At 59.0% G+C, this 49,063-nt stretch carries 49 protein-coding genes (1 of these 49 running past the window's edge); 30 read left to right on the top strand and 19 right to left on the bottom strand.

Annotated features, from left to right (window positions below; genetic code table 11):
- The 5 genes in view from mreC to RA27_RS21260 are tightly spaced (at most 10 nt apart) and all read left to right on the top strand, a layout consistent with a single transcriptional unit that may run on beyond the window.
- Positions 1–579 carry the 3' portion of a rod shape-determining protein MreC gene (gene mreC / locus RA27_RS21240; protein ID WP_039543691.1) on the top strand. The gene continues 324 nt to the left of window position 1, outside the view, so 579 of the gene's 903 nt are visible here — the last part of the coding sequence; its start codon lies beyond the left edge, outside the window; it ends in the stop codon at positions 577–579.
- A complete protein-coding gene (locus RA27_RS21245; RefSeq protein WP_039543693.1) occupies positions 572–1,108 on the top strand; it encodes a hypothetical protein in 537 nt (178 codons plus the stop codon). Before mreC ends, RA27_RS21245 begins: the two co-directional genes overlap by 8 nt.
- Positions 1,105–3,054 (top strand): penicillin-binding protein 2, encoded by a 1,950-nt coding sequence (gene mrdA / locus RA27_RS21250; protein WP_039543695.1) that lies wholly within the window; start codon positions 1,105–1,107, stop codon positions 3,052–3,054. The genes RA27_RS21245 and mrdA overlap by 4 nt, the downstream gene beginning before the upstream one ends.
- A complete protein-coding gene (gene rodA, locus RA27_RS21255; protein WP_039543696.1) occupies positions 3,051–4,190 on the top strand; it encodes a rod shape-determining protein RodA in 1,140 nt (379 codons plus the stop codon). Before mrdA ends, rodA begins: the two co-directional genes overlap by 4 nt.
- Before the next feature lie 10 nt (positions 4,191–4,200).
- Entirely contained in the window at positions 4,201–5,133 is a 933-nt protein-coding gene (locus RA27_RS21260) for a glyoxylate/hydroxypyruvate reductase A (protein WP_039543699.1), read from the top strand.
- On the opposite strand, the gene RA27_RS21265 is transcribed toward RA27_RS21260, so the two are convergent.
- The 6 genes from RA27_RS21265 to RA27_RS21290 all read right to left on the bottom strand — a co-directional run bounded on the left by RA27_RS21265 (position 5,130) and on the right by RA27_RS21290 (position 11,705).
- Positions 5,130–7,145, bottom strand: a complete 2,016-nt coding sequence (locus tag RA27_RS21265; protein WP_039543702.1) for a M3 family metallopeptidase — start codon at positions 7,143–7,145, stop codon at positions 5,130–5,132. The genes RA27_RS21260 and RA27_RS21265 overlap by 4 nt on opposite strands.
- A gap of 75 nt (positions 7,146–7,220) precedes the next feature.
- Positions 7,221–8,267, bottom strand: a complete 1,047-nt coding sequence (moeB, locus tag RA27_RS21270) for a molybdopterin-synthase adenylyltransferase MoeB (protein ID WP_039543704.1) — start codon at positions 8,265–8,267, stop codon at positions 7,221–7,223.
- The gene (gene dut / locus RA27_RS21275) at positions 8,267–8,722 is read right to left on the bottom strand and encodes a dUTP diphosphatase (protein ID WP_039543707.1); all 456 of its coding nucleotides are present in this window, start codon (positions 8,720–8,722) and stop codon (positions 8,267–8,269) included. Before dut ends, moeB begins: the two co-directional genes overlap by 1 nt.
- Before the next feature lie 17 nt (positions 8,723–8,739).
- Positions 8,740–9,945, bottom strand: coding sequence for a bifunctional phosphopantothenoylcysteine decarboxylase/phosphopantothenate--cysteine ligase CoaBC (gene coaBC / locus RA27_RS21280; RefSeq protein WP_039543709.1), 1,206 nt, complete (start codon positions 9,943–9,945; stop codon positions 8,740–8,742).
- A gap of 63 nt (positions 9,946–10,008) precedes the next feature.
- Positions 10,009–10,830 (bottom strand): ChaN family lipoprotein, encoded by an 822-nt coding sequence (locus RA27_RS21285; protein WP_039543712.1) that lies wholly within the window; start codon positions 10,828–10,830, stop codon positions 10,009–10,011.
- Positions 10,827–11,705 carry an RNA polymerase factor sigma-32 gene (locus RA27_RS21290; protein ID WP_039543714.1) on the bottom strand — a complete coding sequence of 293 codons (879 nt, stop codon included), beginning with the start codon at positions 11,703–11,705 and terminating at the stop codon, positions 10,827–10,829. Before RA27_RS21290 ends, RA27_RS21285 begins: the two co-directional genes overlap by 4 nt.
- A 102-nt stretch (positions 11,706–11,807) precedes the next feature.
- Between RA27_RS21290 and cobU the strand changes: the two genes are divergently transcribed.
- Genes cobU through RA27_RS21310 form a run of 4 tightly spaced genes read left to right on the top strand, consistent with a single transcriptional unit; the run spans position 11,808 to position 15,409 of the window.
- Positions 11,808–12,329, top strand: coding sequence for a bifunctional adenosylcobinamide kinase/adenosylcobinamide-phosphate guanylyltransferase (gene cobU / locus RA27_RS21295; RefSeq protein WP_039543717.1), 522 nt, complete (start codon positions 11,808–11,810; stop codon positions 12,327–12,329).
- Positions 12,326–12,904: a histidine phosphatase family protein gene (locus tag RA27_RS21300; RefSeq protein WP_039543720.1), complete on the top strand. Its 579-nt coding sequence runs from the start codon at positions 12,326–12,328 to the stop codon at positions 12,902–12,904. Before cobU ends, RA27_RS21300 begins: the two co-directional genes overlap by 4 nt.
- A gap of 58 nt (positions 12,905–12,962) precedes the next feature.
- Positions 12,963–13,847, top strand: coding sequence for a glutathione S-transferase (locus RA27_RS21305; RefSeq protein WP_039543722.1), 885 nt, complete (start codon positions 12,963–12,965; stop codon positions 13,845–13,847).
- 47 nt (positions 13,848–13,894) lie between these two features.
- Positions 13,895–15,409, top strand: a complete 1,515-nt coding sequence (locus RA27_RS21310; protein ID WP_039543724.1) for a YifB family Mg chelatase-like AAA ATPase — start codon at positions 13,895–13,897, stop codon at positions 15,407–15,409.
- Here RA27_RS21310 and gshB read toward each other — a convergent pair.
- The 3 genes from gshB to rsmI all read right to left on the bottom strand — a co-directional run bounded on the left by gshB (position 15,406) and on the right by rsmI (position 17,630).
- A complete protein-coding gene (gene gshB / locus RA27_RS21315) occupies positions 15,406–16,338 on the bottom strand; it encodes a glutathione synthase (RefSeq protein WP_039543727.1) in 933 nt (310 codons plus the stop codon). The genes RA27_RS21310 and gshB overlap by 4 nt on opposite strands.
- Before the next feature lie 61 nt (positions 16,339–16,399).
- Complete coding sequence (locus RA27_RS21320; protein ID WP_039543729.1) at positions 16,400–16,771, bottom strand: YraN family protein; 372 nt, start codon at positions 16,769–16,771, stop codon at positions 16,400–16,402.
- 1 nt (position 16,772) lies between these two features.
- A complete protein-coding gene (rsmI, locus tag RA27_RS21325; protein WP_039543731.1) occupies positions 16,773–17,630 on the bottom strand; it encodes a 16S rRNA (cytidine(1402)-2'-O)-methyltransferase in 858 nt (285 codons plus the stop codon).
- Positions 17,631–17,717: 87 nt separating this feature from the next.
- Between rsmI and RA27_RS21330 the strand changes: the two genes are divergently transcribed.
- The 3 genes from RA27_RS21330 to murJ are packed head-to-tail and all read left to right on the top strand — an operon-like array spanning position 17,718 to position 23,207.
- Positions 17,718–18,890: a penicillin-binding protein activator gene (locus tag RA27_RS21330; RefSeq protein WP_039543734.1), complete on the top strand. Its 1,173-nt coding sequence runs from the start codon at positions 17,718–17,720 to the stop codon at positions 18,888–18,890.
- Positions 18,850–21,669: a [protein-PII] uridylyltransferase gene (locus tag RA27_RS21335; protein ID WP_039543736.1), complete on the top strand. Its 2,820-nt coding sequence runs from the start codon at positions 18,850–18,852 to the stop codon at positions 21,667–21,669. The genes RA27_RS21330 and RA27_RS21335 overlap by 41 nt, the downstream gene beginning before the upstream one ends.
- Positions 21,666–23,207 carry a murein biosynthesis integral membrane protein MurJ gene (gene murJ, locus RA27_RS21340; RefSeq protein WP_039543739.1) on the top strand — a complete coding sequence of 514 codons (1,542 nt, stop codon included), beginning with the start codon at positions 21,666–21,668 and terminating at the stop codon, positions 23,205–23,207. The genes RA27_RS21335 and murJ overlap by 4 nt, the downstream gene beginning before the upstream one ends.
- 7 nt (positions 23,208–23,214) lie before the next feature.
- Here the strand turns inward: murJ and RA27_RS21345 are convergent, their stop codons facing one another.
- Positions 23,215–23,901: a rhomboid family intramembrane serine protease gene (locus RA27_RS21345; RefSeq protein ID WP_039543741.1), complete on the bottom strand. Its 687-nt coding sequence runs from the start codon at positions 23,899–23,901 to the stop codon at positions 23,215–23,217.
- 86 nt (positions 23,902–23,987) lie between these two features.
- Here RA27_RS21345 and trpS point away from each other — a divergent pair, with 86 nt between their 5' ends.
- Positions 23,988–25,016 carry a tryptophan--tRNA ligase gene (gene trpS / locus RA27_RS21350; protein ID WP_039543744.1) on the top strand — a complete coding sequence of 343 codons (1,029 nt, stop codon included), beginning with the start codon at positions 23,988–23,990 and terminating at the stop codon, positions 25,014–25,016.
- A 65-nt stretch (positions 25,017–25,081) separates the two neighbouring features.
- On the opposite strand, the gene RA27_RS21355 is transcribed toward trpS, so the two are convergent.
- Entirely contained in the window at positions 25,082–26,131 is a 1,050-nt protein-coding gene (locus tag RA27_RS21355; protein ID WP_039543745.1) for a Glu/Leu/Phe/Val dehydrogenase, read from the bottom strand.
- A 129-nt stretch (positions 26,132–26,260) separates the two neighbouring features.
- On the opposite strand from RA27_RS21355, the gene RA27_RS21360 reads away from it, so the two are divergent.
- The 14 genes from RA27_RS21360 (at position 26,261) to RA27_RS21425 (ending at position 38,019) form a co-directional block, all read left to right on the top strand.
- Positions 26,261–26,722, top strand: a complete 462-nt coding sequence (locus tag RA27_RS21360; protein ID WP_039543814.1) for an Lrp/AsnC family transcriptional regulator — start codon at positions 26,261–26,263, stop codon at positions 26,720–26,722.
- Between the two features lie 59 nt (positions 26,723–26,781).
- On the top strand, positions 26,782–27,645 hold the full coding sequence (locus RA27_RS21365; protein WP_039543750.1) for a branched-chain amino acid aminotransferase: 864 nt from the start codon (positions 26,782–26,784) through the stop codon (positions 27,643–27,645).
- Positions 27,646–27,718: 73 nt separating this feature from the next.
- On the top strand, positions 27,719–28,174 hold the full coding sequence (locus RA27_RS21370; RefSeq protein ID WP_039543752.1) for a universal stress protein: 456 nt from the start codon (positions 27,719–27,721) through the stop codon (positions 28,172–28,174).
- A 10-nt stretch (positions 28,175–28,184) separates the two neighbouring features.
- On the top strand, positions 28,185–28,778 hold the full coding sequence (locus RA27_RS21375; protein ID WP_039543754.1) for a 2-hydroxychromene-2-carboxylate isomerase: 594 nt from the start codon (positions 28,185–28,187) through the stop codon (positions 28,776–28,778).
- Positions 28,779–28,847: 69 nt separating this feature from the next.
- A complete protein-coding gene (locus RA27_RS21380; RefSeq protein WP_039543756.1) occupies positions 28,848–29,411 on the top strand; it encodes a NifU family protein in 564 nt (187 codons plus the stop codon).
- Positions 29,401–29,991 (top strand): tRNA (adenosine(37)-N6)-threonylcarbamoyltransferase complex dimerization subunit type 1 TsaB, encoded by a 591-nt coding sequence (gene tsaB / locus RA27_RS21385; RefSeq protein ID WP_039543759.1) that lies wholly within the window; start codon positions 29,401–29,403, stop codon positions 29,989–29,991. Before RA27_RS21380 ends, tsaB begins: the two co-directional genes overlap by 11 nt.
- An 11-nt stretch (positions 29,992–30,002) precedes the next feature.
- Entirely contained in the window at positions 30,003–30,407 is a 405-nt protein-coding gene (locus tag RA27_RS21390) for a GNAT family N-acetyltransferase (protein WP_052265432.1), read from the top strand.
- 147 nt (positions 30,408–30,554) lie between these two features.
- Positions 30,555–31,553: a BMP family ABC transporter substrate-binding protein gene (locus RA27_RS21395; protein WP_039543765.1), complete on the top strand. Its 999-nt coding sequence runs from the start codon at positions 30,555–30,557 to the stop codon at positions 31,551–31,553.
- An 80-nt stretch (positions 31,554–31,633) separates the two neighbouring features.
- The gene (locus RA27_RS21400; protein WP_039543767.1) at positions 31,634–33,163 is read left to right on the top strand and encodes an ABC transporter ATP-binding protein; all 1,530 of its coding nucleotides are present in this window, start codon (positions 31,634–31,636) and stop codon (positions 33,161–33,163) included.
- A gap of 1 nt (position 33,164) precedes the next feature.
- The gene (locus tag RA27_RS21405; protein ID WP_039543769.1) at positions 33,165–34,259 is read left to right on the top strand and encodes an ABC transporter permease; all 1,095 of its coding nucleotides are present in this window, start codon (positions 33,165–33,167) and stop codon (positions 34,257–34,259) included.
- Positions 34,259–35,227, top strand: coding sequence for an ABC transporter permease (locus tag RA27_RS21410; RefSeq protein WP_039543771.1), 969 nt, complete (start codon positions 34,259–34,261; stop codon positions 35,225–35,227). The genes RA27_RS21405 and RA27_RS21410 overlap by 1 nt, the downstream gene beginning before the upstream one ends.
- Before the next feature lie 90 nt (positions 35,228–35,317).
- Positions 35,318–36,241, top strand: coding sequence for a sulfite exporter TauE/SafE family protein (locus RA27_RS21415; RefSeq protein ID WP_039543773.1), 924 nt, complete (start codon positions 35,318–35,320; stop codon positions 36,239–36,241).
- 91 nt (positions 36,242–36,332) lie between these two features.
- Positions 36,333–37,253 (top strand): sulfite exporter TauE/SafE family protein, encoded by a 921-nt coding sequence (locus RA27_RS21420; protein WP_039543776.1) that lies wholly within the window; start codon positions 36,333–36,335, stop codon positions 37,251–37,253.
- A 1-nt stretch (position 37,254) separates the two neighbouring features.
- Entirely contained in the window at positions 37,255–38,019 is a 765-nt protein-coding gene (locus RA27_RS21425) for a TIGR02186 family protein (protein ID WP_241484127.1), read from the top strand.
- A 3-nt stretch (positions 38,020–38,022) separates the two neighbouring features.
- On the opposite strand, the gene RA27_RS21430 is transcribed toward RA27_RS21425, so the two are convergent.
- The 7 genes from RA27_RS21430 to RA27_RS21455 form a co-directional block, all read right to left on the bottom strand.
- Positions 38,023–38,751 carry an SDR family oxidoreductase gene (locus tag RA27_RS21430; protein WP_039543779.1) on the bottom strand — a complete coding sequence of 243 codons (729 nt, stop codon included), beginning with the start codon at positions 38,749–38,751 and terminating at the stop codon, positions 38,023–38,025.
- Entirely contained in the window at positions 38,748–40,280 is a 1,533-nt protein-coding gene (locus RA27_RS21435; protein WP_039543782.1) for an AAA family ATPase, read from the bottom strand. The genes RA27_RS21430 and RA27_RS21435 overlap by 4 nt, the downstream gene beginning before the upstream one ends.
- A gap of 60 nt (positions 40,281–40,340) precedes the next feature.
- Positions 40,341–40,979: an acyl-homoserine-lactone synthase gene (locus RA27_RS21440; protein ID WP_039543785.1), complete on the bottom strand. Its 639-nt coding sequence runs from the start codon at positions 40,977–40,979 to the stop codon at positions 40,341–40,343.
- Between the two features lie 83 nt (positions 40,980–41,062).
- A complete protein-coding gene (locus RA27_RS21445) occupies positions 41,063–41,782 on the bottom strand; it encodes an autoinducer binding domain-containing protein (RefSeq protein WP_039543787.1) in 720 nt (239 codons plus the stop codon).
- Complete coding sequence (locus RA27_RS24140; protein WP_152610760.1) at positions 41,721–41,939, bottom strand: hypothetical protein; 219 nt, start codon at positions 41,937–41,939, stop codon at positions 41,721–41,723. The genes RA27_RS21445 and RA27_RS24140 overlap by 62 nt, the downstream gene beginning before the upstream one ends.
- A 210-nt stretch (positions 41,940–42,149) precedes the next feature.
- Positions 42,150–43,436 (bottom strand): crotonyl-CoA carboxylase/reductase, encoded by a 1,287-nt coding sequence (gene ccrA / locus RA27_RS21450; protein ID WP_039543789.1) that lies wholly within the window; start codon positions 43,434–43,436, stop codon positions 42,150–42,152.
- A gap of 113 nt (positions 43,437–43,549) precedes the next feature.
- Positions 43,550–44,932, bottom strand: coding sequence for a 1-acyl-sn-glycerol-3-phosphate acyltransferase (locus tag RA27_RS21455; RefSeq protein ID WP_039543792.1), 1,383 nt, complete (start codon positions 44,930–44,932; stop codon positions 43,550–43,552).
- A 146-nt stretch (positions 44,933–45,078) separates the two neighbouring features.
- On the opposite strand from RA27_RS21455, the gene RA27_RS21460 reads away from it, so the two are divergent.
- The 3 genes from RA27_RS21460 (at position 45,079) to deoD (ending at position 48,207) form a co-directional block, all read left to right on the top strand.
- The gene (locus tag RA27_RS21460; RefSeq protein WP_039543795.1) at positions 45,079–47,046 is read left to right on the top strand and encodes a protein meaA; all 1,968 of its coding nucleotides are present in this window, start codon (positions 45,079–45,081) and stop codon (positions 47,044–47,046) included.
- 114 nt (positions 47,047–47,160) lie between these two features.
- The gene (locus tag RA27_RS21465; RefSeq protein WP_039543798.1) at positions 47,161–47,478 is read left to right on the top strand and encodes an H-NS histone family protein; all 318 of its coding nucleotides are present in this window, start codon (positions 47,161–47,163) and stop codon (positions 47,476–47,478) included.
- 18 nt (positions 47,479–47,496) lie between these two features.
- Positions 47,497–48,207, top strand: coding sequence for a purine-nucleoside phosphorylase (deoD, locus tag RA27_RS21470; protein WP_039543800.1), 711 nt, complete (start codon positions 47,497–47,499; stop codon positions 48,205–48,207).
- Positions 48,208–48,219: 12 nt separating this feature from the next.
- Here the strand turns inward: deoD and RA27_RS21475 are convergent.
- On the bottom strand, positions 48,220–49,063 hold an 844-nt coding region (locus RA27_RS21475; RefSeq protein WP_039543803.1), incomplete at its 5' end, for a DUF1989 domain-containing protein.

Here is a 49,063-nt window from a genome sequence, read left to right on the forward strand (position 1 = left end):
CGCCTGCTGGATTTGAACAATGTGCGGCTTGATCCGCGTTTGACCTACGTCACCGGTGTGGTGATGGCCGATAGCGGCTCGCCCTTCCGGCAGTCGGTTCTGCTGAATGTCGGCGAGCGGGACGGTATCATGGATGGATGGGCCACAATGGACGGGATCGGCGTTGTAGGACGCATCTCGGGCGTGGGTCCGGACACGGCCCGCGTTATCCTGATGACCGATGCGTCCAGCGTCATACCCGCTACAATCCAACCGTCAGGCCAGACCGCGCTGATCGCGGGCGACAACACGTCGGCACCCGCGGTGGAATTTCTGGAGAACCGAGAGCTTGTACGCCCCGGTGACCGGGTCGTGACATCCGGCGATGGCGGCGTGTTCCCGGGGGGCTTGCTGATCGGTCAGATCACGGTTGATCCGGGTGGCAGGCTGCGCGTGCGACTATCGGCGGATTTTGAACGGCTCGAATTTCTTCGCGTACTGCGCTACCAGTCGGCCCCGCCGATCACCGATTCAGGAGATATCGTCGGCCCCCGCCGACCCGAAGCGTCGTTGACCCCGCAGGAGGTCAACGATGGATAGGTCTGTCTCGTACCTGTGGGCCAAGCGCGGCCTGTACGTCGCGCTGGCGATGTTTGTTGTGTTTCTGCACCTGCTTCCGCTGGATACAAAACCTGATCGCCTGCCTTTTCCCGACATCCTGATAACGCTCACTTACGCATGGGTCTTGCGGCGATCCGAATATGTTCCGATTCTGATCATCGCGTTTGTCATGTTCATGGCCGATTTGCTTTTGCAGCGCCCGCCCGGTCTGCTGGCGGCGTTGGTTGTGCTCGGTGCGGCGTATCTCCGCGCGGCGGCGCCGGGAATGCGGGATGCCGGGTTCATCAGCGAATGGACAACCGTGGGCGCCGTGATCACCGTTGTATTTGCGCTCAACCGAATGATTCTTGCGATCCTGTCGGTCCAGCAGGCAACTCTGGGGCCGGTGGTGGTTCAAGTGCTGATGACAATCGCTATATATCCGCTGATCGCTTTGCTAAGTCAGAGCGCGTTTGGAGTGCGGCGCAAGTCAGCCGCCGACAGCGGGATGCCACGGGTGCGACCATGAAACAGCGTAAACCAAAACCTCAGGGCCTCGCTTACAAGCGGCTGCCGCGTCGTGCCCTGATTCTCGGCGGGCTGCAGACGGCGTTTATCGGAGGTCTGGCCGCCCGAATGCGTTTCATGCAGGTCGATCAGGCGGACGAATACCGCCTTCTGGCCGAGGAAAACCGGATCAACATCCGCCTGATCCCGCCAACCCGGGGTCGAATCTATGACCGTAACGGACAGATCATCGGACAAAACTCGCCCTCCTATCGCATTGTCATCGTGCGCGAGGACGCGGGCGATATTGACAGCGTCATTGCCAAACTGTCCGACCTGATCCCGCTGACCGGGGACGAGATCGAGCGCGCGAAAACGGAAATGCGACGCTCGGCACCCTTTTTGCCGGTCACTCTGGCCGATCAGGTGACGTGGGAGGATATCTCGAAAGTTGCGGTCAACGCCCCCGCCCTGCCCGGCGTCACGCCCGAGGTTGGGATGACGCGTCAGTATCCCCGCTACGAGGATTTCGCTCATGTCGTCGGCTATGTCGGTCCGGTCAGCGACTATGACCTGAGCCAGATCGAAGATCCCGAACCGGTTCTGCGTATTCCCCGCTTTCAGATCGGCAAGGTGGGACTGGAGGCCAAACAGGAAATCAGTTTGCGCGGCAAAGCGGGCGCCAAACGGGTCGAGGTCAATGCCACCGGCCGTGTCATGCGCGAACTGGACCGGCAGGAAGGCCTGGCCGGGGCCGATCTGCAACTGTCCGTCGATGCTGACCTTCAGCAATACGCGCAGGCCCGATTGGCCGGAGAGAGCGCCGCAGCCGTTGTGATCGACTGCGAAACCGGGGATATCCGCGCCATCAGCTCGGCCCCGAGTTTCGATCCGAACCTGTTCGTGCGTGGTATTTCAGTGGCCGACTACCAGATGCTGACGCAGGACAAGTACCGGCCGCTGGCCAACAAAACGGTTCAGGGTACCTATCCACCCGGATCGACCTTCAAGATGATCACCGCAATGGCCGCGCTTGAGGCCGGCGTGATCAGCCCTTCCAGCACGGTCTATTGCCCCGGCTACCTGAAGGTCGGCAGCCGCCGCTTCCATTGCTGGAAACGTGGTGGGCATGGCTCGGTCGACCTTGAAACCTCGCTGAAGCGCAGCTGTGACGTTTACTATTACGACGTCGCCCTGCGGGTTGGGATCGACAAGATATCCGAAATGGCAAACACGTTCGGCCTGGGCGTCAAACACGACATTCCGATGTCTGCCGTTGCCGCGGGTCTCGCACCCAATCAGGAATGGAAGCAACGCGTGCACGGGCAGGACTGGCTGGTGGGCGATACGGCAAACGCTTCGATCGGGCAGGGCTTCATGCTCGCGTCACCGCTGCAACTGGCGGTCATGACCGCACGACTGGCAACCGGTCGGGCTGTAAAGCCACGCCTCGTCCGTTCGGTAAACGGGGTCGAACAGCCCTCGGGTGCAGGCGAGCCGCTGGCGGTTAACCGAAACAACCTCGAGCAGGTTCGCAAGGCAATGTTCTCGGTCTCAAACAGTCGCCGTGGCACTGCCTATCGCAGCCGGATCATCACGGATGACTTCCGCATGGCCGGTAAAACCGGCACCAGTCAGGTGCGCAACATCACCAAGGCCGAACGCGCCGCCGGCGTCATCCGCAACGAAGACCTTCCATGGGAGCGGCGTGACCACGCGTTATTTGTCAGCTTCGCACCTTATGACAACCCCAAGTACGCCGTGGCCGTGGTCGTGGAGCACGGTGGCGGTGGGTCCAAGGCGGCCGCTCCGGTCGCGCGCGACATCATGCTTCAGGCGCTTTATGACGGCACGCCACCGCTCGAAGCCTACCCGGCGGGCGACCGGGATCGCATCAAGGAACAGCAAAAACGGCTTGAGGGCGATCGTCGTCCCAAGGCGCGTCCTGACGAAAAGGACCGCGCATGAGCTATCTTGAATATGCCGTCAAATCCACGCCATCGGGATTCAGAAAATTTCTGTACATGAACTGGCCTCTGACGCTGCTGCTGATCAGTGTCGCCAGCGCCGGATTCCTGATGCTGTACTCGGTGGCCGGTGGGTCCTGGATGCCCTGGGCCGAGCCCCAGATGGAACGGTTCGGGCTAGGCCTGACGGTCATGTTCATCATTGCGCTGGTACCGATCTGGTTCTGGCGAAACATGTCGGTCGTGGCTTATCTCGGCTCGATCGGACTGCTGATCGTGGTAGAGTTGTTCGGCACCATCGGCATGGGCGCGCAGCGCTGGATCGATCTTGGCTTCATGCGCCTGCAGCCTTCTGAGGTGATGAAAATCTCGCTGGTAATGGTGCTTGCAGCTTATTACGACTGGTTGCCCGCACACAAAACATCGCGACCGCTGTGGGTGATCATCCCGGTCCTTCTGATCCTGTTTCCGACCTTTATGGTCCTGAAACAACCCGATCTCGGCACCTCGATTCTGCTGCTGGCCGCTGGCGGGGGCCTGATGTTTCTGGCCGGTGTTCACTGGGCCTATTTCGCAGCCGTGATTGCGGCGGGGGTCGGACTGATTGCGACCGTGTTCAACAGCCGTGGCACGGAATGGCAGCTGCTGAAGGATTACCAGTTCAGGCGCATCGATACGTTTCTGGACCCGTCGACCGATCCGTTGGGAGCGGGATATCATATCACACAGTCCAAAATTGCACTGGGTTCGGGGGGCTGGAATGGGCGCGGGTTCATGGAGGGCACACAATCGCGCCTGAACTTCCTGCCCGAAAAACACACCGATTTCATCTTCACGACCTTGGCCGAGGAGTTCGGATTTGTCGGTGGCATCACTCTGCTGATCCTCTACGGTCTGATCCTGATCTTCTGCATGGTCACGGCGCTATCGACCAAAGATCGTTTTTCTTCGCTCGTGACACTGGGCATCGCGCTCAACTTCTTCCTGTTCTTTGCCGTCAACATGTCAATGGTGATGGGGCTTGCCCCGGTCGTTGGGGTGCCACTGCCGATGGTCAGTTATGGCGGCTCCGCCATGCTGGTTCTGATGGCAGCATTTGGCATCGTGCAGAGCGCCCATATCCACCGCCCCCGCTGAGAGGTGTCCGATGCCCGTGAATGTCCTGTTTTCTGCGCGCCCTGAGCTGTGGCCGGAATATGAGCCACTGCTGCGACAGGGACTAACCGAGGCAAGGTTGGACTTTCAACTGTCCAACGATATCCACCCCGCGCTGGTCGACTATGTGGTCTATGCACCGAACGGAGGGTTGCGGGATTTCACCCCATTCACACGTCTCAAAGCCGTTCTGAGCCTCTGGGCCGGGGTCGAGAGTATCTCGGGCAATGAAACCCTGACCGTCCCCCTTGCGCGGATGGTGGATGGGGGACTGACACAGGGCATGACCGAATGGGTCGTCGGGCATGTGCTGCGCTATCACCTTGGGATGGATCGCCACATCACCCAGCAGGACGGTACATGGACACCGGATGCGCCGCCTCTGGCCTCTCAGCGCACCGTTTGCATATTCGGTCTCGGCGCATTGGGCGAGGCTGCGGCCCGCGCACTTGCTGCGCTGAATTTCAATGTCATGGGCTGGAGTCGCACTGCAAAGAGTATCCCCGGCGTGACCTGCCTGCACGGGTCGGATGGTTTACATACGGCGCTGTCTCAAGCTGAAATCGTGGTACTGCTGCTGCCCGACACACCGGCGACTGAGGATATCATGAACGCTGATGCGCTCGCCTTGCTGCCTGAAGGTGCGCGGATCATCAACCCGGGACGTGGTCCGCTGATCGACGACGACGCTCTGCTGCAGGCGCTGGATTCAGGTCAGGTCGGACATGCCACGCTGGATGTATTCCGCACCGAACCGCTGCCGCCGGATCATCCCTATTGGGCGCATCCCAATGTGACGGTGACACCGCACATCGCTTCGGAAACCCGCCCGGTGACAGCCGCGCAGGTCATCTGTGAGAACATCCGCCGAGGTGAGGCAGGAGCACCCTTCCTGCACCTCGTCGATCGGCGCCTCGGCTACTAGGCCGCAATCAATCCGCGACCTTTCAACAAGGCTTCGACGCCGGGCAGGCGGCCGCGGAAAGCCAGATACAATTCTTCCGCCTCGCGCGAACCTCCGGTGGACAGGATGTTTTCTTCCAGCGCCCTGGCGCGTTCGGGGTCAAATGCGCCGCCGGCCTCTTCGAATGCGGCAAAGGCGTCGGCATCCATGACTTCGGACCACATGTAACTGTAATAGCCCGAGCTATAGCCATCGCCGGCGAAAACATGGGCAAAATGCGGGGTGGCATGACGCATCCCGATAGCTTGCGGCATACCGATTCCGGCCAGAACCTCGGCCTGCTTTGCCATCGGATCGGAAGGCGCAGCACCATCGTGGAATGCAAGATCGACCAGAGCCGAAGCCACATATTCAACTGTCTGGAACCCCTGATCGAAATTGGCCGCTTTCAGAACCTTGTCCAGCATCTCTTGCGGCATCGGCTCGCCGGTGTCCACATGGGTCGCGAACTCGGCCAGGACTTCGGGCACCTCCAGCCAGTGCTCGTAGAGCTGGCTCGGCAGTTCCACAAAATCGCGTGCAACGCTTGTGCCCGAGATGCTTTCATAGGTCACGTTCGACAGCATCTGGTGCAAGGCGTGACCAAATTCATGAAACAAGGTCCGCGCGTCATCATAGGACAGCAATGCCGGGTCACCCTTGGCAAAGTTGCAGACGTTGATCACGACCGGCGCCTGCTCTTTCGGGAACTTCGCCTGCCCGCGCATCGCGCTGCACCATGCGCCTGAACGCTTTGATCCGCGCGCAAAGTAATCTCCAATGAAAACCGCAATGTGCTGGCCATTGCGGGTCACCTCCCACGCGCGGCAGTCGGGATGGTAAAGAGGGACATCCAGCGGAGCGAATTCCAGCCCAAATAATCGGTTGGCGCAAGCAAACGACGCCTCGATCATCCGATCCAGCTGCAGATAGGGCTTGAGAGCGGCCTCATCCAGATCATGCTCGGCCTTGCGCCGTTTCTCGGCGTAGTAGCGCCAGTCCCACCCCTCCAGCGGGCCATTGATACCGTCGTCCTGCATCATCTGGGTCAACATCTCGGCATCCGCGTCGGCGCGGGTTTTGGCGGGCTCCCAAACCTGCATCAACAGATCGTGTACACGATCGGGCGTCCGGGCCATCTCGGTTTCCAGCTTGTAGTCGGCGAAGCTGTCATAACCGAGCAGCTTGGCGCGTTCCTCCCGCAACGCCAGAATCTCGGCCGCAATCTCGCGGTTGTCGGTTTCACCGCCATTTGCGCCGCGCGCCGTCCACGCGAGATATGCTTTTTGCCGCAGGTCGCGACGCGGCGAAAATTGCAGGAAGGGGACGATCAGCGACCGCGACAGGGTCACAACCGGGCCATCTGCACCCTTTTCCTGACCCGCCGCCCGTGCCGCATCGACAACAAACTCCGGCAACCCCTGCAGGTCTTCCTCGGTCAGATCCATGAACCAATCGCGTTCATCCGCCAGCAGGTTTTGTGTGAATGCGGTACCCAACGAAGCGAGACGGGCCTTGATCTCTTGCATTCTCGCATCGTCATTGCCGGTCAGCGCGGCCCCTGCCCGCACGAACCCGCGATGGGACAACATCAGAACACGCGTCTGTTCGTCTGTCAGGTCCAGATCGTCGCGCCGTGCCCACAGGTCCGCCACGCGCTGAAACAGCGCTTTGTTCGAAGAAATGCGTGCGTAATGCGCAGCGAGTTTCGGTGAGAACGCGCGCTGCAGCTCCTCGCGCTTGGGATTGCTGTCAGCACCCGCTACAGTGAAGAAAACCGACAGAACCTTGTCCATTTGCTCGCCAGCGGCCTCAAGCGCCTCTATCGTATTGGCGAAGGTCGGCACATCCGGGTTCGCCGCGATCGCATCGATCTGGGCGTTATGCGCCTGCATCGCCTCATCCAGAGCAGGGGCAAAATCATCGTCCGAGATTGTGGTAAACGGGGCGATTTCGAACGGTGTATTCCAGGCGGACAGGATCGGATTGGTCATTGGGGTCTCCTTTGACCCCATAGCTAAGACCGTCTTTGGCAATGATCCAGAGCTACCCGGAAATTTGAGTCGAACTCAGTCGGATGCCCCGCAAATCGGGCAGTCTGCGCGTTGAGGCAAGGTGATCTTGCGGCTTTCACCATAGAGTGCGTCGTAGATCAGCATCTCGCCCCGCAAGGGCTGCCCTGCCCCGGTGATCGCCTTGATCGCTTCGACCGCCATCATTGATCCGACCACTCCGGGCAACGGACCGATCACACCAGCCTCGGCGCAGGAGGGCGCAAGACCTGGTGCCGGGGCTTCCGGGAAAATGCACTGATAGCAGGGCCCACTGGTTGCAGGATCGAACACGCTTAGTTGCCCTTCCCATTGTGAAAGCGCGCCCGAGATCAAAGGTTTGCCCAACGCAACGGCCGTTCGGTTGGCCAGATAGCGGGTGTCAAAATTGTCGGTGCCGTCGAGGATCAGATCGAAATCCGCGAACAGATCTGCGGCAATCTCTTCCGTCAGTCGGCGGTGATAGGGCAGAACCACCACATTAGGGTTCTGTGCCACCATGGCCTTCTGGGCTGAAAACACCTTGGGCATTCCAATATCCGCATCGCGGTGGATTACCTGCCGCTGCAGGTTCGCATTCTCGACCTCGTCATCATCAATCACACCGATGGTGCCAATTCCGGCGGCAGCGAGGTATTGCAAAGCAGGCGCACCAAGTCCTCCGGCCCCGATCACCAGCACACGCGCCTGTTTCATCCGCTTTTGACCCGGACCGCCAAGTTCGCGCAGAACGATATGGCGAGCATAGCGTTCAAGTTCGGTTTCACTGAACTGATCGGATCGCATGGCAGGCTCCGTCGCTGGGATGGACTCGGCGCGATTGCGCAACGCCTTGATGCCACGTCCATAAAGCAGAACCAGCAGAGTCGCACCAGCGAGGATTAGCCACATCGCTGCAGAGCCGCCAGTCGCTTGGCGCAACGGATTGCCCTGAGGTAGTACAAGTTGAGCGATAATCACGCCCGTCAGTAGCGCGCCTACGGAAACCAGCCGCGCAGACCGTGACACACCGGCAATATATCCGACGCCCCAAAGTCCGGCGGCCAAGATCAGAACCAGTAGCATCAGCCCCGCCCGGTCGAGCCGAACCCGCCTGCGCCACGGTCGGTTTCGCTCAGCGCGGTGACTGATTCAAACACGGCCTGAACCACGGGGGCGACCACCAACTGCGCAATACGCTCGCCATGCGTGATCTCAAACGGGTCCTGACCTGCATTCATCACTATCACCCCCAAGGGACCGCGATAGTCGCTATCGATTGTTCCGGGTGTGTTGGGCAGCGTGATTCCGTGCTTCAGGGCAAGACCCGAACGCGGGCGCACCTGTACTTCGAACCCCTGCGGGATCTCGATCCGAAGGCCTGTGGGTATCAGTGCGCGATGCCCCGGCGCCAGCATAATCGATGCGCCATCCGGCAAGTTGGCACGCACATCTGCACCGGCGGCCCCGGCCGTTTCGTAAGACGGGAGCGGCACCGACAGGTCAGCCCCTTTCTCTCGGATCACGCGAATTGCCACCATCACTGCACCTCTTGTCTTTATGGATTTTGTCCGGTCAGCGCGTTGGCGATCTTTTCCGCCAATCGCCCGGCTACCTGATCTTTGCCCATACGAGGCCATTCCTCGGCACCATCGTCCGAAATAAGCACCACGGCGTTTTCGGACCCCCCCATAATGCCGGTGGCAGGGCTGACATCGTTTGCAACGATCCAATCGCAACCCTTGCGGGCTCGCTTGGCTTTGGCGTGTTCGATCACGTTATCCGTCTCGGCTGCAAAGCCCACCACCAACGCGGGCCGCCCATTTTCCAGATGGGCAACGCGCTTCAGGATGTCAGGGTTCTCGGCAAATTCCAGCGCGGGCACCCCGTCGCGGCTTTTCTTGAGCTTTTTGTCTGAAGCGCTCGAAACCCGCCAATCAGCTACGGCCGCCGCGAACACGCCGGCGTCCACCGGAAGCGCTGCGTCCACCGCATCCGACATCTGCTGCGCGGTCTCTACGCGTACAACGTCCACGCCATCAGGGGGCGGCACGTCGGCGGGACCGGTGATAAAGGTAACATCCGCCCCCAATCCGGACAATGCGCGGGCCACAGCCGTTCCTTGCGCGCCCGAAGATCGGTTCGCGATGTAGCGCACGGGATCAATCGGTTCATGCGTCGGACCCGAGGTCACCAGAATACGCCTGCCGGTCAGCGGTCCATCCGATACCTGCGTCTCGATCGCGGCCACGATCTCAAGCGGTTCCGACATGCGGCCGGGGCCGTATTCGCCACAGGCCATATCGCCCTCATTCGGGCCAACAAATCGCACGCCATCGTCTGCAAGCTGCGCATGGTTGCGCCGCGTCGCGGGATGGTTCCACATACGAACGTTCATTGCGGGCGCACACAGAACCGGCGTATCAGTTGCCATCAGAAGGGTTGAGGCCAGATCATTCGCCAACCCTCCCGCCATCTTGCCCATCAGATCGGCGGTCGCGGGGGCAACCACGATCAGATCTGCCGCGCGTGACAGTTGGATATGCCCCATCTCGGCTTCGTCGGTCAGATCAAAGAGGTCCCGATACACCTTCTCACCAGCCAGGGCAGACACGGACAATGGGGTCACGAACTCTTCGGCGGCACGCGTTAGGACCGGCGTGACGGCGGCACCCCGTTCGCGCAACCGCCGGATCAGATCCAGCGATTTATAGGCAGCGATTCCGCCGCCGATAATCAGCAGAATGCGTTTGGATGACAGCATATCTAGCCCTTTCCGTCCGGGTCGGCCCTGACATTAGGCAACGCTGGCGGGCAGTTCCAGCAGTTAATTCTGTACCTCGAAGGCTCTGCAGGGATCTTCGCGTTCGGCGGCGGGGCTGTCGATCACTGCATCAAATTCCCCGTCTACGACACCATCCTCGGATTGCCCCATCACAAAGACTTTTAAGCCCGGCTGAAGGCGGGACAGAAAGGTCGGAATACCGCGATCCTTGCGCGCATGGCCATTGCCTGTGATCACCGCAACAGGACCGCCGGTTTCGTCGGTAGCGCGTAGAATGGCGCGGGTCAGGACAGCATCCCTGAGGCGTTGAATCGCAACCATCTGTGGCAATGCTTCGGCAGGCAAGGCGTTGCAATGGGCCGCCAGTTGATCTGCTTCGCGCGCGGCCTGATCCTCATCCGACAAAGGCACGGTCAACCCATATCTGGCCGCATCTGCTCCTAACGCAGTAGCCGCCCCGCGCTCCATCGCGGCACGCGCCGCCACGCGGGGGACCATCGCGCCATATATCGGCACGTTCGCGGCCTGAAAAACGGGGTAATACATGCTGAGAGGGGGCCAGCCAGATTCCGCCCAACGCAGGATTCTGGCCAGCTCTTCGGGATTGGCTATCGCTTTCTGAGTCAGCCGCTGAGCACCTTCCTCGGTCACCATTTCCCAAACGACAGCCGAGGGCGCGATGGCTTCAACCGCTTCGGCCTGCACGAGGTGATGCTGCGGGTTGTCATGTGTCTCGCCCAGAATGACCACATCCGCCGCCTTCATATCGGCCAGAACATCCTGAGGTATCAGGTCTGCCGCCCGCCCCGGGAAAGGCAGAATGCAAAGCGATACAAAAGCTGTAAGAATCGCAAATAGTTTCATGCGAAGAAGTGTTGCACCTCGCGCGATTGCGCTTCAAGGTTCTTACGCATTTTTACGAAGGCCGCCGCCTCGAGCTGGCGCACACGTTCTTTCGACAACCCGAGCTCCTGGCCGAGGCTTTCCAGTGTCCGCACGGGTTCACGCAGCTTGCGTTCGCGTACGATGAACCGCTCGCGGTCATTCAGAGCCTGCATCGCCGTGACCAACCATTCGCGCAATTGCCGTGTATCATGACTGTTTTCGACCGACTCGGCGGCCTGTTCACTGTCATCTTCCAACGCGTCAATCCACTCGCGCCCGTCCTCATCTGCCGACTGCACCGCGTTCAACGAGAAATCCGAACCGGCAAGCCGTCCTTCCATCATCTCGACATCCCGCAGCGGAACACCTATTTCGGCTGCTATCATCTGGTGCAATTGATGGCGATCCAGTTCCAACCCCTCGGTGGCGGCTTCGCGCTCCAGACGGGCCTGAACCCGGCGCATGTTGAAGAACAACGATTTCTGGGACGAGGTCGAACCGGTCCGCACCATCGACCAGTTGCGCATGACATAATCCTGAATACTCGCCTTGATCCACCACACCGCATAGGTTGAAAACCGCACGCCGCGATCAGGATCGAATTTGTCGGCGGCTTTCATCAAGCCCAAGCCGGCCTCCTGGATCAGGTCATTCATCGGCGCACCATAGCGTTTGAACTTGGCTGCCATGGAAATCGCCAGACGCATGTAAGCGGTGATCAAACGGTGCAATGCCTGTTCATCCCGATCGTCGCGCCAGGCATAGGCCAGTTTCAGCTCCGTCTCGGCATCCAGCAACTCAGCCTTCATCGCCTGCCGGGACATCGAAAAATCACGTGCGTTGTCTAAGGCCATGTAATTCTCCCCTTTATCACAGGCGATGCGGCGGGCTTGCCTTGCCGACCTGAGGTCGATACGCAGGGCAAAACCGGGTGGATCACCAGAAAGGTAATAAAAGTGCATCCCGATTTAACCTTAATCCTGGGCGGCGCGGCATCCGGAAAGTCCCTATTTTCCGAGCAACTTGCTGTTTCGACTGGAAAAAGCAGGGTTTATCTGGCGACATCACAAGTGTTTGATGATGAGATGCGCTTAAAAATCAGGCAACATATTGCACAAAGAGGCAGCGGATGGTCGACAATCGAAGCCCCTTTCGATCTGTCGCCCGAACTTGCGAAGCTGACGTCAGATCAGGTCTGCCTCATTGATTGCGCGACTATGTGGCTGACCAATCACCTGCTGGCTGAAAACGATCTGGAACACGCCCAGGCGGAACTTCTCTCTGCTTTGAAGAACTGCGCGGCCCAGATAGTGGTCGTTTCAAACGAGGTTGGATACGGGATTGTGCCCGATAACGCTCTGTCTCGCAGGTTCCGCGAGGCGCAGGGACGGCTCAACATTGCGCTGGCCGCGCAAGCCGACCGGGTGGTTCAGGTCACTGCCGGCTTGCCCCTGGTGCTCAAAGGGCAGCCCCTGTGACGCGTCTGCATCTGGTACGGCATGGCCCAACCCATGCCAAAACAATGGTGGGATGGTCCGATTTGCCCGCCGATCTGAGCGACAAGGCCGCGATTGCCCGCCTCGAAACGCACCTGCCTTCTGACGCCATCGTAATCTCATCCGACCTGTCGCGCGCCGCCGACACTGCCAGCGCCATTCAGGGCACACGCCGCCGCCTGCTCCACCATCCGGACCTGCGCGAAATCAATTTCGGCACGTGGGAAATGCGCCCTTTCGCCGAGATCGAGGCTGAAGACCCCGAACTTTGCTTCGCCTATTGGGACAATCCCGGAGACGTCAGACCCCCGGGTGGGGAAAGCTGGAATGAGGTTCGTGCACGGGTCAACGCAGTGGTTGATGCCCTGATTGCCAGCCATGCCGGGTGTGATCTGATCGTGGTCGCGCATTTCGGCGTGATCCTGACGCAGGTACAGCGCGCCCTTGGCGTCGATGCGCAACAGGCATTCAGCCACCGCATCGACAACCTTTCAGTCACCGAGATTACACATCGTCACACCGGTTGGTCTGTGGAGCGGATCAATCACTGTCCGTGATAGGGCTGCGCACAAATCGCTGATTTACTGACGCGACTGCGTCCGACATCGTTAAGCCATGACTTACGATCTGTTTATTGGTGACCGGTTGTTTTCAAGCTGGTCCATGCGCGGATGGCTAATGCTCGAGAAATTCGGCCTGCCGTATCGCACCCATATGATTGGCCTGTACGCCGGCACCATGGCGGCGGATATGGAGCCGCTGGCACCCGCCCGCCTTGTTCCCGCGCTGCGCCTGCCCGACGGCACCGTAGTCGGCGAAAGCCTCGCCATGGCGGAGACTCTGGCGGAATGCCACCCCGAGGCCGGGCTTTGGCCCGCAGATGCCCCCGCACGCGCAACGGCCCGATGGCTCTGCGCGGAAATGGTTGCCGGTTTCACGGCGCTGCGCGGTCAGTGCCCCATGCAGTTGAAGTACTTGTGGGAGGGGTTCGAGCCCTCGCCCGAGACGCTTGCAGATTTGCAGCGGATCGAAGCCCTCTGGGCCCATGCGCGGAACATTTCGGGCGCCGCCTCCGGCCCGCTATTCGGCACTTATTCTTTGGCGGATGTCTTTTACACGCCGGTTGCAGCGCGGATTATCGGATACGATCTGCCTGTGTCCGAGACCAGCCGAGCCTATTGCATGGACCTGCTTTCAGATATTTCCGTTCGGCAATGGCGCGCTATGGGCATGACGGTTGCGTACGAACCCTTTCCCTATCCACAGAACCTTCCCGCCCAAAGCTGGCCGATTGGCGGGCAATCAAAAGCCTCAGCGGTCAATGCAGGCCCCTCGGTTAACTCGGCCTGCCCGTATTCCGGTGAACCCGTGCGGGACTATCTGAAACTCGACGGCAAGGTTTGGGGCTTCTGCAATCCGTTTTGCCGGGACAAAACCGTTGCCGATCCGGCGGCCTGGCCGAAATTCGCAGCGATGACCGCTGGCGTTAACGATTCCTAAACCGCACCCATGGCAGCAACATCCTGTTAACCAAGAACAGGATTGCCATGGTCGCCCGCGCCCACACCGTTGCCTTTCAGGGAGTCGATGCCCGCCCGGTCGAGGTGCAATGTGCGGTCTCGCCCGGCCTTCCCGCCTTTTCCATAGTGGGCCTGCCCGACAAGGCCGTATCCGAGGCCCGCGACCGAGTACGCAGCGCATTGAGCTCGATGGCCATCGCGCTGCCCTCGAAGCGGATCACCATAAACCTGTCTCCGGCCGATTTGCCCAAAGAAGGCAGTCATTTCGATTTACCGATCGCGGTCGCTTTACTGACAGCGCTGGAAATCATTCCGGCAGACGCAGCCGAAGGCGCTGTCGCTTTGGGCGAATTGTCACTGGACGGCTCTCTGGTGCCGGTCGTTGGCGCGCTGCCGGCCGCCATGACCGCCGCAGCCGAGGACCGCAGCCTGCTTTGCCCCCGCGCTTCCAGCGCCGAGGCTGCCTGGGTCGACGCAACGCAAGTGATCGGGGCGGGTTCGTTAGGGGACGTGGTACGCCACTTTACCGGTCAATCCGCGCTGCCCGCCGCAACGCCGGGCGAGGTCAACCTCTCACCCAGCGTACGTGACCTGCGGGACGTGAAAGGACAGGAACGCGCCAAACGGGCACTAGAGATCGCAGCCGCCGGACGGCATCACCTGATCATGATCGGTACGCCGGGCTCGGGCAAATCCATGCTGGCTGCGCGTCTGCCGGGTATCCTTCCACCCCTGACCCCTCTGGAAGCGTTGGAAACATCAATGATCCAGTCGCTTTGCGGCTTGCTTGATGAGGGCGGCATCAGCCGTGCCCGCCCGTTTCGAGAACCGCATCATACTGCCTCGATGGCTGCGATCGTCGGGGGTGGCAAAGGTGCGAAACCCGGTGAGATATCGCTGGCCCATAACGGCGTTCTGTTCATGGATGAGTTCCCGGAGTTTCCCCGCACCGTTCTGGAAACCCTGCGCCAGCCTGTCGAGACCGGTGAGGTCATGGTCGCCCGCGCCAATGCCCATGTGAAGTATCCCTGCCGCTTCATGCTGGTAGCTGCCGCGAACCCGTGCAAATGCGGGTACCTGACCGACGCGTCCCGCGCATGTTCGCGTGCACCCGTTTGCGGTGAGGATTATCTGGGTCGTATCTCGGGGCCGCTGATGGACCGGTTCGATCTGCGCATCGAAGTGCCTCCGGTGGGATTTACCGATCTTGATTTGCCGCCATCAGGTGACAGCTCTGCCACGGTCGCAGCACGCGTTGAAGCGGCACGTACCATTCAGGCTGACCGCTTTCGCGACACGCCCGCAACCCGCCAAAATGCGGATGTCGAAGGCAATATGCTGGAAGAAATCGCCGCCCCCGATACCGAAGGTAAAGAGTTACTGCTGAAAGCTGCCGAACGCTTTGGCCTGTCGGCCCGCGCGTTTCATCGCATCCTCCGGGTCGCACGCACCATCGCCGATCTCGAAGGTGAGCCGGATGTACGCCGCCCACATGTGGCCGAGGCGCTGAGCTTTCGCATCAGCGCCAAAGCAGGCGCTTAGAGCTTCGCTTCAATCGCTTGCCAGATCTTTTCGGCGATATTTACACCGTTGAACCGCTCAAGCTCCTGAATGCCTGTGGGTGAAGTCACGTTGATCTCGGTCAGGTAATCGCCAATCACGTCAATACCGACAAACACCTGACCGCGCTCTTTCAGCAGCGGGCCGATGGCAGCACAGATCTCCAGGTCACGATCGCTCAGGCCGATCTTCTCGGGCCGCCCGCCCACATGCATGTTCGAGCGGGTTTCTCCCTCAGCCGGGACCCGGTTGATTGCGCCGACAGGCTGGCCATCGACGAGGATCACGCGCTTGTCGCCGTTGCTCACATCCGGCAGGAATTTCTGCGCGATCAGCGGCTCACGCGAGAATCCGGTGAACAGCTCATGCAGTGAAGTCAGGTTGCGATCATTCGCATCCAGCCGGAACACACCGGCACCGCCGTTGCCATAGAGCGGCTTAAGGATGATATCGCCGTGCTTTTCCTTGAACGCTTTGATGGTCTGCAAGTCCCGCGCGATCGTCGTAGGCGGGGTCAGATCGGGGAAATCCAGCACCAGCAGTTTTTCCGGATAGTTCCGCACCCAGAACGGATCATTCACCACCAATGCCTGCCCCTTGAGGCGGTCAAGCAAGTGAGTCGAGGTGATGTAGTGCATGTCGAACGGTGGGTCCTGCCGCAGCCAGATGACATCAAATTCCGCCAGATCCACTTCACGCTCAGGGCCCAGCACAGCCGGGTCGCCAGCGACTCGTTGCACCGTCATGTCATGCCCGCGCGCTGTGATCTTGCCTTCCTGATACGCCAGTTGATCCGGGCCATAGAAAAACAGCTGATGGCCGCGCGCCTGCGCCTCTTCCGCCAGACGGAAAGAACTGTCGGCGTTGATATCCACGGCCCCGATCGGGTCCATCTGAAAGGCGATCTTCATGGTACATCCCTCAATTCCACGCCCGATACATGGCGCAGAGGCTTGTCGGGTTCAATGGGGATCAGGCCAAACCAAAGGCGTTTTCGATGATTTGAACAGCTCCTGAGTCATCGACAAGCGCCGCGTCAAAGCGGGTATTCGTCAACTGGCCGTTGGGTTCCCGCTCAAGATACTGAGCGGCAGAAGCACAAATTCGGTCCATTTGCCGGCGACTGATCCGGATGGCTGCGCTTTCAAAACTCCGACTTTTCTTGACCTCGACAAAAACCAGCCCTTCGGCGTTGCGCGCAATCAGATCGACCTCACCACCCGCGCCGCGCCATCTGCGTTGCGCTATTTCATAACCCCGGCGCGCGTATTCGGAAGCAACGCAAAGTTCAGCCGATTGTCCGGCGTGATAGGAAACCGAACCCCGAACAGATCGCCGTGCCATGTCATCCCTTTCCCAGTTTCAGGGCCTTCTGATAAATCGGGCGGCGCGGCAGGCTGAACATCTCTGATACCAGATCCGCCGCATCCCGTACCGAATGCGTTTCCAAAGCCCGGATCAAAGCCTCTTCTACGTCGGATTCCTTAACAGATTGCGAATGCGCGCGATCCACGAGCAGGACAACTTCACCCTTAACCGATGCGCCCTGATACTCGGCTGCAAGATCAGCAAGCGTCCCACGGCGGGTTTCTTCAAATTTCTTGGTCAATTCCCGGCACAGCGCCGCCTGCCGGTCACCACCAAGAATGTCCGCCAGATCGGCCAGGCACCCGGCCACGCGTTTCGGCGATTCGTAGAAAACCAGCGTTCCGGGGATGCTGCGGAGCGCCTCGATCCGCGAACGCCGCGCACCGGAGGCATTGGGCAGGAACCCGGCGAAAAAGAATGCGTCAGTCGGCAGCCCGGCCAGCGTCAACGCGGTCAGGACGGCAGACGGCCCCGGTGCGCAGGTCACCGAATATCCAGCTTCTGCTGCCTGACGGCCCAGATCATAGCCGGGATCGGCGATCAGCGGCATTCCGGCCTCGGACGCATAGGCGACGGACTGCCCCTGCGCCAGCGCTTCTAAAATCCTGCCACGAGCGCCGGCGCCACTGTGATCGTGATAGGCCAGAATCCGACGCCCATCGAGCGGCACACCATGAATTTCCATCAGTCGGCGCAGGCTCCGGGTATCTTCGGCGGCGATCATGTCTGCCGAGGCAAGCACATCCAGCGCCCTGAGCGTAATATCGCGCGCCGTCCCGATCGGAGTGGCAACAAAGTACAGGCCAGCGGCCAATCTGATCTTTTGGAAATTCAAAGCTGGACCCTCACAGCGTGACGTTTATTATCGCGGATCGATAGACCAAGGTGCCCTCAGACGCCGGATCAGGGAGTTTTCATTTAGATGTTTACCGTTTGCAAGCCCGCACGCAAACTGGCGAAATCCGCCATCGTTCTGGCCACGGCCGCATTTCTGGCCGCCTGTGAAGTGGGCGGCATCGGCGGAGGCCCCTCGATTGACACCTCAGACCCGGTGCCGGTGGCCCTGCTGGTGCCCAGCGGATCAGCGCAAGCCGGCGACGCAGCCCTAGCCAGAAGCCTTGAGAATGCAGCGCGTCTGGCAATAGCCGATTTGCCGAACGTCAAGATCGACCTGCGCGTTTATGACACCGCAGGAAATGCTGGAACCGCATCGGCGGTTGCGCAGCAAGCCGTTTCGGATGGCGCCAAGATCATCATCGGACCGGTTTATGCGCAGGCGGCAAACGCAGCTGGCCTTGCCGTTTTGAACAACAACGTCAACGTGTTATCGTTCTCAAACAACACAAGCATCGCGGGCGGCAACGTTTATGTGCTTGGCCCGACCTTCCAGAATTCGGCCAACAGACTCGTAAATTTCGCCGGGCGGCAGGGCAAAACCGGGACGGTCATCGTGCACAGCAACGATTCCGCAGGGCAGCTTGGCCAATCCGCAATTGCGACAGCTCTGAGCAACAGCCGCGTCAACAATGCCGGAACGGTTGGGTATGACCGATCCCAGCAGGGTGTGATCGATTCGGTTCCGGCTATCAAGGCGACCGTCGATTCGACCGGAGCGGATTCAATCTTTCTGACTGCGACAACCGCAGGTGCTTTGCCCCTTTTGAGCCAGCTGTTGCCCGAGGCGGGCGTATCCCCCGCCACAACGCAGTATATCGGCCTGACCCGCTGGGACATCCCGGCGCAAACGCTGGAACTGCCGGGTGTCCAGGGCGGATGGTTCGCATTGCCCGATCCGGCGAAAACTCAGGCCTATCGTCAGCGGTACAACAACACCTACGGTGAGGCCCCGCATCCGATCAGCGGGCTGGCCTATGATGGCATCGCCGCCATCGGAGCCCTGGTCAGCCAGGGCAAATCGAACGCGCTGACAGGGGCGGCCCTGACCCAAAACGCCGGTTTCCAGGGTGTGGGCGGTATCTTCCGCCTGCGGCCGGACGGTACGAACGAACGCGGTCTGGCGGTTGCCACGATCCAGAACAAACAGGTGGTTGTGATTGACCCTGCCCCACAAAGCTTCTCTGGCGCCGGATTCTGAGCCACCGGCGCAACCCCTCGCGCCCGAAGGCAACCTGATCTGTCCGGCTGATGAGATTTTTGACAGCGCCGGGGTCGATGCCAGCCTGACCACTGCGCTGGAGAATACCCCGGACAACGCCGCCCTGCGGGCCGAGACAGTGCATATCCTGCGTGACGCGCAAAAAGCTGGCCGCAAGGCCATTGCGGACGCCTTTGCGCAGCGCCCTTTCGACGCACGTCCACTGACCCATTCCTATACCTATCTGACGGATCGGATGGTTTGCACCGCCATGCGTGTCGCCAGCGAGCATCTGCACCCGTTGGCGAACCCGACCCAAGGCGAAAAGATCGCCGTGCTGGCAGTGGGCGGCTATGGCCGGGGTGAGATGGCTCCGTCATCGGACGTCGATCTGCTGTTCCTGACCCCGTACAAAATCACCGCCTGGGCCGAGAGTGTGATCGAATCCATGCTCTACATGTTGTGGGATTTGCGGCTGAAGGTCGGTCATTCCTCACGCACAATTAAAGATTGCCTGCGTTTGGGGGCCGAAGACTTCACCATTCGCACCGCCATGCTGGAGCAACGCTATCTCGTCGGGGATCAGGCGCTTGCGCAAGAGCTTGAAGCGCGCCTGAAAACCGACCTTTTCAAGGGTACCGAGCGCGAGTTTATCGAAGCAAAGCTTAAAGAACGGGACGAGCGGCACCTGAAACAGGGTGAACGCTATATGGTCGAGCCCAATGTGAAAGAGGGCAAAGGCGGGCTGCGCGACCTGCAATCGCTCTACTGGATCGCGAAATACATCTACGGCGTTCAGGATGTGGCTGAACTGGTCCCAATGGGCCTGTTCACGCCGGAGGAGTTCGACGAGTTCGTTCAGGCCGAAGAATTCCTTTGGGCTGTCCGGTCGCATCTGCATCTGGTGACCGGACGCGCGACGGAGCAACTGACTTTCGATCTGCAGGTCGAGGTCGCCGAGCGCATGGGATACGAAGACCGCGCGGGTCGTCGCGCTGTCGAAGTGTTCATGCAACGCTATTTCCGCGAGGCGACGCGTGTGGGCGAGTTGACACGCATCTTCCTGACCAAACTGGAGGCGTCCCATATGAAGGGCGCGCCGCTGCTGGAGCGCATCTTTCGCCGCCGCCCTCGGGTCAAAGCCGGATACAAAGTTGTCCACGGGCGCCTGGATGTCGCTGACCCGGACAAGTTCCTGTCAGACAAAGTCAATCTGCTGCGACTGTTCGAAGAGGGCTTGCGCACGGGTATGCTGATCCACCCGGACGCCATGCGTTTGGTCACAGCCAACCTGAATCTCATCGACGACGAGATGCGCAACGACAAAGAAGCGCGGCGCATCTTTCTCGACCTGATGCTGAAACACGGCAATCCGGAACGCGCCTTGCGGCGGATGAACGAACTGGGTGTGCTTTCGGCCTTTTTGCCCGAGTTCGAACACATCGTGGCGATGATGCAGTTCAATATGTATCACAGCTATACCGTGGACGAGCACACAATCCAGTGCATCGTGAATCTGGCCCAGATCGAGCGCGGAGAGCTGATTGAAGAGCTGCCCCTCGCATCCTCCATCCTGGAAGGCAGCGTCGATCGCAGGGTCCTGTACGTGGCCTTGTTGTTGCACGACATCGGCAAAGGACGCCCCGAGGATCATTCCATTCTCGGCGCACAGATCGCCCGCAAGGTCGCGCCGCGTCTGGGGTTGAACAAGGCAGATTCGGAAACCGTGGAATGGCTGGTGCGTTATCATCTGCTGATGTCGGACATGGCGCAGAAGCGCGACATCTCTGACCCGCGCACGATCCGGGATTTCGCCAAGGCGGTTGCAACAGTCAAACGGTTGGATTTGCTGACCGTGCTGACGGTCTGCGATATTCGCGGTGTCGGTCCAAGCACCTGGAACAACTGGAAAGCCACGTTGCTGCGCGCACTACATGCGGACACCAAACGTGCGTTGGAAACCGGGATGGAGGACCTCAACCGCGCCAACCGCAGGGTCGAGGCCAAGAAACTCCTGCGGGCCGAGCTGGAAAGCTGGTCCAAATCCGATCTGAAAACAGAAACCGGACGGCACTACGATCCGTATTGGCAGGGTCTGAACCTGTCGACCCATGTCGAGTTTGCAGAGATGCTGAAATCCCTGGAAGACAGTGGTGATCCGGGAGCCGTGGAAATCCGGTTGCAACCGGATGAAGATCGTGACGCAACCCGCGCATGTTTTGCCATGGGCGACCATCCGGGTATCTTCTCTCGCATCGCCGGGGCACTTGCGCTTGTCGGGGCCAACGTAGTGGACGCGCGCAGCTACACGACGAAAGACGGCTATGTCACCGATGCGTTCTGGGTTCAGGATGCAGAAGGCCATCCGTTTGAGGCCACGCGCCTGCCACGGCTGACTCAGATGATCCACAAAACGTTGAAGGGCGAAGTGGTGGCACGGGACGCATTGAAGTCCCGCGACAAGATCAAGAAACGCGAACGCGCTTTCAATGTCCCGACACATATCACCTTCGACAACGAAGGCTCGGAGATTTACACAATCATCGAGGTCGATACGCGCGACCGGCCCGGGCTGCTCTATGATCTGGCCAGGACGCTGGCGGCGGCAAATGTCTATGTCGCAAATGCTGTGATCGCGACCTATGGCGAACAGGTGGTCGATACGTTTTACGTCAAGGACATGTTCGGTCTGAAGTACCACTCCGAGGCCAAGCAGCGTGGGCTGGAAACCAAATTGCGTTCGGCCATAACCGAAGGCGCAAAGCGGGCCGCCTCATGAAGCAGATCCGCCTGCTCTCGGGCTTTTTTACGGTTGGGTTCTGGACCTTGGCCAGCCGTATTCTAGGTTTCCTGCGAGAAATTCTGCTGACCGCCTATATCGGTCCGGGCCCGGTGATGGACGCTTTTGTCGCCGCCTTCCGCCTGCCCAACATGTTCCGCCGCTTCTTTGCCGAAGGCGCGTTCAATGCAGCCTTCGTCCCGATGTTTTCAAAGCGTCTGGAAGGCGGTGAGAATGCCGAAGGTTTCGCTCAGGACGCCTTCAACCTGTTGGCGGTGGCCGTGCTTGCATTGGTTGGTCTGGCGATGGTTTTCATGCCCGCGCTGGTTTGGGTTACCGCCGAGGGATTCTATGGGGATGAACGCTTCGATCTGGCGGAGGATTACGGTTATGTCGTGTTCCCCTACATCCTGTTCATGTCCCTCGCAGCTCTGTTTTCCGGCGTTTTGAACGCCACGGGCCGCTTTGCCGCAGCAGCCGCAGCGCCGGTGTTGCTGAACATCTTCGCCTGTACCGCCCTGATCATTAGTGCCATGTCGGGCGGAGATGTCATCCGCTGGTTGATCACGGTCATCCCGGTCGCCGGTGTCGCGCAACTGGCGTTGGTCTGGGTTGCCACCGAACGTGCGGGCATTCGTATCCGGCCCGGCCGGCCAACGCTCAGTCCCGAAATGCGGCGCATGGTACGGATCGCGATTCCCGCCGCACTGGCGATGGGAGTGACGCAGGTCAATCTGGTAGTCGGGCAGCTTGTGGCCTCCAAAACCGAAAAGGCCATCAGTTGGCTGTTTGCGGCGGATCGCCTGTATCAACTGCCTTTGGGCGTGGTCGGAATCGCCGTTGGCATTGTGTTATTGCCCGACCTGTCGCGTCGCTTGCGCGCGGACGACACGGAGGGCGCACGCAACGCCTTTTCACGGGCCGGAGAGTTCGCATTATTGCTGACCATCCCCTCGACGGTTGCTTTTGTCATCATTCCTGGCCCACTGGTCTCGGTCCTGTTTCAGCGCGGCCAGTTCAGCGCCGAAGATACGGCGGCGACCGCTCTGGCCGTGGCCATCTATGGCGTGGGGTTGCCTGCCTTCATGCTGCAAAAACTGTTGCAGCCGCTATTCTTTGCCCGCGAAGACACCAAATCGCCGTTCCGATATGCCGTGGTTGCAATGGTGGTGAATGCCGGGCTGGCCTTTGGTCTTTACCCGGTCATCGGTTGGATCGCCCCTGCTATCGCAGCCTCAGCCGCTGGCTGGGCGATGGTAGTGTTACTCGCGATCGGTGCGCGCAGGATGGGGGACGAGGCGCGGTTCGATGACCGGTTCAAACACCGCCTATCGCGAATCGTGGTCGCCTCGGCGGGGATGGGCGCTGTTTTATTTGCCGCCATTCGGCTGTTCGGCTGGGCATTTGCATTACCGGGCTGGCGATACCCTGCCTTACTGATGCTGATACTGATCGCGGCGGCTGCGTATTTTCTGTTAGGCCACATCCTTGGAGCCTTCAGGCTGTCAGAGTTCCGGAAAGCTTTGCGACGCAGTTGAACGCGTCTCAGTCGCGACGCGTTTTGCTGAGGATGCGCGCCCAGCCGCCCGGAGCCAGAAAGAAAGACAAGCCAAACCCAGTGGCAAACCCGCCCAGATCGGCTACCCAATCCGACGTGCCGCCGAAGATCAAGCCGAACAGCAGTTGAATCCCCATCAGAACCGCGATCAGACTGAATGCGCGGGATTGGTTTTCCCCAACCAGCGAAAGCTTGCGCCACAACAACCATGTGAACGCACCGATCAGCCCGTAGACCGGGGGGAACCCGCCGACCAGAGGATAGGGTGGGTTCAGCAATACAGCATAGGCCAGCGCTCCGCCCACGCCGGACAGCACGAATATGATCAGCATCGCGACACTGCCGAAGACCTCGGCGACCATTTTCCCCATCGCCAGCACAAACACGCAGACAAATACGGCTTGCGTGAAATTGGCCTGCACAAAGGGGTAGGTGACAAAGCGGATCACATGCTCGAACGGCCAGCGCCCGTTCTGGATCATCCAGTCGAAAATATCGGGTGAGAATGAGTATTGCTGGAGCGCATCCAGCCGCCAGCCGACTGCCGTTGGACCTCCGACCAGTCCACGGCTGCCCAGCATAAAGGCAAGTTCAATCCCGATGATGAACAGAACCAGCGCCACCACGACCGGCGGCAGGGGGTTCACGGGCGGTGTATAATGCTCACTGCTCATTGGGTATGCCTTTCGCGGCTGTTGACGTCCCTTGGCCTCATGGGTAAGCGACGAGGGCTGATTTTTCCAGACAGGAGTTTCCTTCGATGACCGAGACCCAATTCACGCCCCGCGTGTTTTCCGGCATCCAGCCTTCAGGAAACCTGCATTTGGGTAACTACCTGGGTGCACTCAAACGTTTCGTGGATATGCAGGGACCGGAGTTTCAGACCGTCTACTGCATGGTTGACCTCCACGCGATTACTGTCTGGCAAGACCCTGATCGCCTACGTGAGAAAACCCGCGAAGTGTGCGCCGGATTCATTGCCGCCGGTCTCAACCCTGAGAAATCCATCCTGTTCAATCAGAGCCAGGTGCCCGAGCACACGCAGTTGGCCTGGATCTTCAACTGCATCGCCCGGATCGGCTGGATGCAGCGGATGACTCAGTTCAAGGACAAGGCGGGCAAGAATGCGCAGAATGCTTCGCTGGGTCTGTTCGCCTATCCCGCGCTGATGGCGGCGGACATTCTGGTCTATCACGCGACCCATGTCCCCGTGGGTGAGGACCAGAAGCAGCATCTGGAACTGACACGCGACATCGCGATCAAGTTCAACCACGACTATGGCGTTGATTTCTTCCCGGTGACCGAACCCGTTATCGGTGGCCCAGCGCCGCGTGTGATGAACCTGCGCGACGGGTCGCGCAAGATGTCGTCCTCGGACCCGTCTGATATGACGCGGATCAATATGACCGATGATGCCGATGCCATCGCCAAGAAGATCCGCAAAGCAAAGACTGACCCGGATGCATTGCCCTCGGAAGTCGATGGTCTTGAAGACCGGCCCGAGGCGCGCAATCTGGTGAATATCTATGCCGCACTTAGCGACCAAACGGCCGCGCAAGTGCTGGCGGAGGTCGGCGGGAAGCAATTCGGTGAGTTCAAGCCAATGTTGGCAGAACTTGCGGTCTCGAAACTGTCGCCAATTTCATCAGAAATGGCACGCCTGATGGGCGAAGAGGCTGAAATCGACCAGATTCTGGCCCGAGGTGCAGAACGCGCGCGTGCAATTGCGGCCCCGATTCTGCAGCAGACATACGAGATTGTTGGGATGGTCGGCGCGGGCAGGTCCTGACCACACATCGAAATCCAAAAGAAACGCCGCCCATTTTCGGGCGGCGTTTTTCGTTCAGTCGACTCTTACGCCGCCTGCAGGCTCAGCATCTCGTGCACGATGGATTCCGCAACTTCGTGCGGGCTAACCGCTTCGGCTTTGGCACTTGCCAGGATACGATCCATCGTCTGCTCCAGCGCCTGCAATCTACCGGCAACCCAGACTTCACGTTCTGCGACACGCAGGATTTCTGTCGCCACATTCACGATGCCGCCACCGTTGGCGACAAAGTCAGGGGCGTAAAGAATGCCGCGCTGGTGGAGCAATTGCGCATCTTCGTCACGAGCCAGTTGATTGTTTGCCCCTCCGGCGACTGCGCCGACCTTCAATAAGGGAATGCTCGTTTCGTTGAGGACGCCACCGATCGCGCAGGGAGCAAAAATGTCGGCTTCAACACCATAGATCGCATCGGGCGCAACGGCCTGTGCCGCAAACCGTTCGGCTACGCGCGTCGCTTGACGAGTGTCGATGTCGGTTACAATTAACTGCGCACCAGCATCGTGCAGCAACTGGCACAAATGCTCACCCACATGACCAAGCCCCTGAACCGATACTGTCAGGCCATTCAGTCCGGCCAACCCAAACCGGTGCTGTGCAGTCACCCGGATCGCATTGAATATCCCGCGCGCTGTAATCGGAGATGGATCACCGCTTGCGAACTCTCCTTCCGCCAGACCAGCCACGAATTCAGTTTCAGACCCGATATGCGCCATATCTTCAGGTGTCATTCCCATATCTTCCGCTGTCCAGTACAGGCCGTTCAGGCTGTGTACAGCGCGCCCAAAAGCCTGCAGAAGCGCGGGTGATTTATCCATTTGCGGATCACCAATAATAACCGCCTTGCCTCCCCCGAGTGGCAGATCAGCCGCAGCGTTCTTGAACGTCATGCCCCGCGCCAGTCGCAACGCATCATTCAGGGCCTCGGCAGGATGACCATAGGGGCGCATACGTACCCCACCCGCGGCGGGACCACGTTGCGTTGAGTGAATCGCGATGTAGCCCAAAAGACCAACTGAGTTGTCTTTGAATTCGACCACGCGCTCATGCTCTGGCGCGTCTACAATGGTGATGTCCATTCTTCTCCTCCGGAATGCTTCCGAAAGTTTGCCATCTATTGTCGAGTGATTTTCACCCTTTTGTCACTATCTCAGGGGAAATTTTGGTGATAACCTCCAATATTATTCACTGATATGAAGTTTTTCGCCATGGATGATGTTGATTCCAAGATAATCCGCGCCCTTCAAAACGATGGCCGTATGACCGTCATTGATTTGGCGGAGCATGTCGGGCTGTCTCCGACTCCCTGCGCGCGGCGTTTGGATCGGTTGCAGCGGGATGGAATCATCACCGGCTATGCTGCACAGGTAGACCCCGAGCGGCTGGGATTCGGCGTTACAATCTTTGTTTCGGTCGAGTTGGAGAAACAGGATCGCAACGCCATCGATTCCTTCGAAAAGGCCATTCGTCGCTGTGATGAGGTGATGGAATGCTATCTCATGACCGGGTCGCGTGACATTCTGCTGCGCGTCGTCGCCAAAGACCTTAACGCGTTTGATGCGTTTCTGGAGAACCGGCTTATGAAAATCTCAGGGATCAGAAACCTGCGATCTAACTTCGCTTTGCGCACCATGGTCAAACGCGAAGTGCTGCCTCAGCATCACGGATAATCTGCTGGACCTTGCGTCAGCCCCAACCTAGGTTTCCCCGAAGCTGGAGGGAGGGCGTAATGGCAGTCGGCAAAAACATCCGCACCTATTTCGATGGGCAATGGCATGACGGGGACGCCCCGATCATGCGGGCAGCCGATCATGGCGCGTGGCTTGGCTCGTCCGTATTTGACGGAGCCCGCTTCTTCGATGGAATGACCCCGGATCTTGATGCCCATTGTACCCGCGTGAACCGATCGGCCGAGGCGCTGATGCTGACACCTTCTGTGACGACCGAACACATGGTTGATCTGGTTCACGAAGGGTTGCAAAGTTACGCACCTGACACCGCTGTTTATATTCGCCCCATGTATTGGGGCATCGACGGGGATCACACCGCCATCATCCCTCAGGAGAACAGCACAGGCTTTGCCATCTGCCTTGAAGAAATCCCTATGGCGCCCGAAACCGCTTCCGCCACGCTGACAACCACTCGGTTCCGCCGCCCTGTCCTGGAATCCGCAGTGGTCAATGCAAAGGCAGGGTGCCTGTATCCGAACAATGCCCGGATGTTGCAGGAGGCGCGCGGCAAGGGCTTTTCAAACGCCCTTGTGGCCGATGCCATGGGACATGTGGCCGAGACTGCGACCGCAAATATCTTCATGGTCCGGGACGGCGAAGTTCTCACGCCCATCCCCAATGGGACTTTCCTGGCCGGGATCACGCGCGCACGCCACATCAAGAACCTGCGCGCCGACGGGGTAACTGTGCATGAAACCGTGCTGAGCTTTGATGACTTTCACGATGCCGACGAAGTGTTCATGACCGGTAACATGAGCAAAGTGACCCCAATCACCGCACTGGATGACACCCAGTATCAGGTGGGCCCAATCGCCCGTCGTGCACGCGAGATGTACTGGGATTGGGCTGCAAGCAATCGCTAGAACGCTCCTTGTCTGTTTCGGTTGCCACTGTTCATCCTGTGGGGCATGATCCCGAAAACAAACGAGGACAAACATGCGCAAGTTCCTAGTCGTTTTGGACGACAGCCGCGAATGTCTGAACGCCATGCGCTTTGCTGCAATGCGCGCGGCCCATACTGGCGGAGGCGTTACGGTTCTTTCGGTTATCCCGCCGGACGAGTTCAACCACTGGATCGGTGTGGCCGAAGTGATGCGCGAGGAGGCACGCGAACGCATCCACGCGCATTTCGAGGTTTTCGCCAAGTGGATGCGCGATAAGCAGGGTGTCGAGCCCGAATTGGCAATCCGCGAAGGCGATCCAGTGCCCGAGATCATCGAACACGTCCAGTCCGATGCCGAGATCGGTGTACTGGTGCTGGGTGCGGGGACCGACAAGAAAGGCCCAGGGCCTCTGGTGACCCAGTTGACCCGGAACTCTGGCAGTCTTCCCATTCCCATTACCATCGTGCCCGGCGACCTGAGCAAGGAAAAGCTGGAAGCCATCACCTGAGGCACTCTCAATGCCCGCAAAGCTGCAATTCTGGTTCGATTTTGCGTCGACCTACTCCTACCTCAGCGCGATGCGCATTCAGCGGGCGGCGTCCGAGGCCGGGGTCGAGGTGGCGTGGCAACCGTTCCTGTTAGGCCCAATCTTCGCCGACCAGGGATGGAACAACTCACCTTTCAACCTCTACCCCGCAAAGGGGCGGTACATGTGGCGGGACATGGAACGGCTTTGCGCGGCACGCGACCTGCCCTTTCAACGACCCGAAACATTTCCGCAAAACAGCCTGAACGCAGCGCGGCTTGCGCTGGTGGTTGAGTCCGCCGATCAGCGGGCAGCTTTTGTTCGCGCGGTCTATTCCGCGCAGTTCGGTTCGGGACATGACATCTCGGACCCGGCTGTTCTCGCCGAGTGTCTTGATACGTCTGGCGTTTCGCCGGATGTGCTGGAACGTATAAGCGATCCTATGATCAAGGCCGCGTTGTTCGAACAGGTCGCCCAGGCCAAAGCAAAACATATCTTTGGTGCGCCAAGTTTCATCTCCGGGGACGAGCTGTTTTGGGGTGATGACCGTCTGGATGACGCAGTTTCTCACGCCAGCTCAATTTAGAACGGTTCCAAATCTTGACTTCCCCCGTCCGGGCGCGCATATCAGATGCATCTTAGACGGAGCCGCGCCATGTTCATTCAAACCGAATCCACTCCCAACCCGGCCACACTAAAGTTCCTGCCCGGACAGACGGTTCTGGACGCAGGCACCGCAGATTTTCCCAGCGTTGAAGCAGCCGAAAAATCGCCGCTCGCCAAACGCATTTTCGATGTAAATGGCGTGACAGGTGTGTTCTTCGGCAACGATTTTGTCACAGTGACCAAATCTGATGACGTGCAATGGGATCACATCAAGCCCGCCATCCTCGGCGCTGTGATGGAGCATTACCAGTCCGGCCAAGCGGTTATGGGCGCGGATGCGAATGCTGAGGCGGGACACGCCGAGCATACCGGGGAAGATGCCGAGATTGTCGATCAAATCAAGGACCTGCTGGACAGTCGTGTGCGCCCGGCAGTGGCGCAGGATGGCGGTGACATCACCTTTCACGGCTTTGACAGGGGGATTGTCTATCTCCACATGCAAGGCGCCTGCGCCGGATGCCCGTCCTCGACGATTACGCTGAAGATGGGAATCGAAAACCTGCTGCGCCACTATATCCCCGAAGTGATCGAGGTTCGCCCCGTTGCGGTCTGACCCGACCATTCTGGCATTCGATACATCGGCCGCGCATTGCGCGGCCGCTTTGTTGCGTGGGGATAAGATTGTCGCATCCTGCGCCGAGCCCATGACACGTGGACAGGCCGAACGGCTGATGCCCTTGCTGCAGGAAGTGCTGACCGAAAACGATTGCACCTGGCAGAGCCTCGACGGGATCGGCGTCGGAATCGGACCCGGCAATTTCACCGGTATCCGCATCTCGGTATCGGCGGCACGCGGGCTGGCGCTCGGGCTGGGCGTGCCTGCGGTTGGGGTCTCGGGGTTTGACGCTCTGGCGGAATTGGCGCCGCCCGGCCACCTTCCGGCGATTCCCGCCCCCCGTGATCAGGTCTACCTGCAGATACATGGCGCACCACCCCGTCTGACCTCACGTCAGGATGCAGCCGCAACTGGCCCCTTGTATTTCTGCGATCAGCCTGAGCAGCAGGCCCGCGCAATCGCCTGGGTTGCGGCACGCCGCCTGGCGGAAACACAGGCTCCGCCAGCACCGCTTTATGTCCGCCCTGCGGATGCCGCTCCTTCCAGCGATGTACCACCGGTACTTCTGGACGAATGACACCGCAGGACATGGCCGATACCCATGCGGCGGCGTTTACGCGGTCCCGCCCCTGGAGCACCGAGGAGTTTGCCGATTTGGTGGCAAACCGCTTCACATATACCCTTGGTGACAAAAGATCTTTCGCTCTCATTCAGGTGATCTCCGACGAGGCGGAACTTCTCACCATCGCGACCCATCCAGACTATCAAAGACAAGGGCTGGCCCGGCGCGTCATGACAGGCTGGCACGCCAAGGCACAACATCTCGGGGCATCGCGTGCTTTTCTGGAGGTCGCGTCCGACAACCGTCCGGCCGTTGCCCTCTACCAATCCTGCGGATACACACCATGCGGCAGGCGTAAGGCGTATTATCACCGGGAAATCGGCCCAAACGTTGATGCAATCGTCATGGAATGCCACCTGAGTGGCAAATAATCACTTTTTTTGACCATCTGATCAAAAATCAGTTGACCGAAGCTGTTGCAAACAGCTTCAATTCCCGCCATCACAACAGGTATGCTCGCTCTGAGTGGGTACCGGGCGCTTCGGACCCGGACCGATAATAGCCAACGGGAGTAACAGATGACCCTTATGAAATCCTTGATGGGCGCCGCGGCAGCGGTCGCACTGACAGCAGGCGCAGCCATGGCAGAACCGGCCCTGATATTTGATCTGGGCGGCAAATTCGACAAATCGTTCAACGAAGCCGCGCACAATGGCGCATCGCGTTGGGCAGAAGAGACCGGCGGCACCTATCGCGAAATCGAGATGCAGTCCGAAGCGCAGCGCGAACAGGCCCTGCGCCGTTTCGCCGAAGCCGGCTCGAACCCGATCATCACTATGGGCTTTGGCATGGCAGACCCGCTGGCTGCCGTGGCCGCTGATTACCCGGACACCACCTTTGTTGTGGTCGACGTAACTTGGCTGGATGCCCCGAACCTGCGTCAGGTCGGCTTTGCCGAGCATGAAGGCTCGTACCTTGTTGGCATGATGGCGGCGATGGCGTCGAAAACCGGCACCGTGGGCTTTATTGGCGGTATGGATGTCCCGCTGATCCGCCACTTTGGCTGCGGCTATGCACAAGGCGCCAAGGCCGTGAACCCCGACATCAACGTTGTCGCCAACATGACCGGCACGACTCCGGCAGCCTGGAACGACCCGGTAAAAGGCTCCGAACTGACCAAGGCGCAGATCAGCCAGGGCGCTGACGTGGTTTATGCGGCTGCCGGTGGCACCGGGGTCGGCGTACTGCAGACCGCCGCTGACGAAGGCATCCTGTCAATCGGCGTGGACAGCAACCAGAACCACCTGCACCCGGGTCAGGTTCTGACCTCGATGCTGAAGCGCGTCGATGTCGCCGTCTATGACGCGATGAGCGCGGGCGACGACGTTGAAACCGGCGTATTCGTCATGGGGCTGGCTCAGGACGGTGTTGGCGTTGCCATGGACGAAAACAACGCCGAGCTGGTTACGGACGACATGAAAGCCGCCGTAGACAAGGCCCGTCAGGACATCATCGACGGCAATGTCAAAGTTGTCAGCTACTACGAGAACGACAGCTGCCCGGCACTGCAGTTCTGATCTCACGCGGGGCGGGGGTTGGTCCTCCGCCTCACATCCACTCTGCCGCATGCGGCCCTTTCGGCAATTGAGGACACGACATGACCGTCCCCGCCATTGAGCTCAAAGGGATTTCCAAAGCCTTTGGGCCGGTTCAGGCCAACAAAGACATTTCCATCAGCGTCGCCCCCGGAACGATCCACGGGATCATCGGTGAAAACGGGGCAGGCAAATCCACGCTGATGAGCATTCTCTACGGTTTTTACAAAGCCGACAAAGGTGAGATTTGGATCAACGGGTCCAGGACCGAAATCCCTGACAGCCAGGCCGCCATCGCCTCGGGCATCGGGATGGTTTTTCAGCATTTCAAGCTGGTCGAGAACTTCACCGTTCTGGAAAACATCGTTCTGGGTGCCGAAGACGGAGGGTTGCTGGCCCCGTCTCTGGCGAAGGCCCGGAAAGAGCTGAAAGAGCTTGAGGAAGAATACGAGCTGTTCGTTGACCCCGACAAACGCATCGATGAAATCGGCGTGGGGATGCAGCAGCGGGTCGAGATCCTCAAGGCGCTGTACCGCAAGGCCGAGATTCTGATCCTCGACGAACCCACCGGCGTGCTGACCCCTGCCGAAGCGGATCAGTTGTTCCGCATCCTCGACCGGCTGCGGTCCGAGGGGAAGACGATCATCGTGATCACGCATAAGCTGCGCGAGATCATGGAGAACACCGATACCGTCTCGGTGATGCGGCGCGGTGAGATGACCGCAACTGTGAAAACCGCTGAGACCAACCCACAGGAACTGGCCGAACTTATGGTGGGCCGCAAGGTTCTGCTACAGGTCGATAAGGTACCCGCGCAACCGGGCAAACCGGTCCTGGAAATCGAAAACCTCAGCGTCACCGATTCGGCCGGTGTCGAGCGCGTCAAAAGCATCAACCTGAGCGTCCGCGCGGGCGAGATTGTTGGTATTGCCGGCGTCGCTGGTAACGGGCAATCGGAACTGCTGGAGGTTCTGGGCGGGATGCGTCCCGGACAGGGATCGATCAGACTGAACGGTGAACCTCTCGCATTGCACGGTCCCGGCTCGGACGGGCAAGCGCGGCGCGCTCAGGGCATCGCGCATGTGCCCGAAGACCGCCAGCGCGAGGGCCTGATCATGGATTTCCACGCCTGGGAAAACGTCGCCTTCGGCTACCATCGCGACCCCGCTTACAAGCGCGGCGTGTTCATGGACAACGCCGCCCTGCGCGCCGATACCGAGGCCAAGATCGAAAAATTCGACGTGCGCCCGCCCAATGGCTGGCTGACCGCCAAAAGCTTCTCGGGGGGCAACCAACAGAAGATCGTGGTTGCGCGCGAGATCGAACGAAACCCCGACCTGCTGCTGGTCGGGCAACCCACGCGCGGCGTGGATATCGGGGCCATCGAGTTTATTCACAAACAGATCGTCGCCCTGCGCGATCAAGGCAAAGCGATCCTGCTGGTTTCAGTCGAGCTGGAAGAGATTTTCTCGCTCTCGGACCGGATCGCTGTGATGTTTGACGGACATATCATGGGCGAGCGTCTGCCCGCCGAGACGGATGAAAAAGAACTGGGCTTGCTGATGGCCGGTGTTGCGGGAGAGGCCGCGTAAGATGGAAAAAATGCCCAAATGGGCCGATGTGGTACTGATCCCGCTGATCAGCCTGCTGTTGGCCACAATCCTTTCGGCAATCGTCATCCTCGCAATCGGAGAAGACCCGATTGAGGCCGTCAATCTGATGGTTACAGGGGCCCTAGGGTCGACCTATGGCTGGGGCTACACGTTGTATTATGCAACCAACTTCATCTTTACCGGTCTGGCCGTTGCGGTCGCCTTCCACGCGCGCCTGTTCAACATCGGTGGCGAAGGTCAGGCCATGCTGGGCGGCTTGGGCGTTGCCATCGTCTGCCTGTCGGTGCCGTGGCCGCATTGGACCATCGCCCTGCTTGCCGCCTGCGGTGCATCGATGCTCTTTGGCGCAGCCTGGGCGGCGATCCCCGCCTATCTGCAGGCCAAACGAGGCAGCCATATCGTGATCACCACGATCATGTTCAACTTTATCGCCGCCGCTTTACTAAATTACATGCTGGTCAACGTGATGAAGCCGTCGGGTTCTCAGGACCCGGCGACGGCACGTTTCCCCGAGGCCGTGCATCTACCGTCGTTTCAATCGCTGTTCTCAACAGCTGACAATGTTGTCTTTCGCGGCGCGCCTGTGAACATCACGTTTTTCATCGCCATTCTTGCTTGTTTCGCGGTCTGGGCTCTGATCTGGCGTACCCGGCTCGGCTATGAAATTCGCGCCTACGGCTTTTCGGAAACCGGCGCGGTTTATGCGGGTATTTCGCCTGTCCGCATCACCATCATTGCGATGTTGATTTCGGGCGCGCTAGCCGGGATGATGGCCATCAACAATGTTATGGGCGAAGCAGAGCGTCTGGTTCTGAACTCAACTGAAAACGCCGGTTTCATTGGCATCGCGGTTGCCTTGATGGGTCGATCTCATCCCTTTGGCGTGTTTCTGGCGGCGCTCTTGTTCGGGTTTCTCTATCAAGGCGGTGCCGAGCTGGCGCTTTGGACTCAGATCCCCCGCGACTTGATCGTAATCGTTCAAGGGCTGGTGATCCTGTTCACCGGAGCACTGGACAACATGGTGCGCGCGCCGCTTGAAAAACTGTTCATCAGCCTGCGGAAGGAGGCGAAGTGATGGAGTTTTTCGTTACACTTATCCAGGTCCTTGATTCAACCATCCGCTTGGCCACGCCTCTGCTGCTGGCGTGCCTGGCTGGTCTCTATTCCGAACGGGCGGGCATTTTTGACATCGGACTTGAAGGCAAGATGCTGATTGCCGCGTTTTTCTCGGCCGCGGTTGCCGCTGTGACAGGATCAGTGTGGTTGGGCCTATTGGCGGGAATTGCTGCATCCCTTGTTCTGTCAGCGGTGCATGGATTGGCTTCGATCACGTTCCGAGGCAATCAGCTAATCTCGGGGGTTGCCATCAACTTTCTTGCGTCGGGGCTAACGGTCCTGATCGCACAAAGCTGGTTCAAACAAGGCGGACGCACCCCCTCGTTGTTTGGAGGCGGACGGTTCGAACCGATCGAGTTTCCCTTCGCAGACGCGGTCAGCGATGTGCCACTCATCGGGCCAATCTATTCCGAGTTGCTATCAGGCCACTCCATTCTCGTCTATGTGGCGTTCCTGTTTGTCCCGCTGACATGGTGGATACTGTACCGCACACGCTTTGGCCTGCGCCTGCGCGCCGTGGGTGAGAACCCCGCCGCTGTGGACACCGCCGGTGTCTCGGTGGTCGGCCTGCGCTTTGCCGCAGTGGGTATCTGCGGCATTCTCTGCGGTATTGCCGGTGCGTATCTGGCAACCGCCCTGCAAGCCGGGTTCGTAAAGGAAATGACCGCCGGTCGGGGCTTCATCGCTCTGGCAGCGCTGATCTTTGCAAAATGGCGGCCCTGGCACGCGATGTGGGCCTGTCTGTTGTTCGGACTGCTGCAGGCCATCGCCCTGCGATTCCAGAACATCGATCTGGGCGGGGTCGTGATCCCGGTGCAGGTCATGGACGCCCTGCCCTATATCCTGACCGTGGTGATTCTGGCCGGGTTCGTCGGCAAAGCCATACCGCCGCGCGCAGGTGGCGAACCATATGTAAAGGAACGCTGATAGAGCCAGTTCAGGACTGCCCCTCAGTCCTGTTTGCTGCGAAGCGGCATACAGAGTTGATTTTGTATGCCGCAACCGTTCTAAGGGGGTATGCACGTATACCTGCCCATAGCCGAAGTCTCGGTCAGCCCTTTTCTACTGCTTGGAATTGGCGGGATGGTTGGTGTTTTGTCCGGCATGTTTGGCGTGGGAGGGGGCTTTCTGATCACGCCGCTGCTCTTTTTCATCGGCATACCTCCGGCCGTGGCCGTTGCCACGTCGGCCAATCAGGTTGTGGCTTCGTCGTTCTCGGGCCTGATGGCGCATCTCAAACGCAAGACCGTCGACCTTGAGATGGGCACCGTCCTGTTAGGCGGCGGTCTGGTCGGTGCGGCGCTGGGAATGGTGGTATTCAATTTCCTGAAACACCTCGGTCAGGTCGATCTGGCGGTTCAGCTCTGCTATGTTCTGTTTCTGGGTGTGATCGGCAGTTTGATGTTTGTCGAAAGCCTGAACGCCATCCGCCGCGCCAGACAGTCTGGCGGCGCCCCCGTCGCCAAGCGCCGCCAGCGGACGTGGGTGCATGCGCTGCCGTTCAAGATGCGCTTTCGTGCCTCGAGCCTGTATATTTCGGTGATCCCGCCCGCTCTCGTCGGCTTTGGTGTTGGTATCCTGTCAGCGATCATGGGGGTCGGGGGCGGGTTCATCATGGTCCCCGCGATGATCTATATTCTTGGAATGCCCACGAAAGTGGTGATCGGCACTTCGCTGTTTCAGATCATCTTTGTGGCCGGCTTCACGACTATGATCCATGCATCGACAAACTACACCGTCGATGTGGTTCTGGCCGTTTTCCTTTTGGTCGGAGGCGTTCTGGGCGCGCAGCTGGGCACCCAGATCGGCGCCCGTCTGAAAGCCGAGCAACTGCGTATTCTGCTGGCGCTGCTGGTCATCGCGGTTGCGGTGAAAATCGGCTTTGATCTGCTGCTAACGCCACCCGATCTTTTCTCCCTCTCAGAACCCGGAGGAGTTTAGCCGTGCTGCAAGCTCTGCCCGCAAGGCACCCCGCCCGCAAAAAAGCGGGTCGGCCCCAGCCAGGTAACGCCAGAAACAACGTGACGGTAATATGCATATCTACCTGCCAATAGCCGAAGTTTCGGTAAACGCTTTTCTGTTGTTCGGACTGGGCGGAATGGTCGGCGTCCTGTCCGGAATGTTCGGTGTGGGCGGCGGGTTCCTGATGACCCCATTGCTGTTCTTCATCGGCATTCCACCAGCCGTGGCCGTCGCAACCGAGGCCAACCAGATCGTTGCTTCGTCATTCTCGGGGGTGCTGGCGCATTTCAGGCGCAAAACGGTTGACCTGAAAATGGGAACGGTCCTGTTGATCGGCGGGCTCGCAGGTGCCGCTTTGGGGGTCGTTGTCTTCAACTATCTCAAGAGCCTTGGACAGGTCGATCTGCTGGTCAAGCTTTGCTATGTCGTCTTTCTCGGCATCATCGGCAGCCTGATGTTCATCGAAAGCCTGAATGCGATACGTAAATCACGCAAGGCCGGGGCGCCGCCTCCGAAGCGGCGTCAGCGTGGCTGGATTCACGCCATGCCGTTCAAGATGCGGTTTCGGACTTCGGGTCTGTACATCTCGGTCATCCCACCCGTGATTGTCGGCCTGTTCGTTGGCGTCTTGTCAGCGATCATGGGTGTCGGTGGCGGGTTCATCATGGTGCCCGCGATGATCTATCTTCTGGGTATGCCCACCAAAGTGGTCGTTGGAACGTCGCTGTTTCAGATCATCTTTGTGACCGCATTCACCACCATGCTGCACGCCACCACCAACTATACGGTCGACGTCGTGCTGGCTGTTCTGCTGCTGGTTGGCGGAGTGGTCGGGGCCCAGATTGGAACCGTTATCGGTTCCCGAATGCCGGCTGAGCAACTGCGGGTTCTGCTGGCGGCTCTGGTGCTTGCCGTCTGCGGCAAGCTGGCGCTTGATTTGTTGCTGCAACCCTCCGAGCTTTACTCGTTGGGCAATGCCGGGGGGCACTGAGATGTTGCGTCTGATCTTTCTTCTATGTCTGGTCTGCTGGCCTGCCTACGCGGCCGAGGAACAGGTTGTGCTGGGGCTCAGCCAGGATCGGGTCTCGATCACTGCGAATTTCGATGGGTCCGAGATCCTGATATTCGGAGCCGTCAAGCGCGAAGCCCCTATTCCGGAAGGCCCACCGCTTGAGGTCATCGTATCCGTCGTCGGCCCATCAGAGCCCGTCACGGTAAGGCGCAAGGAAAAACGGTTCGGCATCTGGGTGAACACCGATAGCCTTGTCGTTGATCTGGCCCCGAGTTTCTACGCCGTCGCCACCAGCGCCCCGTTTAATGAGGTGCTGACCCACACCGAAGACCTGCGGTATAAGGTTTCGATCGAACGCGCCATCCGATCAGTAGGTGCGGATATGAGCATTCAGGGCGCACAGGATTTTGCCGAAGCGGTCATTCGCATTCGCGAAGATGAAGGGCTGTATTCGATCCGGGAGAACACGGTGGCCGTGGACGAGCAGACGCTGTTCCGGACCTCAATCGACATGCCCTCGGACCTGACCGAAGGCGACTACACCGCCCGCATTTTCCTGACCCGCGGAGGCATGGTTGTCTCGACCTTCGAAACCTCGATCGATGTGCGCAAGGTCGGGCTTGAGCGGATTCTATATAACATGTCCCGCGAACAACCGATCTGGTACGGGCTTATGTCACTGGCCATCGCTATCGCCGCCGGATGGGGAGCCTCAACCGCCTTCCGCCTGCTGCGTGAAAACTGATCGTCAGCCACGACCGATGTAAGGCATGGTCGTGGCCATAACGGTCATGAACTGTACATTCGCCTCAAGCGGCAACCCGGCCATGTGCAGAACCGAGCGCGCGGCATCCTCGACCTCCATGGTCGGATCGGGCTGGCGGCCCTCGGCGATAGCATCCTCGACCAATCCCTGTACCATCGGCGTGCGTGCATTTCCGATGTCGATCTGACCACAAGCGATGCCGAAATCCCGCCCGTCCAGCGACAGGCTGCGCGTCAGACCCGTTATCGCGTGTTTCGTCGCCGAGTAGTGCACCGAATTCGGGCGCGGAACATGGGCGGCGATCGAGCCATTGTTGATGATCCGCCCTCCTTGCGGCGACTGAGACCGCATCGCAGCAAATGCAGCCCGTGCGCAAAGGAACATACCGTTCAGGTTCACATTGACCGAGTTGTACCAATCTTCGAGAGCGATCTCATCTATGGTGCCACCGGATGCGAAAATACCCGCATTGTTGAACAAAACGTCCAGTCGCCCGGTCTGCGTCGTAAACTCGGTGAAAGCTTGCAGGACCGCGTCCGGGTCGGTCACATCGGCGACCAGCGGCATCGCAGTATCTCGGCCCTGGGCCAAAGCCTCAAGCTTATCGGCGCTGCGGGCCAAAAGACCGACTGTCCAACCCTCCGACAGGAATAGCTCGGCAGTGGCGCGGCCAATGCCCGAACTGGCGCCGGTTACAATGATCGTCTTCATGTCTCTTCCACCTCCAGCGTCAGTGACGGTGCCGCAACCGCCCGCAGGTCATCCACCCGCAATGCATGGGTTGGCTTCGACAACCTGTTGCGTACCACCCAGATCAGCCGTTCCTGCGCCCGGGTGATGGCCACATAGGCCAGACGTTTCCACAACGGCTGGCCCGCCTCGGTCCGCCCCATTCGGGCCGCCGCGTAGATGTCGGGCGCGAAGACCTGTACCGTGTCCCATTGCGACCCCTGCGCCTTATGGATCGTCACCGCAGCGCCGTGCAGGAATGTGGCCCCCATGCGCGCGGCATAGGGAATGAAAGGCTCTTCTTCGTCGGGCTTTTCGATCTGCACGATCGACGCAGCAGAGACCTGCGGGTCTTCGGCGCCCATCACATGCAGGCGCGAAAATCCAGGCTTACGACCGGGGCCGAGATAGATGACCTGCGCGCCCTTGATCAGCCCGCGCGCCTCAAGATCCAACCGTTTCTTCCGATGTTTCAGGGGCAATTCGATACCGTCGCAAATCAACGGCTCCCCCTCAAGCAACTCGGTCTCAGGTGCGCCATGCACGGTGCGGAACGCCTGGATCAGCCGGATTCGGGTGGCGTTACGCCAGACCAGAACCGGGCTACGCGCCATCAGATCAACCTCGACCCGCTGCCCCCAGACCACGCGAGCATCCTTGCGGGCGGTATCCTCGATCAGGCGCTCAAAATCCTCAAAGCCCATGTCGGGGTCGGACAGCGCGTGGGCGAGGTCAAGGATGGGATTGTCTGCAGTCTGCCTGTGCACGCGATGCAGGATCTGCTTGCGTGGCTCTGGCAGCGCGTCAAATACCATTGAGCCGGATTGATTGACCGGCGCCAACTGCGCCGGATCGCCGAACAGCAGAAGTGTCGGGAAGATTTCTTTCAGATCCTCAAATTGCCGGTCATCCAGCATCGAGGCTTCATCCACAAAGCCGATATCCAGCGGCTCATCCCGGCGTTTCCAGCCGGTGATAAAATCGGACCCGCGCAACCCGGCGGCGGCCAGCGCACCGGGTATGGATTTGTTGTTGGCATAAAAGGTTGCGGCGCGATCCAATGCCTCGTCGGACAGTCCTTCAATCTCGGGCCGTTCGTCATTGCCCGCCAGCCACTCGGCGATGCGCTCGTACTCCGGGTCGTAGACGGGGGTATAAAGGATGCGATGAATGGTCGTCGCCGGCACTCCGCGCAGTCGCAACACGCTGGCAGCCTTGTTCGTCGGGGCAAGGATCGCAAGACTGCGTTTGTCGCGGGATTTGCGGCTTTCGAAATCACCCGAGATCAGATTAACGCCCGTCTCGGCCAGCGCTTTGTAAAGCTCTGCCAGCAACAGGGTCTTACCTGATCCGGCCTTGCCAATCACGGCCATCACGCCGGACTTGCCGTTGCCGGGCAGTTTCAGCAGGGCGTCGTCTTCAAGGTCGACCCCGGCTGCGCGCAGCATCTCGGCAATATTGTCAAAGGCGGCGGCCTGATCTTCGGAAAAGGTGACTTGAGGCAAGGACATGGCGCGACCCTACAGGGACGCGCCGCGCGCCACCAGATACGGATTTCGAATTCCGCACAATCAGGCAGATAGGGCGAACCGATGCTGTGCCCCACTGCCAAAAGCCGTTTTGAACCACAGGCGCGACAGTTCGCGCGGGATACCGGCCCGGGCAGCGACCCGATTGCAATCCTCTGCAGAATAGGGCCACAGACCAACGGATATCTGATCCCGCCCTGCCCCTTCAGAGCCCAGTACGATGGGTGATGAGCCTATCATTCGGTAAATACGGATCATTCGGGCATCAAACACACCGGCGATATGGGTGAGGCCAAAGCCTTCCATCATCTCGCCGCCGCTTAACATGATGGCCCCGGCGGTATGGGCGCTGGCGTTACGCGACAGGCAAAAGCGGGTCACCTCCCAGATCAGGGGGCTGCGGATCGGGCTGCCTCCAGTGAGATGTCCGAATATGTCGTTGACCATGACCGGGCCGGTTGTCGGCAATATGCGCATCGAACCACCGTGGCTGCCGTCGGCCTCTTCCCAGATGACATAGAGCGGGTTGAGATTATCGTACTGGTCCCGCTCTTCCCCCCTTTCATTAACCTTAACGTCCCAGCCAAGGCGGGTTTTGAACTGATCGGCGCGATCCCTGAACATCCCCTTGGCCAATTCCGGATATTTATGCAGCTCATCAGCATACAGATAACGCAACATGACGTGTTCCCCTTGTCGTCCACAGTTGGAACAAAGGGGGTACGGACACGTGGTTAATTTAAGATGAGACCACCGAACGGTCGTTAAACGACTATTAATCCTCTACTAAGTGCGGTGGCGATTGCATGAGTCGTGTTCTGCGCTCCGAGTTTAGAGCGTGCGCTTTCTATATAAGCGCGCAGCGTATGCTCTGAAATCGAAAGGGAATGAGCCACTTGAGCCCGGCTATAACCCAGGGCCAACAGGGTCATCGCATCAATTTCGCGAGGAGAGAGCCCGCGCGTGGTTTCCGGTCGCCGGTTGTTCGCAAATTCCAGTGCTTTGCGATTTAGGAAATGTGCCACCAGGATCAGATCCCGGCCATATAATTCGACGAATGCTTGCCACGCGTTGTCATCGCAGGTGTTGTTGACGGTAAACAGTGCGAACTGCCCGCTGGGCCCCCGCAAAGGGATCGAATAACCCTGATTGCCGACACCATGCTCCTGTGCGTCCTGCAGGAATGCTCTGACCGCTTTACCGGACCAGTTCAGTTGCTTCCAATCCACCGCGTGGAAGCGCTGAAAACAACCCAGGATAACAGGATCGATACGATGGTAGTTTCTGTCCCGATAACGCGCGTCCCACGCGTCCGCGTAGGTTGTAAAACCGTACTGGTCCCCAGCCCCGTCAACCCAATGATATGTCACGTGATCAATTTGCAGCCGGTCCCGCAGCTGGACTGCGACGCTGGTCAGCTCTTCAAGCGTGCTGGTGTTTTCCAAATCCTCGAGGATCTGGCTCAAATCGAATTTTCTTCCCATTCGCGGGCGCGCAAGCCTCATCCTTCGAGGACGCTATCTCGGCTGCGGCGATCAGCCTTGTATCATCAAGCTGCTCGGCAAGTGCGCTCAACCCGTTCGCCACCGCAAAGGCGTTGAGGTCCGACAGAACGTCCAGTATCCACTCATTTTGCGCCATCAGGGTGTCCCCGAAATAGTTAACGAAGGGTTAACACAACCATAGCATGTGCGCGGTATTTTGGCCTACTCGCTGCTTTCTACTCCCCAGAAATAGCGGGGGCCAATCTGCTAGAGCACTGAAAATACAACAACGACCGCGAAAACGAAAAACACCCGCTAGGCGATGATGCGTCTAGCGGGTGTTGTCGGTGTCGAAGGGCTGAGACCGTTAGTCGCGGGCCGCCAATACTTCTTCAAGGGTGCGCATCCCCGTATGCGGTGCCTGAACCAGCACAGACATGTTGCCTGGCTTGTGTTCGTTCCGCAGCATCTTCATATGCGCCGCAGGCAGCTCGTTCCAGGTGAACACCTCGGACATACACGGGTCCAACCGCCGTTCGACCATTAGCTGGTTTGCTGCCGCTGCCTGTTTCAGGTGCGCAAAATGCGAACCCTGCAGACGTTTCTGGTGCATCCACATATAGCGCACATCGAAGGTCAGATTATAGCCGGTCGTCCCCGCACAGATCACGACCATACCGCCTTTCTTCACCACGAAAGTCGAAACCGGGAATGTACTTTCGCCCGGGTGCTCGAACACCATATCGACGTTCACACCTTTGCCGGTGATGTCCCAGATGGCCTTTCCGAACTTGCGGGCCTCTTTGAACCACTCGGCGTATTCGGGCGTATTGACCGTGGGCAACTGACCCCAGCAATTGAAATCCTTGCGGTTCAGAACGCCCTTGGCACCCAGCCCCATGACGAAGTCACGTTTGCTCTCATCCGAGATTACACCGATTGCGTTTGCGCCCGCCGTGTTAATCAACTGGATCGCGTAAGAGCCCAGACCACCCGAAGCGCCCCATACCAGTACGTTCTGGCCCGGCTTCAGATCGTGCGGCTCATGCCCGAACAGCATCCGGTAGGCCGTTGCCAGCGTCAGCGTATAGCAGGCGCTTTCTTCCCAGGTCAGATGCTTGGGGCGCGGCATCAGCTGCTGTGCCTGTACGTTGGTGAACTGAGCAAATGAGCCATCAGGCGTCTCATATCCCCAGATACGCTGACTAGGCGAATACATCGGGTCACCACCGTTGCAGTGCTCGTCGTCGCCATCATCCTGATTGCAGTGAATCACAACCTCATCGCCGACCTTCCAGCGCTTTACCTTATCGCCCACCGCCCAGACGATACCCGAGGCATCCGAACCCGCAATGTGATAGGGTGCCTTGTGGCCATCAAAGGGGCTGATCGGCTTGCCGAGCGAGGCCCAAACACCGTTGTAGTTCACACCTGCCGCCATAACGAGGACCAGAACTTCGTGGCTGTCCAGCTTGGGGACATCGACGACTTCCAGCTGCATCGCAGTGTCAGGCTCACCGTGGCGCTCTTGGCGGATTGCCCATGCGTACATCTGCTTGGGAACATACCCCATCGGAGGGATTTCACCCAGTTCATAGAGGTCCTTTTCCGGCGCCTCATACGACGCGATACCGCTATCGACATCCAAAGCCATGTTGGCCTCCTTTAATCACATTCATTGCCGCGCCGCAGAATCGCGGCTTTCCACAGATGAGATATTGGCGTCTGAGTAATATTGCAACCGTTTTTGGTATCTATTTTGTAATTTTATGACCCTGCAGTCGCAGAAATACTTTCTGCACTTGCATCACCGCCAGATCGAAGAATGGATTCTGACGCCGCAGCGTAGTAGGCCAGCAACTCGGTCCGTTCGCCCGAGGGGCGCAGAACCCCATGCGCACGCTGCAGAATTCGGCGTTCGATCAACTGATTGAGCGCATCATCAATAGCCTCGCCACCGTTTTGAGCGACAGCCTCACCACCCATTGCAAGCAGTCGGGCCTTTAGTTCGTCCTCGGGGATTTCACCTTCCTCTTGTAGCAACCGGCACGCTGCGGGGACTGGAACAAAGGGTATGGCGCCGCCGATCCTGCGCATCAGTTCGCGGGCCAGATCTGTTGTCAGGTCTCGCTCATGCGACACCCGAAACTCCTTCAGCGAAATCGGTGTCGCATAGCGCACCGATGCCACCCCAAATCTCTTGTAGCGCCCGGCCAATCGCCGCCAGATTTGTTTCAGAGTCCATCGCGTGATTACCCCAATCCGTGCACGGAAGCGGCGCTCACTGTCCTTGGCCGCCGCCGTAAGAACGGTATCTTCAAGCACTCTGTCGTAGTTCAGAGCGACAGGCACAAAGACCACATCGCGCCCCTGCGGCTCGACACCGTCGACAATGTATTTCAACAATCCAAGCTTGGGGCGCCCCAGTTTACCCGTAAGGCTCAACCCGCCTTCGGGGAACATGGCCTGCGTTACACCCGCCTCGGTCGCATGGCGCACGTAGCTGGCCAAAACCTGACGATACAGGTCACTGCCCGATTTGCGGCGAATAAAATAAGCTCCCATCGCGCGAATCAATCGGCTCAGTGGCCAGACACGCGCCCATTCTCCCACCGCGTAAGACAACGCCGAATGGTCCGCAGCCAGATAGGTAACCAGCACATAATCCATGTTGCTGCGGTGGTTCATGACATAAACGACCGTCGCATCAGGATCGATATTGTCCAGCGCGGCCTTATCCTCATACCCGAGTTGGACATTGTAGAACGCATTGCTCAGCATCCGTGCAAAACGGATTGCGATACTGAAATAGGCCACAGTCGAGAATGATGGCGCGATCTCGCGCGCATAGCGACGCGCCAGTTCCGAGGCGACTGCGTCGGGCACACCTTCCTGTTGGGCATGTTCCTGCACAGCCTTACTGACTTGCGGGTCATAGATAAGCCGTTGAATCATGTCGTGCCGCCCGGCCAGCTTGAACGGCTGAATCGGGCGCTGCAGCCGTTTGTTCAGCCGCGCAACCGCGCGTTCCAGACGGCGGCGAAAGAACCACCGCACCGAGGGGAACAAAAAATGCGAGGCGAAGGTGACCGCAGCAAACAGCACGATCAGCACAAACAGCCAAAGCGGAATTTCCACGGTGTGCATCATTTGGGCACAGTGCCATCAATCGCGACCGCTCACAATCTGCAGAAAGCAGCGAATGCCGCAACGCAGCGAATTGACATATGCCGAAAATTGCGATCTATCACCAAGTAACGTAATTTTGTTACCCACTGACCCGCGAGGCCCGAGACATGACGCAGTTGCAGAAAGATCGCCCCTGGCTCATCCGTACCTATGCTGGCCACTCCACGGCCAAAGCGTCAAACGCGCTATACCGCGCCAATCTGGCCAAAGGTCAGACGGGTCTGTCCGTGGCCTTCGACCTGCCGACCCAGACCGGGTATGACAGCGATCATACCTTAGCGCGCGGCGAAGTTGGCAAGGTTGGCGTGCCAGTCTGTCATCTTGGGGATATGCGGGTTCTGTTCGATCAGATCCCGCTGGAACAGATGAATACCTCGATGACCATCAATGCCACTGCTCCTTGGCTTCTTGCACTCTATATCGCGGTGGCCGAGGAGCAGGGCGCTGATGTTTCGAAACTGCAGGGCACCGTCCAAAACGATCTGATCAAGGAATACCTGAGCCGCGGCACCTATGTGTGCCCACCCAAGCCGTCGCTGAAGATGATCGCGGATGTGGCCGAATATTGTTACGATAATGTGCCCAAGTGGAACCCGATGAATGTGTGCTCGTACCACCTGCAAGAGGCCGGCGCGACACCTGAGCAGGAGCTGGCCTATGCGTTGGCAACTGCCATCGCGGTTCTGGACGAGCTGCGTCCGCGCGTTCCGGCAGAAGATTTCCCCGCGCTTTGTGGACGGATTTCATTCTTTGTGAATGCTGGCATCCGGTTTGTCACCGAAATGTGCAAAATGCGCGCATTCGTGGATCTTTGGGATGAAATTCTGCAGCAACGCTATGGAATCGAAGACCCCAAGTTCCGCAGATTCCGCTATGGCGTTCAGGTGAACTCGCTGGGGCTGACCGAACAGCAACCAGAGAACAATGTTTATCGCATACTGATCGAAATGCTGGCGGTGACTCTGTCGAAACGCGCCCGCGCGCGGGCTGTGCAACTGCCCGCGTGGAATGAGGCGCTTGGCTTGCCGCGCCCCTGGGATCAGCAATGGTCGATGCGAATGCAACAGATTCTGGCCTATGAAACCGACCTTCTGGAATACGGTGACCTGTTCGACGGCAACCCGGTTGTCGATGTCAAGGTCGAAGAGCTGAAGAACGGTGCGCGGGCCGAGCTGGCCAATCTCGAGTCGATGGGCGGCGCAGTCGCCTCGATCGAATATATGAAATCCCGGCTGGTCGAATCCAATGCCGAACGACTGAACCGGATTGAACGCAACGAAACCGTTGTTGTTGGTGTCAACAAGTGGACCGAAGGTGAAACCTCGCCCCTGCAGACCGAAGATGGCGGCATCATGGTCGTCGATCCGGCGGTCGAACAGGAACAGATCGGGCGCTTGAATGCCTGGCGTTCAGCGCGGGATGACGCTTCGGTGGCTGCAGCGCTGCAGGCCCTGCGCGAAGCGGCGCAATCCGGCGCCAATGTGATGGCACCTTCAATCGCTGCGGCCAAGGCAGGCGTCACAACCGGCGAATGGGCCGAGGAAATGCGCAAAGCCTACGGCACCTATCGCGGACCGACCGGCGTTTCGGGGTCTGTGTCGAACAAAACCGAAGGGCTGGAAGACCTCCGCGCTGCGGTCGATGCGGTAAGCGATCGGCTGGGACGCAGGCTGAAGTTCCTTGTGGGCAAACCCGGCCTGGACGGGCATTCAAACGGAGCCGAGCAGATTGCATTCCGCGCACGCGATTGTGGAATGGACATAAGCTATGAGGGTATTCGCCTGACGCCCGAAGAGATCGTATCCGCCGCCCAGGAAAACAGCGCACATGTTATTGGCCTCTCTATCCTCTCTGGCAGCCATCTGCCGCTGGTGAAGGACGTGATGACGCGCCTGACCGAGGCTGGCCTCGGCGACATTCCCGTCATTGTAGGCGGGATCATTCCTGACGAGGACGCCGCAGTATTGCGATCAATGGGAGTGGCCGAAATCTACACCCCAAAGAACTTTGAATTGAACGCAATTATGGGTGACATCGTAACGCTGGTAGATCCAAAGGAAATCGCGGCTGAGTAGAAGAATTGTTTCGCCCAAATCTCCAATTCTATTCCCATCAAAAATGGAATAGATAGAACCGGAATAAAAATTTCCCTCTGCAACAGGCTTGGGACTAACCGGACTGGAGAAACAATGGCAATCGATCTTGAAAAAATGTCGCGCAAAGAGCTTCTGGAATTGCGCAACCGGGTCGAAAAGGCGCTGAAATCTGCCGAAATACATGAACGGAAAGAAGCGCTGAAAGCGGCTGAAAAGGCGGTGGCGGCATATGGGTTTTCTTTGTCGGAATTACCGCTGGACGGAATAAAACCGACAAAAGGTGTCAAAGCCAGCCCGAAATACCACAACCCGAGCGATCCGTCACAAACCTGGACGGGGCGGGGCCGTAAACCGAAATGGGTTCATGACGCGCTGAAAGCCGGTGCAGATATTTCCGATCTCGAGATCTGAGCGGAGGCGTTTGTCAAAATGACAATTCATATTGGCGCCGAAAAAGGCGAGATTGCCGAAACCGTTCTTTTGCCCGGCGACCCATATCGCGCGAAGTGGGCAGCCGAGACGTTTCTGGACGACGTTAAACTGGTCAATAACGTGCGCGGTATGTTGGGATTTACCGGCACCTGGAAAGGAAACCCTGTCACAATTCAGGGCAGCGGCATGGGAATGCCATCGCTTTCGATTTACGTTAATGAATTGATCCGTGATTACGGGGCAAAAACCCTGATCCGGATCGGCTCATGTGGCGGGATGCAGGACAGCGTGAATGTGCGCGATGTCATTCTGGCAATGACTTCGACGACGCTCAGCACCCCCTCGCGCGGGATCATGAAAGAGATGAATTTTGCCCCCTGCGCCGATTGGGGTCTGCTGCAGGCCGCAGCGCAAGCGGCGCAAGTCAAAGGCACTCCGACCCATGTCGGCGGAATTTATTCGTCCGATGTCTTCTACGACGAACGCCCGGACCTGAACGAACAAATGGTTCGCCACGGTATTCTGGGTGTCGAAATGGAAGCCGCCGAGCTTTATATTCTGGCGGCACGTCACAAGTGCCGGGCGTTGGCCGTTCTGACTGTGTCCGACCATCTTCTGACCGGCGAAGCCCTGCCCTCGTCGGACCGGGAAAGCAGCTTTGGTGACATGGTCGAGATCGCGCTTCAGGCAGCCTTCCCAACCGGCTGACCGCTCCGGAACCTAACGCCCATGCGTGCGATCATATCCGTTGCGCGCAGGGCTGTTCCATCCCGCCAGCGCACCCTTTGCCGGCGCAAAGGTTTCGACCAGCAAGGGGTAGCATGGCGCCGTATCCGATGAATGCTCCGATGAGCAATCACCGCCGGGACAAGCGCTGAGATTCCCCAGAAGATCGATCTCGGCAAAGAACTCAAGATAGTCGCCCGGCCGAACCGGCGATGCTTTCATGAAATACTGCCCGGTATCGCGCGTGAAACCGGTGCACATGAATACATTCAGCACATCATGTACGGCGGGCTCGGCCTTGGCCAAAGAAACACCCAGATGATCCGCCAGCGCGCGGGTCAGGTTCGAATGGCAACAGTGATGATACTGGGTTCCGGACAGCAGGTTGCCGGTATAGGGATCGCATCGCGTGCCGATAACATCGTGCACTGACCCACCGAATTTATCGATCCCGTACCACCCCAACGTATCAGCAACAATCGTCGCCATCGGGCGCATATGTGGAAAGCTCGACCACATACGCTCCCCCGTGGTCAGATGTGTTCCGTGCAGCGCACGTGTTTTACCGGAATAGAACCGCTCGGACAGATCATTGAGGTTCCACATATTCAGGTCGCCAACCTGCGGCCCGTCGACCGAGGTGATCCGAAAAAAATGACCGGCCGGCACCTCAAAACAGCGGGCATCCCGTGGTGGGACCAGAACCTCATCAATCTTCTGCGCGCCATCCCGGGCAGCCTGATAAAGACCGAGATTCGGTTTCGGCAACCCATCAGTCGGGTAGCAGATAACAGGTGTAATCGCCCGGCGAGCATCTGCATCTGCGGGCGGGCGGGGC

The sequence above is a fragment of the Ruegeria sp. ANG-R genome, assembly GCF_000813985.1.
GTDB lineage: Bacteria > Pseudomonadota > Alphaproteobacteria > Rhodobacterales > Rhodobacteraceae > Ruegeria.

Coding starts and splice junctions, on each gene's coding strand:
- RA27_RS21400 (WP_039543767.1), top strand. CDS start 31,634: ATGACCGTCCCCGCCATTGAGCTCAAAGGGATTTCCAAAGCCTTTGGG.
- trpS (WP_039543744.1), top strand. CDS start 23,988: ATGACCGAGACCCAATTCACGCCCCGCGTGTTTTCCGGCATCCAGCCT.
- RA27_RS21310 (WP_039543724.1), top strand. CDS start 13,895: ATGGTCGCCCGCGCCCACACCGTTGCCTTTCAGGGAGTCGATGCCCGC.
- RA27_RS21455 (WP_039543792.1), bottom strand. CDS start 44,932: ATGATGCACACCGTGGAAATTCCGCTTTGGCTGTTTGTGCTGATCGTG.
- RA27_RS21245 (WP_039543693.1), top strand. CDS start 572: ATGGATAGGTCTGTCTCGTACCTGTGGGCCAAGCGCGGCCTGTACGTC.
- RA27_RS21345 (WP_039543741.1), bottom strand. CDS start 23,901: ATGAGCAGTGAGCATTATACACCGCCCGTGAACCCCCTGCCGCCGGTC.
- RA27_RS21260 (WP_039543699.1), top strand. CDS start 4,201: ATGCCCGTGAATGTCCTGTTTTCTGCGCGCCCTGAGCTGTGGCCGGAA.
- RA27_RS21410 (WP_039543771.1), top strand. CDS start 34,259: ATGGAGTTTTTCGTTACACTTATCCAGGTCCTTGATTCAACCATCCGC.
- RA27_RS21465 (WP_039543798.1), top strand. CDS start 47,161: ATGGCAATCGATCTTGAAAAAATGTCGCGCAAAGAGCTTCTGGAATTG.
- RA27_RS21355 (WP_039543745.1), bottom strand. CDS start 26,131: ATGGACATCACCATTGTAGACGCGCCAGAGCATGAGCGCGTGGTCGAA.
- RA27_RS21415 (WP_039543773.1), top strand. CDS start 35,318: ATGCACGTATACCTGCCCATAGCCGAAGTCTCGGTCAGCCCTTTTCTA.
- RA27_RS21360 (WP_039543814.1), top strand. CDS start 26,261: ATGGATGATGTTGATTCCAAGATAATCCGCGCCCTTCAAAACGATGGC.
- ccrA (WP_039543789.1), bottom strand. CDS start 43,436: ATGGCTTTGGATGTCGATAGCGGTATCGCGTCGTATGAGGCGCCGGAA.
- RA27_RS21380 (WP_039543756.1), top strand. CDS start 28,848: ATGTTCATTCAAACCGAATCCACTCCCAACCCGGCCACACTAAAGTTC.
- RA27_RS21425 (WP_241484127.1), top strand. CDS start 37,255: ATGTTGCGTCTGATCTTTCTTCTATGTCTGGTCTGCTGGCCTGCCTAC.
- RA27_RS21440 (WP_039543785.1), bottom strand. CDS start 40,979: ATGTTGCGTTATCTGTATGCTGATGAGCTGCATAAATATCCGGAATTG.
- rodA (WP_039543696.1), top strand. CDS start 3,051: ATGAGCTATCTTGAATATGCCGTCAAATCCACGCCATCGGGATTCAGA.
- moeB (WP_039543704.1), bottom strand. CDS start 8,267: ATGCTACTGGTTCTGATCTTGGCCGCCGGACTTTGGGGCGTCGGATAT.
- RA27_RS21285 (WP_039543712.1), bottom strand. CDS start 10,830: ATGAAACTATTTGCGATTCTTACAGCTTTTGTATCGCTTTGCATTCTG.
- RA27_RS21370 (WP_039543752.1), top strand. CDS start 27,719: ATGCGCAAGTTCCTAGTCGTTTTGGACGACAGCCGCGAATGTCTGAAC.
- dut (WP_039543707.1), bottom strand. CDS start 8,722: ATGGTGGCAATTCGCGTGATCCGAGAGAAAGGGGCTGACCTGTCGGTG.
- gshB (WP_039543727.1), bottom strand. CDS start 16,338: ATGAAGATCGCCTTTCAGATGGACCCGATCGGGGCCGTGGATATCAAC.
- RA27_RS21330 (WP_039543734.1), top strand. CDS start 17,718: ATGTTTACCGTTTGCAAGCCCGCACGCAAACTGGCGAAATCCGCCATC.
- RA27_RS21460 (WP_039543795.1), top strand. CDS start 45,079: ATGACGCAGTTGCAGAAAGATCGCCCCTGGCTCATCCGTACCTATGCT.
- RA27_RS21305 (WP_039543722.1), top strand. CDS start 12,963: ATGACTTACGATCTGTTTATTGGTGACCGGTTGTTTTCAAGCTGGTCC.
- RA27_RS21405 (WP_039543769.1), top strand. CDS start 33,165: ATGGAAAAAATGCCCAAATGGGCCGATGTGGTACTGATCCCGCTGATC.
- deoD (WP_039543800.1), top strand. CDS start 47,497: ATGACAATTCATATTGGCGCCGAAAAAGGCGAGATTGCCGAAACCGTT.
- RA27_RS21265 (WP_039543702.1), bottom strand. CDS start 7,145: ATGACCAATCCGATCCTGTCCGCCTGGAATACACCGTTCGAAATCGCC.
- RA27_RS21445 (WP_039543787.1), bottom strand. CDS start 41,782: ATGGGAAGAAAATTCGATTTGAGCCAGATCCTCGAGGATTTGGAAAAC.
- RA27_RS21375 (WP_039543754.1), top strand. CDS start 28,185: ATGCCCGCAAAGCTGCAATTCTGGTTCGATTTTGCGTCGACCTACTCC.
- RA27_RS21430 (WP_039543779.1), bottom strand. CDS start 38,751: ATGAAGACGATCATTGTAACCGGCGCCAGTTCGGGCATTGGCCGCGCC.
- RA27_RS21365 (WP_039543750.1), top strand. CDS start 26,782: ATGGCAGTCGGCAAAAACATCCGCACCTATTTCGATGGGCAATGGCAT.
- RA27_RS21290 (WP_039543714.1), bottom strand. CDS start 11,705: ATGGCCTTAGACAACGCACGTGATTTTTCGATGTCCCGGCAGGCGATG.
- RA27_RS21420 (WP_039543776.1), top strand. CDS start 36,333: ATGCATATCTACCTGCCAATAGCCGAAGTTTCGGTAAACGCTTTTCTG.
- RA27_RS21395 (WP_039543765.1), top strand. CDS start 30,555: ATGACCCTTATGAAATCCTTGATGGGCGCCGCGGCAGCGGTCGCACTG.
- RA27_RS21390 (WP_052265432.1), top strand. CDS start 30,003: ATGGCCGATACCCATGCGGCGGCGTTTACGCGGTCCCGCCCCTGGAGC.
- murJ (WP_039543739.1), top strand. CDS start 21,666: ATGAAGCAGATCCGCCTGCTCTCGGGCTTTTTTACGGTTGGGTTCTGG.
- RA27_RS21320 (WP_039543729.1), bottom strand. CDS start 16,771: ATGGCACGGCGATCTGTTCGGGGTTCGGTTTCCTATCACGCCGGACAA.
- RA27_RS21435 (WP_039543782.1), bottom strand. CDS start 40,280: ATGTCCTTGCCTCAAGTCACCTTTTCCGAAGATCAGGCCGCCGCCTTT.
- RA27_RS24140 (WP_152610760.1), bottom strand. CDS start 41,939: ATGGCGCAAAATGAGTGGATACTGGACGTTCTGTCGGACCTCAACGCC.
- mrdA (WP_039543695.1), top strand. CDS start 1,105: ATGAAACAGCGTAAACCAAAACCTCAGGGCCTCGCTTACAAGCGGCTG.
- coaBC (WP_039543709.1), bottom strand. CDS start 9,945: ATGCTGTCATCCAAACGCATTCTGCTGATTATCGGCGGCGGAATCGCT.